58 protein-coding genes and 2 tRNA genes (1 of these 60 cut by a window edge) are annotated in these 54,733 nt (G+C 72.9%); 22 read left to right on the forward strand and 38 right to left on the reverse strand.

The window, feature by feature from the left end:
- Nucleotides 1–114: 114 nt before the first annotated feature.
- From AKI01S_RS14570 to AKI01S_RS14585, 4 genes are read right to left on the reverse strand one after another with little or no spacing between them, the layout of a single operon-like run.
- Nucleotides 115–693 (reverse strand): anthranilate synthase component II, encoded by a 579-nt coding sequence (locus AKI01S_RS14570; RefSeq protein WP_067816621.1) that lies wholly within the window; start codon nt 691–693, stop codon nt 115–117.
- A gap of 34 nt (nt 694–727) precedes the next feature.
- On the reverse strand, nt 728–907 hold the full coding sequence (locus AKI01S_RS14575; RefSeq protein ID WP_067816624.1) for a hypothetical protein: 180 nt from the start codon (nt 905–907) through the stop codon (nt 728–730).
- An 8-nt stretch (nt 908–915) separates the two neighbouring features.
- Complete coding sequence (locus tag AKI01S_RS14580; protein WP_067816809.1) at nt 916–1,557, reverse strand: class E sortase; 642 nt, start codon at nt 1,555–1,557, stop codon at nt 916–918.
- A 40-nt stretch (nt 1,558–1,597) separates the two neighbouring features.
- The gene (locus AKI01S_RS14585; RefSeq protein WP_067816627.1) at nt 1,598–2,359 is read right to left on the reverse strand and encodes a DUF881 domain-containing protein; all 762 of its coding nucleotides are present in this window, start codon (nt 2,357–2,359) and stop codon (nt 1,598–1,600) included.
- 81 nt (nt 2,360–2,440) lie between these two features.
- Here AKI01S_RS14585 and AKI01S_RS14590 point away from each other — a divergent pair, with 81 nt between their 5' ends.
- Nucleotides 2,441–2,698, forward strand: coding sequence for a cell division protein CrgA (locus tag AKI01S_RS14590; protein WP_067816630.1), 258 nt, complete (start codon nt 2,441–2,443; stop codon nt 2,696–2,698).
- 178 nt (nt 2,699–2,876) lie between these two features.
- Here the strand turns inward: AKI01S_RS14590 and AKI01S_RS14595 are convergent, their stop codons facing one another.
- Both AKI01S_RS14595 and AKI01S_RS14600 read right to left on the reverse strand, forming a co-directional pair.
- Entirely contained in the window at nt 2,877–3,770 is an 894-nt protein-coding gene (locus AKI01S_RS14595) for a rhomboid family intramembrane serine protease (RefSeq protein ID WP_067816633.1), read from the reverse strand.
- Between the two features lie 50 nt (nt 3,771–3,820).
- A complete protein-coding gene (locus AKI01S_RS14600; RefSeq protein ID WP_067816636.1) occupies nt 3,821–4,345 on the reverse strand; it encodes a peptidylprolyl isomerase in 525 nt (174 codons plus the stop codon).
- Between the two features lie 182 nt (nt 4,346–4,527).
- Here AKI01S_RS14600 and AKI01S_RS14605 point away from each other — a divergent pair, with 182 nt between their 5' ends.
- Both AKI01S_RS14605 and AKI01S_RS14610 read left to right on the forward strand, forming a co-directional pair.
- Complete coding sequence (locus AKI01S_RS14605; protein ID WP_067816639.1) at nt 4,528–5,004, forward strand: hypothetical protein; 477 nt, start codon at nt 4,528–4,530, stop codon at nt 5,002–5,004.
- A gap of 138 nt (nt 5,005–5,142) precedes the next feature.
- Nucleotides 5,143–5,961: an acyltransferase gene (locus AKI01S_RS14610; RefSeq protein WP_067816642.1), complete on the forward strand. Its 819-nt coding sequence runs from the start codon at nt 5,143–5,145 to the stop codon at nt 5,959–5,961.
- 13 nt (nt 5,962–5,974) lie between these two features.
- Here the strand turns inward: AKI01S_RS14610 and AKI01S_RS14615 are convergent, their stop codons facing one another.
- On the reverse strand, nt 5,975–6,751 hold the full coding sequence (locus tag AKI01S_RS14615; RefSeq protein WP_067816646.1) for a helix-turn-helix domain-containing protein: 777 nt from the start codon (nt 6,749–6,751) through the stop codon (nt 5,975–5,977).
- Nucleotides 6,752–6,839: 88 nt separating this feature from the next.
- Between AKI01S_RS14615 and AKI01S_RS14620 the strand changes: the two genes are divergently transcribed.
- Nucleotides 6,840–7,220: a nuclear transport factor 2 family protein gene (locus AKI01S_RS14620; RefSeq protein ID WP_157419843.1), complete on the forward strand. Its 381-nt coding sequence runs from the start codon at nt 6,840–6,842 to the stop codon at nt 7,218–7,220.
- Between the two features lie 79 nt (nt 7,221–7,299).
- Here the strand turns inward: AKI01S_RS14620 and AKI01S_RS14625 are convergent, their stop codons facing one another.
- Together AKI01S_RS14625 and AKI01S_RS14630 are read right to left on the reverse strand one after the other, a co-directional pair.
- Nucleotides 7,300–8,961, reverse strand: coding sequence for a DEAD/DEAH box helicase (locus AKI01S_RS14625; protein ID WP_067816652.1), 1,662 nt, complete (start codon nt 8,959–8,961; stop codon nt 7,300–7,302).
- A gap of 275 nt (nt 8,962–9,236) precedes the next feature.
- Nucleotides 9,237–9,695: a rhodanese-like domain-containing protein gene (locus AKI01S_RS14630; protein WP_067816655.1), complete on the reverse strand. Its 459-nt coding sequence runs from the start codon at nt 9,693–9,695 to the stop codon at nt 9,237–9,239.
- 96 nt (nt 9,696–9,791) lie between these two features.
- On the opposite strand from AKI01S_RS14630, the gene AKI01S_RS14635 reads away from it, so the two are divergent.
- Nucleotides 9,792–10,772, forward strand: a complete 981-nt coding sequence (locus AKI01S_RS14635; protein WP_067816658.1) for a helix-turn-helix domain-containing protein — start codon at nt 9,792–9,794, stop codon at nt 10,770–10,772.
- 10 nt (nt 10,773–10,782) lie between these two features.
- Here AKI01S_RS14635 and AKI01S_RS14640 read toward each other — a convergent pair whose 3' ends face one another.
- Complete coding sequence (locus AKI01S_RS14640; RefSeq protein WP_067816662.1) at nt 10,783–11,385, reverse strand: hypothetical protein; 603 nt, start codon at nt 11,383–11,385, stop codon at nt 10,783–10,785.
- A 116-nt stretch (nt 11,386–11,501) separates the two neighbouring features.
- Here AKI01S_RS14640 and AKI01S_RS14645 point away from each other — a divergent pair, with 116 nt between their 5' ends.
- Nucleotides 11,502–12,404 carry a PrsW family intramembrane metalloprotease gene (locus AKI01S_RS14645; protein ID WP_067816665.1) on the forward strand — a complete coding sequence of 301 codons (903 nt, stop codon included), beginning with the start codon at nt 11,502–11,504 and terminating at the stop codon, nt 12,402–12,404.
- Nucleotides 12,405–12,410: 6 nt separating this feature from the next.
- Here the strand turns inward: AKI01S_RS14645 and AKI01S_RS14650 are convergent, their stop codons facing one another.
- The 4 genes from AKI01S_RS14650 to AKI01S_RS14665 form a co-directional block, all read right to left on the reverse strand.
- Nucleotides 12,411–13,214: a glutamate ABC transporter substrate-binding protein gene (locus AKI01S_RS14650; protein WP_067816668.1), complete on the reverse strand. Its 804-nt coding sequence runs from the start codon at nt 13,212–13,214 to the stop codon at nt 12,411–12,413.
- A gap of 82 nt (nt 13,215–13,296) precedes the next feature.
- Nucleotides 13,297–13,704 (reverse strand): ester cyclase, encoded by a 408-nt coding sequence (locus tag AKI01S_RS14655; RefSeq protein WP_067816670.1) that lies wholly within the window; start codon nt 13,702–13,704, stop codon nt 13,297–13,299.
- Nucleotides 13,705–13,735: 31 nt separating this feature from the next.
- Nucleotides 13,736–14,380 carry a TetR/AcrR family transcriptional regulator gene (locus AKI01S_RS14660; protein WP_245681627.1) on the reverse strand — a complete coding sequence of 215 codons (645 nt, stop codon included), beginning with the start codon at nt 14,378–14,380 and terminating at the stop codon, nt 13,736–13,738.
- Nucleotides 14,381–14,427: 47 nt separating this feature from the next.
- A complete protein-coding gene (locus AKI01S_RS14665) occupies nt 14,428–15,027 on the reverse strand; it encodes a TetR/AcrR family transcriptional regulator (protein ID WP_067816676.1) in 600 nt (199 codons plus the stop codon).
- Nucleotides 15,028–15,113: 86 nt separating this feature from the next.
- On the opposite strand from AKI01S_RS14665, the gene AKI01S_RS14670 reads away from it, so the two are divergent.
- The 3 genes from AKI01S_RS14670 (at nt 15,114) to AKI01S_RS14680 (ending at nt 17,105) form a co-directional block, all read left to right on the forward strand.
- Nucleotides 15,114–15,362 carry a hypothetical protein gene (locus AKI01S_RS14670; RefSeq protein ID WP_067816679.1) on the forward strand — a complete coding sequence of 83 codons (249 nt, stop codon included), beginning with the start codon at nt 15,114–15,116 and terminating at the stop codon, nt 15,360–15,362.
- A complete protein-coding gene (locus AKI01S_RS14675; protein WP_083999572.1) occupies nt 15,355–16,299 on the forward strand; it encodes an alpha/beta fold hydrolase in 945 nt (314 codons plus the stop codon). Before AKI01S_RS14670 ends, AKI01S_RS14675 begins: the two co-directional genes overlap by 8 nt.
- A 116-nt stretch (nt 16,300–16,415) precedes the next feature.
- A complete protein-coding gene (locus tag AKI01S_RS14680; protein WP_067816683.1) occupies nt 16,416–17,105 on the forward strand; it encodes an alpha/beta hydrolase in 690 nt (229 codons plus the stop codon).
- A 6-nt stretch (nt 17,106–17,111) separates the two neighbouring features.
- On the opposite strand, the gene AKI01S_RS14685 is transcribed toward AKI01S_RS14680, so the two are convergent.
- The 3 genes from AKI01S_RS14685 to AKI01S_RS52800 form a co-directional block, all read right to left on the reverse strand.
- Nucleotides 17,112–17,783 carry a YdcF family protein gene (locus AKI01S_RS14685; protein WP_067816685.1) on the reverse strand — a complete coding sequence of 224 codons (672 nt, stop codon included), beginning with the start codon at nt 17,781–17,783 and terminating at the stop codon, nt 17,112–17,114.
- A gap of 75 nt (nt 17,784–17,858) precedes the next feature.
- Nucleotides 17,859–17,931: transfer RNA gene (locus tag AKI01S_RS14690), tRNA-Ala, on the reverse strand.
- Nucleotides 17,932–18,082: 151 nt separating this feature from the next.
- A complete protein-coding gene (locus AKI01S_RS52800; protein WP_211342807.1) occupies nt 18,083–18,202 on the reverse strand; it encodes a DLW-39 family protein in 120 nt (39 codons plus the stop codon).
- A gap of 218 nt (nt 18,203–18,420) precedes the next feature.
- Between AKI01S_RS52800 and AKI01S_RS14695 the strand changes: the two genes are divergently transcribed.
- From AKI01S_RS14695 to AKI01S_RS14705, 3 genes are all read left to right on the forward strand, one after another.
- Nucleotides 18,421–18,624, forward strand: a complete 204-nt coding sequence (locus tag AKI01S_RS14695; protein WP_067816688.1) for a hypothetical protein — start codon at nt 18,421–18,423, stop codon at nt 18,622–18,624.
- A gap of 15 nt (nt 18,625–18,639) precedes the next feature.
- Entirely contained in the window at nt 18,640–19,431 is a 792-nt protein-coding gene (locus tag AKI01S_RS14700) for an SDR family NAD(P)-dependent oxidoreductase (protein ID WP_067816691.1), read from the forward strand.
- A gap of 161 nt (nt 19,432–19,592) precedes the next feature.
- A complete protein-coding gene (locus AKI01S_RS14705; RefSeq protein WP_083999574.1) occupies nt 19,593–21,371 on the forward strand; it encodes a M64 family metallopeptidase in 1,779 nt (592 codons plus the stop codon).
- A 41-nt stretch (nt 21,372–21,412) separates the two neighbouring features.
- Here AKI01S_RS14705 and AKI01S_RS14710 read toward each other — a convergent pair whose 3' ends face one another.
- The 3 genes from AKI01S_RS14710 to AKI01S_RS14720 all read right to left on the reverse strand — a co-directional run bounded on the left by AKI01S_RS14710 (nt 21,413) and on the right by AKI01S_RS14720 (nt 23,459).
- Nucleotides 21,413–22,324 carry a DMT family transporter gene (locus tag AKI01S_RS14710; RefSeq protein WP_067816694.1) on the reverse strand — a complete coding sequence of 304 codons (912 nt, stop codon included), beginning with the start codon at nt 22,322–22,324 and terminating at the stop codon, nt 21,413–21,415.
- Nucleotides 22,325–22,369: 45 nt separating this feature from the next.
- Complete coding sequence (locus AKI01S_RS14715; RefSeq protein WP_083999589.1) at nt 22,370–23,143, reverse strand: helix-turn-helix transcriptional regulator; 774 nt, start codon at nt 23,141–23,143, stop codon at nt 22,370–22,372.
- Between the two features lie 82 nt (nt 23,144–23,225).
- Nucleotides 23,226–23,459, reverse strand: a complete 234-nt coding sequence (locus AKI01S_RS14720; protein WP_067816700.1) for a hypothetical protein — start codon at nt 23,457–23,459, stop codon at nt 23,226–23,228.
- Nucleotides 23,460–23,621: 162 nt separating this feature from the next.
- Between AKI01S_RS14720 and AKI01S_RS14725 the strand changes: the two genes are divergently transcribed.
- Nucleotides 23,622–24,368 carry a methyltransferase domain-containing protein gene (locus AKI01S_RS14725; RefSeq protein ID WP_067816703.1) on the forward strand — a complete coding sequence of 249 codons (747 nt, stop codon included), beginning with the start codon at nt 23,622–23,624 and terminating at the stop codon, nt 24,366–24,368.
- A gap of 597 nt (nt 24,369–24,965) precedes the next feature.
- On the opposite strand, the gene AKI01S_RS14730 is transcribed toward AKI01S_RS14725, so the two are convergent.
- The 3 genes from AKI01S_RS14730 to AKI01S_RS14740 form a co-directional block, all read right to left on the reverse strand.
- Entirely contained in the window at nt 24,966–25,676 is a 711-nt protein-coding gene (locus AKI01S_RS14730) for a bleomycin resistance protein (RefSeq protein WP_067816706.1), read from the reverse strand.
- A 50-nt stretch (nt 25,677–25,726) separates the two neighbouring features.
- On the reverse strand, nt 25,727–27,007 hold the full coding sequence (locus AKI01S_RS14735; protein WP_067816709.1) for an SGNH/GDSL hydrolase family protein: 1,281 nt from the start codon (nt 27,005–27,007) through the stop codon (nt 25,727–25,729).
- Between the two features lie 116 nt (nt 27,008–27,123).
- Nucleotides 27,124–28,515 carry an MFS transporter gene (locus AKI01S_RS14740; RefSeq protein ID WP_083999575.1) on the reverse strand — a complete coding sequence of 464 codons (1,392 nt, stop codon included), beginning with the start codon at nt 28,513–28,515 and terminating at the stop codon, nt 27,124–27,126.
- A 100-nt stretch (nt 28,516–28,615) separates the two neighbouring features.
- Between AKI01S_RS14740 and AKI01S_RS14745 the strand changes: the two genes are divergently transcribed.
- Together AKI01S_RS14745 and AKI01S_RS14750 are read left to right on the forward strand one after the other, a co-directional pair.
- Complete coding sequence (locus AKI01S_RS14745; RefSeq protein ID WP_067816711.1) at nt 28,616–29,197, forward strand: TetR/AcrR family transcriptional regulator; 582 nt, start codon at nt 28,616–28,618, stop codon at nt 29,195–29,197.
- A gap of 92 nt (nt 29,198–29,289) precedes the next feature.
- Nucleotides 29,290–29,835 carry a dihydrofolate reductase family protein gene (locus AKI01S_RS14750; protein ID WP_067816714.1) on the forward strand — a complete coding sequence of 182 codons (546 nt, stop codon included), beginning with the start codon at nt 29,290–29,292 and terminating at the stop codon, nt 29,833–29,835.
- A 12-nt stretch (nt 29,836–29,847) separates the two neighbouring features.
- On the opposite strand, the gene AKI01S_RS14755 is transcribed toward AKI01S_RS14750, so the two are convergent.
- Complete coding sequence (locus AKI01S_RS14755) at nt 29,848–32,049, reverse strand: hypothetical protein (protein ID WP_067816717.1); 2,202 nt, start codon at nt 32,047–32,049, stop codon at nt 29,848–29,850.
- Between the two features lie 174 nt (nt 32,050–32,223).
- On the opposite strand from AKI01S_RS14755, the gene AKI01S_RS52640 reads away from it, so the two are divergent.
- Entirely contained in the window at nt 32,224–33,705 is a 1,482-nt protein-coding gene (locus AKI01S_RS52640) for a hypothetical protein (protein WP_067816719.1), read from the forward strand.
- A 145-nt stretch (nt 33,706–33,850) separates the two neighbouring features.
- Here the strand turns inward: AKI01S_RS52640 and AKI01S_RS14770 are convergent, their stop codons facing one another.
- The 4 genes from AKI01S_RS14770 to AKI01S_RS14785 all read right to left on the reverse strand — a co-directional run bounded on the left by AKI01S_RS14770 (nt 33,851) and on the right by AKI01S_RS14785 (nt 37,439).
- Entirely contained in the window at nt 33,851–34,585 is a 735-nt protein-coding gene (locus tag AKI01S_RS14770) for an ABC transporter ATP-binding protein (protein WP_067816722.1), read from the reverse strand.
- Nucleotides 34,582–35,595 carry a permuted SH3 domain-containing protein gene (locus AKI01S_RS14775; RefSeq protein ID WP_067816725.1) on the reverse strand — a complete coding sequence of 338 codons (1,014 nt, stop codon included), beginning with the start codon at nt 35,593–35,595 and terminating at the stop codon, nt 34,582–34,584. The genes AKI01S_RS14770 and AKI01S_RS14775 overlap by 4 nt, the downstream gene beginning before the upstream one ends.
- An 11-nt stretch (nt 35,596–35,606) precedes the next feature.
- Entirely contained in the window at nt 35,607–36,830 is a 1,224-nt protein-coding gene (locus tag AKI01S_RS14780) for an ABC transporter permease (protein WP_083999577.1), read from the reverse strand.
- Between the two features lie 321 nt (nt 36,831–37,151).
- Nucleotides 37,152–37,439, reverse strand: a complete 288-nt coding sequence (locus tag AKI01S_RS14785; RefSeq protein WP_067816821.1) for a YciI family protein — start codon at nt 37,437–37,439, stop codon at nt 37,152–37,154.
- Nucleotides 37,440–37,520: 81 nt separating this feature from the next.
- Between AKI01S_RS14785 and AKI01S_RS14790 the strand changes: the two genes are divergently transcribed.
- The gene (locus AKI01S_RS14790; protein WP_067816731.1) at nt 37,521–38,537 is read left to right on the forward strand and encodes an HNH endonuclease; all 1,017 of its coding nucleotides are present in this window, start codon (nt 37,521–37,523) and stop codon (nt 38,535–38,537) included.
- On the opposite strand, the gene AKI01S_RS54260 is transcribed toward AKI01S_RS14790, so the two are convergent.
- Both AKI01S_RS54260 and AKI01S_RS14800 read right to left on the reverse strand, forming a co-directional pair.
- A complete protein-coding gene (locus AKI01S_RS54260) occupies nt 38,527–39,681 on the reverse strand; it encodes a sensor histidine kinase (RefSeq protein WP_281186076.1) in 1,155 nt (384 codons plus the stop codon). The two genes, AKI01S_RS14790 and AKI01S_RS54260, sit on opposite strands and share 11 nt — an antisense overlap.
- A complete protein-coding gene (locus AKI01S_RS14800) occupies nt 39,678–40,337 on the reverse strand; it encodes a response regulator transcription factor (protein ID WP_067816734.1) in 660 nt (219 codons plus the stop codon). Before AKI01S_RS14800 ends, AKI01S_RS54260 begins: the two co-directional genes overlap by 4 nt.
- 132 nt (nt 40,338–40,469) lie before the next feature.
- On the opposite strand from AKI01S_RS14800, the gene AKI01S_RS14805 reads away from it, so the two are divergent.
- Genes AKI01S_RS14805 through AKI01S_RS14820 form a run of 4 tightly spaced genes read left to right on the forward strand, consistent with a single transcriptional unit; the run spans nt 40,470 to nt 43,904 of the window.
- On the forward strand, nt 40,470–40,964 hold the full coding sequence (locus AKI01S_RS14805; RefSeq protein WP_067816737.1) for a hypothetical protein: 495 nt from the start codon (nt 40,470–40,472) through the stop codon (nt 40,962–40,964).
- The gene (locus AKI01S_RS14810; protein WP_067816740.1) at nt 40,964–42,004 is read left to right on the forward strand and encodes a peptidoglycan-binding protein; all 1,041 of its coding nucleotides are present in this window, start codon (nt 40,964–40,966) and stop codon (nt 42,002–42,004) included. The genes AKI01S_RS14805 and AKI01S_RS14810 overlap by 1 nt, the downstream gene beginning before the upstream one ends.
- Nucleotides 42,001–42,678, forward strand: coding sequence for an ABC transporter ATP-binding protein (locus AKI01S_RS14815; protein ID WP_067816744.1), 678 nt, complete (start codon nt 42,001–42,003; stop codon nt 42,676–42,678). The genes AKI01S_RS14810 and AKI01S_RS14815 overlap by 4 nt, the downstream gene beginning before the upstream one ends.
- Before the next feature lie 11 nt (nt 42,679–42,689).
- Entirely contained in the window at nt 42,690–43,904 is a 1,215-nt protein-coding gene (locus tag AKI01S_RS14820) for an ABC transporter permease (protein ID WP_245681628.1), read from the forward strand.
- Nucleotides 43,905–44,021: 117 nt separating this feature from the next.
- Here AKI01S_RS14820 and AKI01S_RS14825 read toward each other — a convergent pair whose 3' ends face one another.
- On the reverse strand, nt 44,022–45,440 hold the full coding sequence (locus AKI01S_RS14825) for a serine hydrolase domain-containing protein (protein WP_067816751.1): 1,419 nt from the start codon (nt 45,438–45,440) through the stop codon (nt 44,022–44,024).
- A gap of 76 nt (nt 45,441–45,516) precedes the next feature.
- Between AKI01S_RS14825 and AKI01S_RS14830 the strand changes: the two genes are divergently transcribed.
- Nucleotides 45,517–46,143: a TetR/AcrR family transcriptional regulator gene (locus AKI01S_RS14830; protein WP_067816754.1), complete on the forward strand. Its 627-nt coding sequence runs from the start codon at nt 45,517–45,519 to the stop codon at nt 46,141–46,143.
- Between the two features lie 76 nt (nt 46,144–46,219).
- Here AKI01S_RS14830 and AKI01S_RS14835 read toward each other — a convergent pair whose 3' ends face one another.
- From AKI01S_RS14835 to recF, 7 genes are all read right to left on the reverse strand, one after another.
- Nucleotides 46,220–47,413, reverse strand: a complete 1,194-nt coding sequence (locus AKI01S_RS14835) for an RNA-guided endonuclease InsQ/TnpB family protein (RefSeq protein ID WP_067816826.1) — start codon at nt 47,411–47,413, stop codon at nt 46,220–46,222.
- Between the two features lie 108 nt (nt 47,414–47,521).
- A tRNA-Ile gene (locus tag AKI01S_RS14840) sits at nt 47,522–47,595 on the reverse strand.
- 94 nt (nt 47,596–47,689) lie between these two features.
- Nucleotides 47,690–48,589 carry a DUF3566 domain-containing protein gene (locus AKI01S_RS53455; RefSeq protein ID WP_245681629.1) on the reverse strand — a complete coding sequence of 300 codons (900 nt, stop codon included), beginning with the start codon at nt 48,587–48,589 and terminating at the stop codon, nt 47,690–47,692.
- The gene (gyrA, locus tag AKI01S_RS14850) at nt 48,586–51,120 is read right to left on the reverse strand and encodes a DNA gyrase subunit A (RefSeq protein WP_067816756.1); all 2,535 of its coding nucleotides are present in this window, start codon (nt 51,118–51,120) and stop codon (nt 48,586–48,588) included. The genes AKI01S_RS53455 and gyrA overlap by 4 nt, the downstream gene beginning before the upstream one ends.
- 53 nt (nt 51,121–51,173) lie before the next feature.
- On the reverse strand, nt 51,174–53,123 hold the full coding sequence (gene gyrB / locus AKI01S_RS14855) for a DNA topoisomerase (ATP-hydrolyzing) subunit B (RefSeq protein ID WP_083999581.1): 1,950 nt from the start codon (nt 53,121–53,123) through the stop codon (nt 51,174–51,176).
- Nucleotides 53,124–53,548: 425 nt separating this feature from the next.
- Nucleotides 53,549–54,103, reverse strand: coding sequence for a DciA family protein (locus tag AKI01S_RS14860; protein WP_067816763.1), 555 nt, complete (start codon nt 54,101–54,103; stop codon nt 53,549–53,551).
- A gap of 16 nt (nt 54,104–54,119) precedes the next feature.
- Nucleotides 54,120–54,733: the 3' portion of a DNA replication/repair protein RecF gene (gene recF, locus AKI01S_RS14865; RefSeq protein ID WP_067816766.1), read on the reverse strand. It continues 526 nt past the right edge of the window; only the last 614 of its 1,140 coding nucleotides appear in the window; its start codon lies beyond the right edge, outside the window — the gene reads right to left on this strand; its stop codon occupies nt 54,120–54,122.

Consider the following 54,733-nt stretch of genomic DNA (forward strand, 5'->3'; position numbering starts at 1 on the left):
ACGTGAAGGAGGGCTTCCGCCACTCGGGGGCAATGGCGGAAGCCCTCGTCTGGTCTTCGGAACGCGGGGATCGGGCGTTACGGACTTCTCCCGAATTTTTCCGCGAAACCGGGGTCAGACGGTGGAACCGCAGGTGGTGAGCCAGTTCCGGAGCAGGTCGTGGCCGCCGACGGACAGCACGGACTCGGGATGGAACTGGACGCCCTCGATGCGCCGTTCCCGGTGCCGCAGCCCCATGATCACGCCGTCCTCGGTGCGGGCGGTGACCGCCAGGACGTCCGGAACGGTCGCGGGATCGACGGCCAGGGAGTGGTAGCGGGTCGCCGGGAACCCGTCGGGCAGGCCCGTGAACACGCCGCGCCCGTCGTGGTGGATCAGGCTCGTGTAGCCGTGCACGACGTCGGGGGCGTGGCCGACGGTCGCGCCGAACACGTGGGCGATGGCCTGGTGGCCCAGGCAGACGCCGAGCAGCGGCAGGTCCCGTTCGGCCGCGTGCCGGACCAGGTCCAGGGAGATCCCGGCGTCGGCGGGGTGCCCCGGCCCGGGGCTGACCAGGACGCCGTCCACGTCCCCCGCGTCGGCGAGCGTCACGTCCGAGCGGTCGGCGACCGCGCAGTCCGCGCCCAGCTCCCGCAGGTACTGGACGATGTTGAAGACGAAGCTGTCGTGGTTGTCCACCACCAGAACACGCACGTTCCCATTGTCGCCGAGGGAACGGGACCGGCGGTCAGCCCTTCGGGGCCGGGGTCGTGCCGTCCACCACGCCGTGGTCGAACTGGACCTTCGGCTCCAGCCAGGGGAAGACCAGGTACCACAGCACGATCCCGGCGGCGAGGACCAGGACGAGCGCGAGCGCGGCCCTGACGGGGCGGCTGCCGGGCAGGTTGCGCCAGATCCAGGCGTACACGGGGCCTCCTACTTTCCCGCCGCGGCGGGGGCGACGCGGGGCTTCTCGTCGACCAGCTCGCCGAAGACGATGAGGCGCTGGGCGGCGGAGTACTTGGGGTGGCAGGTGGTGAGCGTGATCAGCCGCCGGGTGGGCTTGCGGCCGGGGTGCATGGGGACGGGGGAGGTGACCTCCACCGCCGTCGGCTGGACGATCTTCCGGCCGGTGACCTCGTACACGTACTGCGTGTCGCGGGTGTCGATGAGGATCTGGTCACCCTCGCCGAGCTCGCCGACGCGGTTGAACGGAGCCGAGTAGGTGGTGCGGTGGCCGGAGACCACGAAGTTGCCGACCTCGCCGGGCAGCGCGCTGCCGGGGTAGTGGCCGGGGCCCTTGCGCAGGTCCGACAGTTCCACGCCCTCGATGACCACGAACCGGTACTTCGGCCCGAACTTCGGGATGCGGATCATCGCGAGCCCGCTGCCGATCCGCACCTTCTCGGTGGTGACGTTCCGCGGGCGGGGGGCCTGCCAGGACCGCATCAGCTCCTGGTCGAGCCTCTGCTGCTGCTCCTGGGTGTAGCGGCCGGTCCCCCAGAGCTCGTAGGTCACGAACAGCAGCAGGACCAGGCCCGCGGTGATGCACAGCTCGCCCAGCCCGCGGATGAGCATCCGCACCGCGCGTACCCCCTCACGTGTCGCGGCGCCGCGTTCAGTTCCCGCCGTCCCCGGGGGTGTCGTCCGGCACCGTCGCGTGGTTCACGGTCACGTTTCCGGTGTAGGCGGGCAGCGTCACCCCGTCCAGGGTGCGCTCCGCGTAACCGAGCCCGTATTCACGTACGTACTTCTTGTAGAGCGCGATCTGCGGAGAGGCGTCCAGCGCGGCCCGCAGCCGCCGCGGGTCTCCCACGGCGGTGATCCGGAACGGCGGCGAGTAGACGACCCCCTGCAGGATCAGCGTATTGCCCACGCACCGGACGGCGCTGGTGGAGATCACGCGTTGGTCCATTATTTGCATTCCGGTGGCGCCGCCCGCCCACAGGGCGTTCACGACCGCCTGCACGTCGGCCTGGTGGACGACCAGGTCGTCGGGGACCGGGCCGCCGCGCGCGGAGCCGCCCGGACGCTGCGGGGCGTCGTCCAGGGTGACGCGGACACCGGGGCCGCGCAGCGGTGTGAACCCGGCGCGGGCGGCCAGCCGGTCGGCGCCGGCCTGGGCCTGCCGGACGCGGAGGTCGTGCTCTCCGGCCTGCCGGGAGATACGGTCGACCTCGTGGCGGAGCCGCTGGTACTCGTCGCGGTCGCGGGCGGCGCGCCGCTGCTCGGCGGCGATCAGCTCGGTGAGGCGGGTGCGCCCGTCCTCGCGCAGGTCGGTACCGCGGGCCGTGCTCGCGCTCGCCGCGAACAGGGTTCCCGAGACAAGCGTGAGGGCTGGAATGATGCTTCCCCACGCGCGACGCCGTACGCTGCTCACCAGCGACTACGCTAACCGACAAAACGACCATGCGCGGACCGGCGCTCCGGCCGCCAGCCGCCCGAGGAGATCGATCCCACCGTGGCCAAGTCCAAAGTGCGCAAGAAGGCCGTCTACACGCCGCCGCAGAAGTCCAAGGCCCCCGAGGTCAGCCCGCGTTGGCTGGCCCCCACGATGATCGCCCTCTGGCTGATCGGACTGGCCTGGATCGCGACGTTCTACGTGACCGCCAGCACCGGCACGAAGGTGCCGGTCATGTCCGACCTGCAGAACTGGAACCTGGGCATCGGGTTCACCGCGATCATCCTCGGGGTGATCCTGTCGACCCGCTGGCGGTAGCGGAAACGCCTTTCTTACCCCGCCTCCGGGGCGGCGAATCCACGAAAGTTATCCACACTCTGGGGATTCACCGCCTCGCCTTTCCCCAGGTTTTCCACAGGTTTGCGTTTCGGGTGAAGAAGACGGCGCCGCCGCGTTCCGGACTTTTCCGGAACGCGGCGGCGCCGCGCGTTCCCGGTCAGCCGAGCAGCGGCTGGAGCTGGGCCGTCTTCACCAGGACCGCGGCGACCAGCGCCATCAGCACCACCGCCGTGGCGGTGACGTGCAGGGCCTGCTGGCGCGGCCCGCGCGGGACGTAGGCGTACGCCGCCGCCAGCACCCCGCCGGTGAGCAGGCCGCCGACATGGCCCTCCCAGGAGATTCCCGGCACCGCGAACGTGATCACCAGGTTGAGGCCCAGCAGGAACACGATCGGCCCCATCGGCGCGCCCGTCTTCCGGCTGAACACGAAGAACGCCGCGAACAACCCGAAGATCGCCCCGGACGCCCCGACCGCCGAGGAGGTCGGGGCCAGCGCGTACAGCAGCACCGACCCGCCGAGCCCCGCCAGCAGGTACAGCGCCAGGAACCGCCACCGGCCCAGCGCCTGCTCCAGGGCCGGGCCGATCGCCCACAGCGCCCACATGTTGAACAGGATGTGGGTCAGCCCGAACGATCCGCCGGCCGGCCGCTGGTGCAGGAACATCGAGGTGAACAGCCGGTACCACTCGCCTCCGGCCACCCCGGCGAGCTCCCCGCCGGGCAGGTATCCGGCGCCGACCATCATGTAGTCGAGCACCACCCGCGGCGAGGCCAGCTCGGCGAGGTAGACCAGCACGCACGCGGCGATCAGTACGTAGGTGACCGCGGGGCGCGCCGCCGCGACCGCCCGCGCGCCGCCGGCCGTTCGCGGTTGGCGAACGCCGCGGTTGCCCTCGGCGACGCACTCCACGCACTGGAACCCGACCGACGCGTCCCGCATGCAGTCGGGGCAGATGTACCGGTCGCAGCGGGTACAGCGGACATGGGTCTCGCGCCCCGGGTGCCGGTAACACGTCGGCGGGGCGGTCTCGGGCGCGTCGTCCGTGCTCATCAGTCGGCTCCGTGGGCGCGGGGGCTGCGGGGTCTCACCCTGGGTAACGACTAACGCCGCTCGATCGTCACCGACTCGATGACGACGTCCTGGCGCGGACGGTCGTTCGCGCCGGTCGGGACGCCGGCGATGGCGTCCACCACGTCGGTGCCCTCGATGACCTTGCCGAAGATGGTGTGCCGGCCGGTCAGGTGGCGGGTGTTGGCCACGTTGGTGGTGATGAAGAACTGCGAGCCGTTGGTGCCGGGCCCGGCGTTGGCCATCGCCAGCAGGTACGGCCGGTCGAACTTCAGCTCGGGGTGGAACTCGTCCTGGAACTGGTAGCCCGGGCCGCCGTAACCCTGCCCGAGCGGGTCCCCGCCCTGGATCATGAAGTCCGGGATGATGCGGTGGAAGATGGTGCCGTTGTAGAGCGGCTTCTTCGACACCTCGCCGGTCTCGGGGTGCTTCCACTCACGGGTGCCCTCGGCCAGCTCCACGAAGTTGGCCACGGTGATCGGGGCCTTGTCGGCGTAGAGCTGAGCGACGATCTTGCCCTTGTTGGTGTTCAGCGTCGCAAAGATTTCGTTGGCCACGGCTGGCCGCCTCCTCGTCGGAAGTCATGTACATGCTGCGTACGGACCATGCTGGCCCGCCGCACCCCCACCCCGCCTACCCAGCGTCACCATGTGATCACCAGCACAGGGTTTGTCCCCCGCTCGTTGGGAAGGCTGACGGACAGGACCTCGCAAACAGGGAGGTTAGCGTGTCCCTAACGATGAACATCCGTCGCAACCGTCAGGCCGCGATGGCCCGGTCCCGTCTGGAGCGCGCCCAGGAGGCGTACCTGCAGGCGATGACCGCGTGCCGGGGCGGGGTCGGTGCCGCGTCGGAGCGCATCGCCCCCGCCGCCGAACGCACCCGCGACATGGCGGCCGAACGTCTGCTGCTCGCGCGTGGCTGGAGCGCGCCTCGGTTGGAGACCGCCGCGCACTACGTGGAGGCCGACCTCGCGCCGCGTGTGAGCTCGTTCCTGGCCGACATGGCGCACCGGGTCGAGCCCGAGCAGCCCCAGCGGAGCCGCAAGGCGATCGTGGGCATGGCGGTCGCCGTGGCGGCGATCGGCGTGGCGGGCGTGATGGCGACCCGGCGCAACAACGCGTTGAGCTGGACCGAGATGGAGTCCGAAGTCGAGCGGAAGGCCCGCGAGGCGGCGGACACCACCGGGTCCGACGACAAGGTGCGCTCGACGTGACCGCAGGCATGGTGAACCGAGGGCCCGGTCCCGATGACCGGGCCCTCGGCCTGTGCCGGGGCCCCGGCCGGCGGCGGTGTCCCGGCCGGTAAGGGGGACCGGACGGACCGCGGGCTACCAACCGGTACGGTGGGCGCCATGTCGCCGAACGTCCGTTCCCTCCGGCACCTGATCAAGGACCGGTTCCACCGGGGCATGCACCTGGCCGTCCACCGGGGCTGGGAGTGGGTCCAGCGCCACGGCGAGATCACTCCGCACACCCCCGGCCGCCGCCGGTTCGCCTATCTGGGCGAGGGCGCGTGCATCGGCTTCCCGGTCGGCTCCCTGTACGGCGAGCCGTGGATCTCGATCGGCGACCACACCCTGGTGGGCACGCACGTCACGATCTCCGCGGGCTTCGTGCCCGGCCTGGACCTGGGCCCGGACGTCATCGTGCGGATCGGCCGGGGCTGCTCGCTGGGCCGCGGCACGCACATCGTCGGCCACCAGTCCATCGAGATCGGCGACGACGTCTTCACCGGCCCCAACGTCTACATCACCGACCAGAACCACACCTACGGCGACCCGGACACGCCCATCGGCCGCCAGTGGCCGGAGAACAACCCGGTGGTCATCGGCGACGGCTGCTGGATCGGCACCGGCGCGATCATCCTTCCCGGCACGCGGCTGGGCCGGAACGTGGCGGTCGCGGGCGGCGCGGTGGTCCGGGGCGAGTTCCCCGACCACTCGGTGATCGGCGGCGTCCCCGCCAAGGTCCTGCGCAGCTACGACGAGGACGCCGGGTGGGACCCGCCGCTGCGCAACCAGTCGGTCATCTCCCTGGAGGAGCTGGCGGCCCTGTCGATGGACGGCATGGAGGGGCTCCAGATCCTCCAGGACCGGCTGCGCGAGGAGGACCGGCGCCGGGTGAGGGACCGCGCCCGCGAGGAGGAGACCCTGCGGGAGGAGGCGGGCTGAGCCCCGCACCCCCTCAGGCCCCCTCCCGGAAGAAGCGGGCGGTGGCGTCGTCGGCGGGGAAGTACGCCTCGACGGCGATCTCCTCCAGCGTGACGTCGAAGGCGGCGCCGAACGTCGTGACGGTGTTGATGAAGCACAGCTCCGCCCCGCGATGGCGGATGCGGAGGGGCAGCGCGATGTCGGCCGGGTCGGGCGGCGGCGGATCGTCCTCGGGGCCGTAGGACAGCAGTTCCTCGTACAGCGCGCTCAGTTCCGGGTCGCCGCTCCGGGCCACCTGGCGGGCGAGCCGGGGCAGCAGGTGGGCGCGGACCTGGTCGAGGTTGCGCAGGCGCGGCGCGAACCCGTCCGGGTGCAGGCCCAGCCGCATCATGTTGACCGGCGGCTCCAGCAACGACGGCTCGACGTCCTCCAGGAAGACGTCGATGGCCGCGTTGGCGGACAGCAGGTTCCAGCGGCGGTCCACGGCCAGCGCCGGATACGGTTCGTGCCCGCGCAGGATCTGCTCCAGGGCGCCGCGCGCCGAGGCCAGGTCCGGGTCCTCCAGCGGCCGTTCCCGAACGACGGGCGCGTGCCCGGCCGCCACCAGCAGCCGGTTGCGCTCCCGTAGCGGGACGCCCAGATGCTCGGCCAGCCGCAGCACCATCGCGCTGCTGGGGATGGTCCGCCCCGTCTCCACGAAGCTGACGTGCCGGGCGGACACGTCCGCCTGGATGGCCAGGTCAAGCTGGCTGAGCCCGCTGCGGTGCCGCCACTCGCGCAGCAGGTCCCCGATCGGCCGATCCCCCGTCATGCGGTGATTATCGCCGCTCCGCACCGGCCGCCGCGATGACAAGGCATGTAATCGACAGGAGCGGGTGGCGGCGGGGACGGTGGGCGGCATGAGCGAAGACAGCAAGGCCACACACAACAAGCGGCTCGTCATCGACGGCTTCCGGAGGTTCGCGGCGGGGGACGTCGAGGTGCTCCGCACGCTCCTGCGGGAGGACTTCGTCGAGCACAGCCCGGACAACCCCTCCGGGCGGGAGGCGTTCATGGCGTTCATCGCGCGGGCTCCCGTGGCCCGCGCCCGGCTCGACCTCAAGCGGGTCGTCGCCGACGACGACCACGTGGTGACGCACTACCACATGACCACCGACGACGACCCGCGCGGCGTCGCCGTGGTCGACATCTGGCGGATGGTCGACGGCCGGATCGCCGAGCACTGGGACGTGCTCCAGCCGGTGCCCGACGCCGCGCGGACCCCCCACGGCATGTTCTGAGCGGGCGCCGCCGCCGGACCGTCTTCCGAACGTGAACGAGCCCCGCCCGGGGCCGGGCGGGGCTCGCACATGTCACACGCTAGTTCTGGCGGGCGGGACGACGGTCGTTCTCACGGCGGGGGGCGCCGCCGCTGTAGCCGCCGCGGCGGTTCTCACGACGCGGGCCGCGGTCGCCGTTGAAGCCACCACGGTCGCCGTTGAAGCCACCACGGTCGTTGCTGAACCCACCACGGTCGTTGCCGAACCCGCGACGGTCGCTGTGACCACCCTCACGGTGATCGCGGTGACCGCCCTCGCGGTTGTCCCGGAAACCGCCCTCACGGCGCCCCTGGGAGCCGCCCTCGCGGTCCCCGCGGTAGCCGCCTTCACGGCGCTCACCGCCGTTGAAGTCGCCCTCGCGACGGCCCCGGTAGCCGCCGCCGCCCTCACGGCGCGGGCCGCGGCCGTTGAAGCCGCCACGGCCGCGACCGCGGCCCCGGCCGGGCTCGCGGCGCGGACGCTCGGGGATGATCGGCTCGATGATCGGCTCACCGGACGGCCGGCGCGCGCCGGTCAGCCGGATCAGGGCCTCGTCGCCCTGGGACACGCGGGTGCGCGGGGCCTCGATGCCCGCGCGGCGGGTCATCGCCGAGGTCGAGCGGACCTGGTGCGGCAGCACCAGGGTCACCACGGTGCCCTTCTCGCCGGCGCGGGCGGTACGGCCCGCGCGGTGCATGTAGTCCTTGTGGTCGGCCGGCGGGTCGACGTGCATGACCAGGCTGATGTTGTCCACGTGGATGCCGCGCGCGGCGACGTCGGTGGCGACCAGCACGTTGAACGAGCCCTCGTGGAACTCGGCGAGGGTGCGGGTGCGCAGGCCCTGGCTCTTGCCGCCGTGCAGCCCGGCGGCGCGGACGCCCGCGTCGGTGAGCTGCTTGGCGAGACGGTCCACGCCGTGCTTGGTGCGGGCGAACAGGATCGTCCGGCCCTCACGGTTGGCGATCTCGGCGGTGATCGCGGCCTTCTCCTTGGGCGCCACCAGCAGGAGGTGGTGGTCCATGGTGTCGACCGACTCGTCGACCGGGCCGATGGCGTGCGTGACCGGGTCGTTCAGGTACCGCTTGACGAGCACGTCCACGTCGCGGTCCAGGGTCGCCGAGAACAGCAGCCGCTGGCCGCCGGGGCGGGCCTCGTCGAGGATGTCGGTGACGTCGGGCAGGAAGCCCATGTCGGCCATGTGGTCGGCCTCGTCGAGGATGACCATCTCCAGGTCGGACAGGTCGGCGGCGCCCTGGCGCATCAGGTCCTTGAGACGGCCGGGCGTGGCGACGAGGATCTCGACGCCGCGGCGCAGCGCGTCGATCTGCTTGAACATCGAGGTCTGGCCGATGACCGTCTTGAAGTGCAGGCCGACGCTGCGGCCGAGCGGCTCCAGGTTCGTCTGGACCTGCTGGGCCAGCTCGCGGGTCGGGACCAGGATCAGGCCGAGCGGGCGGCGCGGCTGGGCGCGGCGGCCGGCGAGGCGCGCCAGCAGCGGCAGGCCGAAGGCCAGGGTCTTGCCGGAGCCGGTCTTGCCGCGGCCGAGGACGTCGCGGCCCGCCATCACGTCGGGGATGGCGGCGGCCTGGATCGGGAACGGGCTCTCGATGCCCTGGCGGGCCAGGACGGCCACGAGCTCCGCGGGGAGGCCGAGTTCGGCGAAGGTGGGGACCGCCTCGTCGGTGGACGGGGTCAGGTCATGGGCAGCAGGAACGTTGGTCACGCAATACCTTCCGAGAGGGGGGCACGTCTCAAGGAGGCATCGCGGGATCGGCGATGTGCGGCCTGCAAGGACGAGCCTGACGCGTTCGGCGTCGTAAGAGTGATTTGTTCAGTCTAACGTCGTCGGGGCCCCTGGTTATGCCCCGTCCCACAGGGTGAAACGGATCTCACCTCCGCGCCGGCCCGCTTCCGCCCCGCCGGACGGGCCCCGGCACCGGGTCCGGACGGGTCCGGACCGGCGCCGGGACGGGCGGCTCGCGCTCCCCTCCGGGGCGGTCAGCAGGCGCAGGTCAGCCCGTTGATCGGGGCCGTGAGCGGGTCGGGGGAGCGGCGGGTGACGCCCGCCGACGTCGCCACCGGATAGCCCTCGCGCGCCCAGTACTCGAAGCCGCCGATCATTTCCTTGACCGGGTACCCGAGGCGGGCGAACTCCAGGGCGGCCTTCTGCGCGCCGTTGCAGCCTGGACCCCAGCAGTAGACGACCACGGTGGCGCCGCGGGGGACCAGCGCCGCGGCGCGCTCGGCGATCTCGGCGGTGGGCAGGTGGATCGCGCCCTCGACGTGACCCTGGTCCCAGCTCGCCCGGTTGCGGGAGTCCACCACGACGACGTCCGGGGCGTTCGCGGCCAGGTCGGCGGCGACGTCGGAGGCGTCGGTCTCGAACGCCAGGCGGGCGGCGAAGTGCGCGGCGGCCTCGGCGGCGGGGGCGGCGGGAACCTGGGTGACCAGCGGCATCGGTACTCCTCCTTCGTTCGGGGACGTCTCGATCCTGGCGGGCGGGGGAGCCGTCCCGACAGTGGCACGAACGCCGTTCACCGCTAAGATCTCGCCATGTTCCTGAACTCCCCCGCGCGGCGGCACACGGTGTCGGTGCTGGCGTTCGACGGCATGGCGCCGTTCGAGCTGGGATCGGTGGTCGAGGTGTTCGGGCTCCCCCGGCCCGAGCTCGACGTCCCCTGGTACGACCTGCGGGTCTGCTCGCGGGAACGGGGGCCGATGCGGGCGGTCGGCGGGTTCACGATGGCGACCGAGCACGGGCTCGACGTCTTCGCGGCGGCGGACACGGTGATGGTGGTGGCCGTCCCGGACGTGCGCGGGGAGGTGCACCCGGAGGTCGTGGCGGCGCTGCGGGCGGCGCACGCGCGGGGCGCGCGGGTCGTGTCGATCTGCTCGGGGGCGTTCGCGCTGGCGGCGGCCGGCCTGCTGGACGGGCGCGAGGCGACCACGCACTGGCGGTACGCGGGGCTGCTCCAGCGGCGCCATCCGAGGATCCGCGTGACGCCGGACGTGCTCTACGTGGACGGCGACGACGTGCTGACCGGCGCGGGCAGCGCCGCCGGGCTGGACCTGTGCCTGCACCTGGTGCGCAGGGACCACGGGGCGCGGGTCGCGAACGCCGTCGCGCGGCGGCTGGTGATCCCGCCGCACCGGGAGGGCGGGCAGGCGCAGTTCGTGGAGGCCGCCGTGACCGCGCCGGAGGTGGACGACGCGGTGGCGCGGGCGATCGGGTGGGCGCTGGAGCACCTGGCCGAGCCGATCACGGTGGCGGACCTGGCGCGGGTGGCGTGCCTGGCGCCGCGCACGTTCATCCGGCACTTCAACCGGCAGACCGGGACCAGCCCGCTGCGCTGGGTCATCACCCAGCGGGTCATGGCGAGCCTGCCGCTGCTGGAGGGCACGGCCGTCCCGGTGGAGGAGGTCGGCGCGGCCGTCGGGTTCGAGAGCCCGGTGACGTTCCGGCACCACTTCACGAAGCTGATGAGGACGTCGCCGTCGGCGTACCGCAGGACGTTCCGCGCCGAACCCGCGTGACCGGGCCGGGTCAGCGCCGCCAGCGCGGCTGGCCGGGCCCCTTGCAGACGTAGCCGCGCCCCCGGTGGGTGCCGGTCGCTCCGGCGGGGGAGCAGAACGCGCCGGGACGGACGTCGGCCGCGGGCGGCCTGGTCGTCGCCGTCCCGGTCGGCCGCGGCTTCTTCGGAAGGCGGGGCGGTTCGACGTCGGGGACGTTCGCCCGGCACCAGGTCCACATCGGGGTGAGGCCGCCCGCGCCCAGCGCCTTCACGGCCGGGAGCCCGGAGGCGCGGGCCGCCGCCTGCGCGCCCGTCCGCATCCGGGCGGCCTCGGCGGCGTTCCCGGCGGCGCGGTACGCGACCGACCGCGCGGCGTACCGGCACATCCTCCGCGCCGCCGCGTCCGGCCGGGGAACGGCCGTCGCGGTCCTGGACGCCGTCGGCCCGCGCGTGACCGGCCCGGCCGAGGGCTTCGGGCCGTCCCCCTCCGAACCCACGCTCAGCAGCACCGAGCAGCTCACCAGGAGCAGGGCCGTCGCCAGCCCCACCGAGACGCAGCCGACGGCCGTGGCGACCCCGTTCCGCGGGCGTCTCGGTGGCGGGTACGGGGGCGGGTAGGGCTGCGGCATCGTCACACGGGCTCCAGAGGGTCGGTCGGCGCTTGGTGAGACGTCCGAGGTCGGGCGCCGGTTGGCCATGGTTCACCGCCAAGATCGCCGGGTAGGTTCCGTCCACCGGACGGGGAGGGGCGATGACGCGCACCTGGCTGAAGGTCCTGTGGGTGGGGCTGACCCTGTGGGCCGCCACCGTGATCGTCACGATCGTCACGGCGAACGCCAACCTGCTGCCGACGATCGTGCTGCTCGGCAGCTTCGTGGTCCCGGTCGCGTTCGTGGTCTGGGCCTACGAGCACGGCACCTCGGGCGAGGTGACGGTGCCGCTGCTGTTCAGCGCGTTCGTGGTGGGCGGCGTGCTCGGCGTGCTGGGCGCCTCGCTGCTGGAGACGTACCTGCTCCATCCGTCGCTGTGGATGTACCTGGGCGTGGGCCTGATCGAGGAGGCGGTCAAGCTCGCGGCGCTGTGGTTCATCGCGCGGAGGCTGCGGGTCTACACGCCGCGTGACGGGCTGGTGCTGGGCGCGACGGTGGGGTTCGGGTTCGCGGCGTTCGAGAGCGCGGGGTACGCGTTCAACGCGCTGTTCACCGTGCAGGGGATCAGCGTCCGGGCGATGGTCGAGACCGAGATCCTGCGGGGGATGCTGACGCCCCTCGGGCACGGGCTGTGGACGGCCATCGCGGGCGGCGTGCTGTTCTCGGCGGCGGCCCGCCATCGCGGGCGGCTGCGGCCGCTGGACGGCGCGGTGCTGCTGACGTACCTGGGGGTGGCGGTCCTGCACGCGCTGTGGGACTCGATGCACGGCATCGCGATCGCGATGACGCTGCTCCTGACGGGCACGATCTGGCAGTTCCAGCTGCTGGAGCACGGGTACCTGCCCCAGGCGACCGCCGCCCAGAACCACCTCATCACGGTCCTGAACTGGATCGGCCTCGGAGCGATCTCGGTGGTGGCGCTGGTCTGGCTGCGCGTGCTGGCGACGCGGTCCCGGATCCAGGCCCGCCCCGAGCCTCCGCCGCCGCCCGGCCCGTTCCCCTGAACGGGTTCACAGGCAGCCCTCGAACTGCGGCACCGTCGTGGTGAGGCGCAGCTCGGTCGTGCCGAACCAGCGGTGCAGCAGGCGGCCGGCGGTGCCGTCCTGGTACATGTCGGTGATCGCCCTGTTGACGGCCTCGCAGCCGTCGAGGTCGCCCTTGCGCATGCCGACGCCGTAGGGCTCGTCGGTGAACGGGGCGTTGACGATCCTCACCCGTCCGCGCGCCTCGGACGCGAACCCGGCCAGCACCAGGTCGCCGGTGGAGATCGCGTCGATCCGGCCGGCGAGCAGCCCGTCGAAGCAGTCGCCGTAGGTGGTCGCGGGGACGAGCGTGGCGCGCACGCCGAGACCGGCGGTGACGCGTTCGCTGGAGACCGAGCCCGCCGCCTGGCACATGCGCCGTCCCGCCAGGTCCCGCACGTCGCGGATCCGCCGGTCGCCGGAGCGGACCATGATGTCCTGGTGGGCGATGTAGTACGGCCCGGCGAAGGAGACGCGGGTGGCGCGTTCGGCGGTGATGGAGTAGGAGGCCAGCACCAGGTCGACGGTGCCGTCGCCGAGCAGGCGCTCGCGGTTGTCGGAGGTGACGGCCCGGAACACGACCTTCTCGGCCCCGAGCCGGCGCGCCACATACCGCCCCACGTCGACCTCGAACCCGCGGAACTCCCCGTTCCGCGCGACGCCGAGCCCCGGCTGGTCGTCCTTGACCCCGATCGTCAGGGTCTCCTTCCCGACCACCGAGCCCGACCCGGCCTGGGCGGCGCAGCCCGCGACCAGCATCCCGGCGCAGGCCGCACGCAAGACAGCAGACATCACCCTCTCAGGCGTAGACCCCGAACACGTCCGCCACGTGAACTGCGGCCTAAGGGCCGGTGGCGGGCGGACGGGGCCGAGGTCACGCCCGGAGGGCCCCCAGGGCCCGCATCATGCCCAGGGCGTCCGAGACGACCCAGTACTCGGCGAACCTGTCGCCTTCGACGCGGAAGATGTCCTGCCCGCTGAACGCGACACGGGTGCCGGGCGCGGCCGTGGCTCCGGGGATGCCGTCCCGGTACGTCCCGTGGAAGGTCCACCGCGCGGCGACCAGGTCGCCGTCGACGATCGGGCCGACGTCCAGGGTGTTCTCGATGTCGGCGAAGAACCCGTGCGAGCGGCGGATCTGCTCGACCACCCCCCGGGGGCCGCGCACCTCCAGGGACGGCCAGTGCCCGGCGAACCCGGGCGTGAAGATCTCCTCCGCGACCGGGTAGTCGCCGGGCCACAGCTCGAACAACCAGCGCCGGTAGAGCGTCGCACTGTCCATGCCCCATGGTGCGTACGCGTACGCAAAAAGGTCAAGCCCCGGCCGTCAGGGCGTCCACCAGCGCGGCGAGGTCGTCGGCGAAGTGTTCCCGGCGGTCCGGGGCCCGCCAGTACGCGCCGAGCGCGGCGAGATGGGGGTAGGCGGCGGGGTCCGCCCCGGCCGGGACGCTCACCTGGTAGGGCTCGCGGTCGCGGGGGCGCCGCCGCCCGCGCTGGGCCAGGTCGCCGAGGGTGAACGCCCACGCGATCCGGTTGGCGGCGACGGCCCGTTCCAGCGGCAGCCCGCAGGCCCGCCAGGCCGCGTAGATCTCCTCCAGCAGCCACAGGACCGAGGGGGCCATCACATCGCCCCTGGCCAGCACGTCGACCACCCAGGGCCGTTCGGCCAGCCGGTCGTGCTGCCAGGTCAGCAACGCGATCAGCCGCTCCCGGGGCTCGCCGGGCAGCACGGGCCGCGCCAGCCCGCCCACGACCCGGTCCAGCAACAGCACGAGCAGCTCGTCCTTGTCGCGCACGTGCCGGTAGAGGCTCATGGGGGCGCTGCCCAGCGCGTCGGCGATCCGCCGCATGGACAGCGCGTCCCCGCCCTCCCTGCCGACGATCTCCAGCGCCGCCTCGACGATCAGCTCCCGCGACAGCCGCGCGGGCCGTCCCCGCCGCGCATCGTTCCCACCCACGGCCACCAGTGTCCCTCGCCCCGGCCGGGTTCCCGTTCCCGCCGCGCTCAGCCCGCCCGCAGGGCGTCGATCCGGCGGGCCAGTTCGGCGCGGGCGGAGTCCGCGGTGTGCCGCCCGACCAGGATCTGGACGTTCAGCCCGTCGGTGAAGATGATCAGCGCGTCCGCCTCCCGTTCGGGATCCAGGTCGGGCCGGGCGTGGCCGGAGTCCTGGGCGGTGCGGATGAGCAGGGCGAAGAGCTCGGCCAGGCCCGCGTACTGCTCGCGCTGGACGGCGGCCAGCCGGGGACTGACGGCCGCCTGGGCGGTGAACGCCAGCCAGACCCTGGTCTCGGCCACGCTCGGCCCGTCGAGCGGCACGATCCCGACCAGCGTCTGTTCCAACATCGTCATGGCCGACCCGGGCTCGGCGGAGCCGGAGATCCGGGCCTGGACGCGCTCGGTGATCCGCCGGTTCATGTGCTCCATCACGAAGGCCACCATCTCCTCCTTGGTGGAGAAGCACCGCTGGACGGCCCCCATGGAGACGCCGGCCCGCGCCGCGGCGTCGCGCAGGGTGGCGCCCTCCATGCCCCGCTCGCTGATGAGCTCGAAGACCGCCTGGGCGATCTGGCGACGCCGGCTGTCGTGGTCCACCTGTCTCGGCACCCCACGAGTCTAAGTGATGCAGATGCATCGGAACGATGCTATGTTCCGATGCAAGCGCATCGGAACGTCTGTGAAAGGGAGGCCGCATGGCCAGACAGCAGAACAACGACACCGGCCGGCAGAGCGCCCGCTGGATCCTCGGCGCCCTCCTGTTCGTCCAGGGATTCGGCTCGGCCGCCACGGAGGCGCTGGCGGACACCAGTTTCGGCGTGGCGGGCCTGCTCCGCGCGGCGGGGCTTCCGCCCTGGACGGACCTGGTGGTCGGCGCCGCCGGCACGGTCCTGCTCGGCTGGGCCCTGGCCCGGCGCGGCACGCGGAGGAGGACGCATGCCTGAGCCGTCGAGCCGCCGCCACCTGCTGCGGACCGCCGCGATCCTGGGCGGCGTGAGCGCGGTCACCAGCGCGGCGGGCGCCCAGGCCGCGCCCCGCCCGCACGACCCCACGTTCGTGCTCGTGCACGGCGCCAACGGCAACGCCGCCTCGTTCGCCCCGCTGGTCGCCGCCCTGGCGCGGGAGGGGCACCGCGCGATGGCGGTGGACCTGCCCGGTCACGGCCCGGACGGCAACTTCCCGGCGTCCTACCAGGCCCCGCAGGACCTGGCCGCCCTCGCCGCCGCCCCCTCGCCGACGCTGGCCCGGACGACCCTCGCCCACAACGTCCGCCATGTCGTGGACACCGTGCGCCGCGTCGCCCGCCACGGACCGGTCGTCCTGGTCGGCCACAGCATGGGGGGAGCCACGATCACCCGGGTGGGCAACGAGGTCCCCGACCTGATCGGGCGTCTGGTGTACCTGTCGGCGTTCTGCTGCGTCCGGCTCCGCAGCGTCGTCGACTGCTTCCGGACCCCGCAGGCCGCCTCGACGCTGCTCCCCATGATCCCCGCCGTGAGGACGCCGGAACGGCTCGGCGTCAGCCGCACCAACTGGCGTTCCGCCGACCCCGCCCTCCTCACCGCGGCCAAGGCCGCCCTGGCGGCGGACTACGACGACGCCTCCTTCCGCGCGGCCCTGAACACCTTCGAGCCGGACGAGTCGGCCGCGGTGCCCACCGACGACGCCCGCGGCGCCCCGGCGACCTGGGGCCGGATCCCCCGCACCTACGTCCGCTACACCCGCGACCGGGCGATCCCCCTCGCCCTCCAGGACCGGATGATCGAGGAGGCGGACCGGGCCACCCCCGGCAACCGGTTCGACGTCCGGTCGCTGGAAGCACCCCACCTGGGCCCCAAGGACCCGCGCCCCCTGGCGGCCGTCCTCACCGACCTCCTCTGAGAACGCCCCGCACATTGGCGAATCTCGCTTCACTACCTGAAAATGAACCTTCTACTTCAAAAGTAGGAAGCAAGCGGCTAGGCTCGGGAATCCCACGACAACCGGGAGGACCGCCGATGACCACGTTCGTTCTCGTCCACGGGGCCTGGCACGGGCCCTGGGCCTGGGACCGGATCGTTCCGCCGCTGCGCGCCGCCGGAGCGCGCACGCTCACCCCCGACCTCGGCGCCGTCCAGGACGTGGGGCTCCACGACCACGCCCGGACCGTCGTCGCCGCCCTCGACACCGTCCCGGACGGCGAGGACGTCGTGCTGGTCGGGCACAGTTACGCGGGCCTGGTCGTACGGGAGGCCGCCGACGCGCGGCCGGGCGCCGTCGGCCGTGTCGTCCTGGTGGACGGCTGGGCGGGGCCGGACGGCTCCAGCCTGTTCGACCTGGCCCCCGACGCCTTCGCCGCGGCGGTGCGCGCGGCGGCCGAGGCGCACGGGGACGGCCGGCGGGTTCCGGCCCCGCCTCCGGAGAGGTTCGGCGTCGTCGGCGCCGAGGACGCGGCCTGGCTCGCCGAACGCCTGCTCCCCCACCCGTTGCGCACGTTCACCGAGCCCACCCGCCTGAGCGGGGCCGTGGACCGGATTCCCGGAACGGCCATCTGCTGCCGGCCGCAGACCTACCCGTTCGACCGGTTCGGCCAAGCCGTCGGCTACCGCACCCTTTACCTCGACGGCCCGCACGACGTGATGCTCACCGACCCCGAGGCGCTCGCCCGCCTGCTTCTCCAGGAGCGGGAGGCACGGACCTCCGCCTGACGCCGGTCACGCGGTGGGGGCCTGGAGGAGCCTGCTGGTGAAGCCCGCTTCGACGAGCCTCTGGTAGGCGGCTCTGACCTCACCGGGCATCTCCTGCGGGATCGCGAAGCCGCGCTCCGGGTAGAGCATGATCCGCTGGGTGTCGCCGACGAGCATGTCGATCACGCGCTTCGCATCCCCGATGCCCGCGACGTACTCGTCGAGCGGCAGCGGGCGTGACGCGCAGACGACCTCAAGCTCCGGCCAGAGCTTCCGGACGGTGGCGTACACGCGGCGCTGCTGGTAGGGGCGGGAGACCAGAACGGCCGACGCCACCTCGATGCCGTTGCCGGCCAGCAGCTCGCGGGTCAGCTCGATGTTCTCGCCGGTGTTGGTCGCCCGTGGCTCCACCATGACGGCCTCGGCGGGAACCCCCGCTGCGATGGCGTGCTCCCGATAGTGGACGGCCTCCCCCCGGGGGAAACGGCCGACCGTGGTCGGGGCGTTGGCTCCGGTGAACACGACGCGGGGGAACGTCCCGCGCCGGTACAGCTCCGCGGTGAAAGTGGCCACGCCCAGGTCGTGGCTGCCCAGCCCGATACCGATGTCACAGGGGCGGATCGTGTGACGCATGTCGTGGTACGCCCACAGGACCTCCACGTCGGAACGGTGGACGTCAGGCAGGGTCGCGTCGGCCACGGGTGTTCCTCGGTCGGGGCCTTCGAAGCAGGAAGCCCAGGCGGGGAGAGTCCCTGGCCCGGGCTTTCGCGTGGGTGGAGCCACGGGGATTCGAACCCCGGACACCCGGCTTGCAAAGCCGGTGCTCTGCCAACTGAGCTATGGCCCCTGGTCAACGCAGGCGTGGACAGCTTACCGGTGCTCCGTGGACGGTGGGGCACGGCGGACGGGCGCGTCCGGTGGGTTCCGGCGGTGGCCCGGCGGGATCGGGCGGTCGGGCCGCGCCGGTCTCGCCGGGTCCTGCCTGAGCCAACCGGTCGTCAGTTGTCGGAGGACGTCGCCTCGGTCCACAGGTCCAGCTCGGCGCGGTCCTGCTGGAGCCGGCGCCAGACCGCGAAACCGCCGAGGGCGACGACAGCCAGAATCAGAAGCTTCTTCACGGTGGGGACCCCTTCACCTCGACAATGAAGCCATATGCCCGAGGGGAACGATCGACTCGCGTATGAGAGTTCCCCCAGGTTCGGTCGCAGCCTAGCAACCCGGCCACGGCGCTCCGCACCCCCTCGCCGTTGTGGGACCCAACGTCCGAATCCGGGCAGGGGGGTGTGGCGGTTCCGTCATCTCGTCGGCGGGGCCGGGCCGCCGCATAATCCGAGGGGTGAGCGCGGAGGACGACTTCCGCCTCTGGGAACGGGAGTTCCGCGAGCCGGAGGCCGATCGGGACGGCTGGGGCGTGCTGCCGGTGGCCGTGGGGGTCGCGGCCGGGTGCTTCGTGCTGGTGGCGTTCGGCGAGGTCATGCTCGGGCTGATCGCCCTGGGGCTGGCCGGTGTGATCCTTCTGCTGTGGCGTTCCGGGATGTAGTGGGATGATCCGGGGATGGATCTGCGTGGCGCGAGGGTGTTGCTGACCGGAGCGACCGGGGGGATCGGGCAGGCGCTGGCGGTGGCGCTGGCCGGGCGGGGCGCGGACGTCGTCCTGACGGGCCGGCGCGTCGAGGTGCTGGAGCCGCTGGCCGAACGCGTCGGCGGGACGGCGGTGGCCGCCGACCTGGCCGACCGGGACGGGGTCCGGGAGCTGGTCGACGAGGTCGGGGACGTGGACGTGCTCGTCGCCAACGCGGCGCTGCCCTCGTCGGGGCCGCTCGGCGGGTTCTCGCCGGAGGAGATCGACCGGGCGCTGGACGTGAACCTGCGCGCGCCGATCATGCTGGCCCGGCTGCTGGCGGACCGGATGGTCGAGCGGCGGCGGGGGCACCTGGTGTTCGTCTCGTCGCTGGCGGGCAAGACCGCTTCCGGTCACGCCTCGATCTACAACGCGACCAAGTTCGGCCTGCGCGGGTTTGCGCTGGCGATGCGCGAGGAGCTGCGGCCCCACGGGGTCGGCGTGTCCACGGTGTTCCCCGGGTTCATCCGGGACGCGGGCATGTTCGCCGAGGCCGGGGTCGCGTTGCCGAGGGGCGTGGGGACCCGGTCGCCGCGGGACGTGGCCGTGGCGACCGTCCGGGCCGTCGAGCGGAACCTCGGCGAGGTGGACGTCGCGCCGCTCGGGCTGCGGCTGGGCGCGCTGGTCGGCGGCGCGGTCCCGGGGCTGGCGGCGGCGGTGCAGCGCGCGGCCGGCGGCGACCGGATCACGCGGGAGCTGGGGGAGCGGCAGCGCGGCAAGCGCTGAGGGAGCGGTGGGGCCGCCGGTTCTGTGCGGAACTGCTGAGGACAAAGACGGATCTTCGCGACATAATCCGGGTCGGTCCGTGTGATCAACGCGGGCCGGGCCGGTGCGTGTCCCCCTGGAATGACCCCGTCCACCACGCGCGGGCCCGAGGAGGTCCGTGCATGAGGACAGGCAGGAAGGCGGCGCTCGTCACGGCCGCGTTCGTTCCGCTGACCGCGCTGGCCGCGCCCCCCGCGCACGCCGCCGCTCCCGCGACCGTGGTCCCGGTGCAGGTCACCGGCGACCCGGCCAAGCGCTTCAACCTGGTGATCCTGGGCGACGGGTACACGTCGGCCGACCGGGCGAAGTTCCGCGCCCACGTCGACAAGCACCTGTCCGACCTGTGGACGATCGAGCCGTTCAAGTCCTACCGCAGCTACGTCAACGTCTACGCCGTCGAGATCGCCTCGGACGAGTCCGGCGTGAGCTGCGATCCCGCCCTGTCCTCTCCGCGCCGCACCACCCCGCTCGGCATGGCGTTCTGGGGCGGCTGCAAGGAGGCGGGCCCGCAGCGCCTGCTGACGATGAACGCCACCGCCGCCAAGTCCTACGCCGACCTGGTCGCCGGGACCAACGCGGGCAACCGGCAGATCCTCGCGCTCGCCAACAGCGACACCTACGGCGGCGCGGGCGGCGCCTACGCGACCGCGTCCGGCGGCAACGCCCTGTCCGCGCTGATCACCCCGCACGAGCTGGGGCACTCGCTGGGCGGCCTGGACGACGAGTACGACTACTACCAGCGCGGCGTTCCCGGCGGCACCTACACCGGGCCCGAGCCGGAGTCGATCCACCACACGCTGCTGACCGAGCGGCAGATGCGCGAGCAGAAGAAGAAGTGGTGGCGCTGGCTGGGCGAGAAGAGCGAGTCCGGCGGCGTGATCGGCCGCCACGAGGGCGGGCTGTACTCCACCAAGGGCGTGTGGCGGCCGAGCCGGCACTCGATGATGAAGACGCTGGGCTACTACTTCGACCAGGTCGGCCGCGAACGCATGACGCAGCGGATCTCCGGCAAGGTCAGCCTCATCCAGGACCACACCCCGACCGACGCGCCCGTGGGCGCCGACCGGGTGCTGTGGCTGGAGACGACCCATCCGGTCGGCCACGACCTGGCCGTGACCTGGACCGTCGACGGCAGGAGGCTGAAGGGCGGCACCCGGAACCTCGACCTCGGCGACCTGCGGCTCAAGCCCGGCACGCACACCGTGACCGCGACCGTCACCGACCCGACGCCGTTCGTCCGCGATCCCGGGATCCGGAACTCCCCGGCGCTCACCCAGTCCCGCACCTGGACGGTCGACACGAAGGTCACGACGCCGCCGCGCAACGACCCCGCGGGATTCGGCCCGACCACCCCGACCGACCGGCCGGTGGGCGCGGGCGACGTGATCTACGCCGAGACCACGCACCCGACGCACCGGGTGCCGACGGTCCGCTGGTCGCTGGACGGCAGGAGGGTCCGGGGCGGGGAACGCTCCCTGGACCTGAAGCGGTTCCGGCTGAGGTCGGGCACCCACACCGTCACCGCGCGCGTCGGGTCGGGGACGCGCACCTGGACGGTGGACGCGAACCGGCCCACCGCGACGTTCGAGCTGTCCAAGGCCGCGCGGGCCAAGGGCGGCGAGTACGTGTTCGACGGGCCGTTCACCATGAGGCTCACCGGGGCCGACGACCGTCCGGGCACGGTGGTCAACGAGTTCCGGGTGGACGGCGACGGCTGGTTCAACTACTTCGGCTGGCCGACCGACTCGACCAAGCCGTTCCTGTTCACCGAGAACGGCACCGTCATCGACCACCTGACCTACGGCAGGCTCGGCAAGGGACGCCACACGATCGAGTACCGGGCGATCGACGCGGCCGGGAACATCGGCAGGGCCGGGAAGTTCGTGGTGACGCTGCGCTGAACGCGCGTGCGGCCCGGGGCGCGTTCCCCGGGCCGCACGGCTCAGCCCTTGACGGTGTCCACCTCCACCGCCTCGGGGACGGCGACCGGCCTCCCCTTCGGCGGGCGGAGCGTCGCCAGCACCGACCCGCACAGGATCAGCCCGAACGCCGCCGCGATCTCCCAGGTCAGCGACTCGCCGAGGAACAGCACCCCGGCCGCGACCGCGACCGCCGGGTTCACGTAGGTGAACACCGGGGCGCGCGTCGGCCCGACCTCCCGGATCAGCTCGAAGAACAGGACGAACGCCACCGCCGTGGACGCCACCCCGAGCACGGCCAGCGCCGCCAGCACCCGGCCGGGCGGCAGCGTGGCCGGGGCGGTCAGCGCCGCCGGGACCGCGTAGATCAGCGCGGCGATCCCCAGGCACGCCGTCGTCATCGTCAGGCTCGGCACGTCGCCCAGCTTCCGCGCCAGGATCAGCGGCGCGGTCGCGTACCCGACCACCACCAGCGCGACCTCGGCGACGGCCCACGCGCTGCCGCCGTCAAGCTGCGGGGCGGCCAGCACCGCGACCCCGCCGAGGCCGAGCAGCAGGCCCGCCCAGCGCAGCGGGCCGAGGCGCTCGCTGTCGCCGGTGGCGCGCGCCGCCAGCACCCCCACGATCGGCACCGCCGCGATCAGCAGGCCCGCCATGCCGCTGGACAGGGTGCGCTCGGCGTCCGACAGCAGCGCCCACGGCCCCAGGACCTCCAGCGCGGCGAATGCCAGCACCGGCTTCCAGTGCTTCCTGACCTTGTCGAACCCGCCGGTCCGCACCGCCAGCGGCAGCAGCACGAGCGCCCCCAGGGCCGTGCGCGCGAACACCACGCCCGGCACCGAGATGTCGTTCTCCACCGCCACCTTGATCAGCAGATAGGGGATGCCCCACAACACGCTCATCAGCGCGAACAGCACCCAGCCCCGCCTACTCACCGCGTCCTCCTGACACGGGCCGCGCCGCCCTGGCGCGGCCCGTGCTCAGTGTCGGCGCAGCAGCACCGCGCCGTCTTGAACGCCGTTGCGGTACACCCCCGGCGTGACGCCCATCACCCGCCGGAACCAGCGGGTCAGGTGCGCCTGGTCGGCGAAGCCCACCAGCGCCGCCGCCTCCGCCGGGCGGCGCCCCGCGTCCAGCAGCGAACGCGCCCGCGCCACCCGGTGCTGCGCCAGCCACGCGTACGGCGTCATGCCGGTGGCCTCCCGGAACGCGCGCAGCACCTGGTAGCGGGACATGCCCAGGTCGGCGGCCAGGTCGTGCAGCGTCGGCGGGTCGGTCACCGCGTCGGCGAGCCGCGCGGTGACGGCCCGCGCGACGTGCGCGCCCCGGCCGGGCGGGCCGACGGGACGGGCGGCGGCCTCGGCGTGCCGGCCGACCAGCGCGGCGAGCGCCCACAGCAGCCGCGACTCCCCCTCCAGCGGATCGCCGGGCGTGCTGAGCGCCAGGTGCGCCGCCCGCAGCGCGCCCGACACCTGGGGGTCGGTGAGCACCGCGTCCCGGAAGTGGGGGACCGTCCGGGAGCCCTCGGCGAGCAGCTCGACGCTCGGGTAGAACACCCGGTAGGTGAACCCGTCGTCGCCCGCCGGGCCGCCGGTGTGGGTCTCGCCCGGCTCCACGATCACCAGGTCGCCGGGGCCGGAGCGGATGCGCTCGCCCCGGTACACCATGGTCTCGACCCCGGCGACGGTCACCCCGATCGCGTACTCCTCGTGCGCGTGCGGGGCGTAGTGTCGCCGCCCGATCCGGGCGGTCATCAGGTGGAGCGGAGCCCGCCCGATACCCTCGACCCGCCGCCAGACCACCTGGTCGGCCGGGGCGGGGGACCCGGGCGGGTGGTCAGGCGGAGAAGACGTGGCGGAGGCGCCAGCGGTCGGCGTCACGGCCCAGCTCCGCGACGGCGGGGCCGTTCTCGCCGGTGATCCGGACCCGGTAGATCCGGGTCTCGGGCGCCGCGCCGTAGGTCTTCAGGACCTCGTCCACCGCGTAGCGCGCCCCCCGCCACTCGTACGCGGTGAGCCGTCCCGACGGGTCGTGCTCGGCGCTGATCGGCTCGTTGAGAAGGTGCCCCATGGGATCGCGAGCGTAGCACCGGATCGAACGCGTGTTCCCCGCCTTGCCGGGCTCTTGGCGCACCTGTGACGTGGTTATCCACGGCGCGGGAAGGTCGTGGCGGCCGCGCCGGTGTTCCTGACGCTTGACTTCATGTCGGCATTAAGCCCCAGCATGGGGAACATGTCCACATCGCGGTTCTCCCCCTCCGAGCTGACGGCCATCCTCGACGCCTTCGACACGCTGCCCGGAGTCCCGGAGGTGCGCGCCCGGACCTACGACCTGCTGCCGCCGGACGGGCTCGTGGCCGACGTCGGCTGCGGGGCGGGCCGCGCGGTCGTCGAACTGGCCGCCAGGGGCGTGCGGGCGGTCGGCGTCGACCTCGACGAGCGGATGGTCGGGCTGGCGCGGGAGCGGTTCCCCGGCGGGGACTTCCGGGTCGGGGACGCGTGCGCGCTGCCGTTCGGGGACGGGGAGCTGCGCGGGTACCGGGCCGACAAGGTGCTGCACGACCTGGCCGAGCCGGGGCGGGCGCTGGCGGAGGCGCGGCGGGTGCTCGCGCCCGGCGGGCGGGCCGTGCTGACCGGGCAGGACTGGGACGTGCTGGTGATCGACTCCGACGACGGGGAGCTCACGCGGCGGATCGTGCGCGCGCGGGCCGATCTGGTGCCGAGTCCGCGCGCGGCGCGGGCGTTCCGGGCGCTGCTGCTGGACGCGGGGTTCGGGGAGGTGGCGGTGGAGGTCCGCACCGTCGTGCTCGCGGAGCCGGGGGTCGAGGCGTTCCTGGCGAGGGTGGCGGAGGCGGCGCGGGCCGCCGGGGCCGTGACCGACGCGGAGGCCGAGGGGTGGACGGCCGAGCAGCGGGAGCGGGCGCGCCGGGGCCGGGCGTTCGCGGCGATCCCGTTGTTCGTGGCGTCGGCCACCCGCTGAGCGGAGTTGTCCACAGGCTGGGGGGAATTTCATACACAGGCTCCGACCTGCGGTGGAGGGGACGGACGGGGTCCGGTTCCACAGCGGAATCCCCAGTTGATCAGGGGTTTCGCACATCCCGCGCCGGGTGTTTCCACAGTCTTGGGGTGTCGGTGATCGACCGTCCCGTCATCCACAGAATCCACAGCCTGTGGATAACTTCCGTGCACAACCTGTGGTTCACGGGCCGACGCGGTCGTCCACCGTTCCTCCCCAGTTCACCCCCAGGCGTCCCGGGCCGTCATCCACTCCGTGGATAACGCTCTGAACAGGGGAAAGCGGCCCTCTCGGCCACGGTCGCCCACAGGGCGTTCACAGCCTGTGGGCATCTCGTCTCCACAACGCGGCCCGTCCGGTGGACAACGTCGTGCACCGGGAGTCCCCAGCGCTGTCCCCAGGCTTTACCTCCTTGTGCACGACACGATCGCGGCCTGTGCACATCGCGCTCCAGCCGACACACCGGAGAAGAACGCAGAGACCAGACAATGCGCGACGCCCCCGGCCCGGGGCGGGCGCGGGGGCGTCGTACGGGCGAGCGGGCCCGGGGGCGGAGGCGGGTCAGGAGGCGGCGGCCTCGGCCAGGTCCTCCATGCGGCGGAACAGGTCGCGGGCCTCGGCGCGGTCCCCGTCGGTCAGCGGGAGGGCGCGGGCCTCGTCCAGCAGGGCGCGGGCCCGCGCGGCGTCGTCGTCGCGGAACGCCACGTCGGCGCGCATGACCAGGGCCTTCAGGCGTTCCGGGGCGGTCATCGGGTGGTCGGAGTCCAGCAGGCGGTCCAGGATCGTGGTCGCCGAACGCAGGTCCTCCTTGGAGTCCAGCATCTGCATGGCCAGGTGGAGGGCGCGGGCGACGGGCTCCTCCGGGACGGGCGCGTGCGCGAAGTCGTCGGAGATCGGCATGCCGATGCGCAGCTGGTTGCCGTCGGTGTCGGTCAGCAGGAACTGCCGGACGCCGTAGGTCATGTCCTTGAGCGCGCCGATCCGGGGCAGGCCGCGGGTCGGCACGCGGCCGAGCGACGCCTTCAGGCCGGAGCGGAACGCCTCGTACAGCGTGTCCACATCGTCGGTGACGACGTAGCACATGTGCATCGAGGCGGCCGGGTCGTACTTCTTCAGCCCGAAGAACTGGAGGACCAGATCGCCGCGGGAGACCTCGACGAACGGGTTCGGACTCTTCTGTTTGAAGGTCGTCTCGAAGCCGAGGGCCGCGTAGAACCCCTCGATCGCGTCGACCGACCGGCACGGGAATATCGGGATCGTCTTCTCGCCCATGCCCCGACCGTAGGCCGCCTCGCTTCACTAGTCAAACTTGAATAGTGCGGTCACAGGTTGCCCGGATCGATGGCGGCGGCGAGGGCGAGGTGCCCGGCGTCGTTGGGGTGCAGGCCGTCCTTGAAGACGTAGCCGGGGCGCGGCATCCGGGGGTCGTCCGGGGCGGCGAGCGCCTTGGCGCCGTCCACGACGGCGTCGTACTCGCCGCTCTGCCGGATCCAGCGGTTCAGCTCCTGGCGGAGGCGCTCGGCCTCGGCGTTCCAGAACGGGAACAGGGCGCCCTTCATCGGCGGGAGCGTCATGCCGACCGTCTTGACGCCGCGCGCCCGCGCCGCCCTGATCAGTTCGCGGTGCCCCTGGACGAGCTGCTCGCTGGTGACCCTGGGACTGGGCTGGACGCAGGGGTCGGAGACCTGGGGCGCGCCGATGTCGTTGGCCCCCAGATGGATGATCACGGCCTTGACGCCGGGGCGGTCCAGCACGTCGCGCCGGAACCGGGTGAGGGCGCTCTCGCCGCCGCAGGGCGAGGAGCGCAGGAGCTTGTTGGAGCCGATGCCGACGTTGACGACGCCGTGCTCGTGGCGGCCCGCGGCGAGGCGTTCGGCGAGGCGGTCGGGGAAGCGCGCGTCGGCCCCGGGGGTGGTGCCGACGCCGTCGACGAGCGAGTCGCCGAACACCGCCACCGAACGGCCCGGCCCGCCCTCGGTCTCCACGCCGCTGAGGAAGTACCAGGAGGAGGTGGACTCCTTGTAGGCGTCGCCGGTGTCGGTCAGGCGGTCGCCCGCGGCGCGGTGGCTCCGGGTGAGCGCGAAGCGGTGGAACGTCGCCGGGCCGGTCGCCTCGGTGAAGCGGAGGCTGACCGCCAGCTTCTCCATGGGCGAGGTGGTCAGCTCCACCGGGTCGCTGACGATCTCCGCGCCGGGCGCGATCTCGGTGGCGGCCGCGCGGCCGAACGTGATCGGCCTGGACGATCCCGGCCACACCAGCGCGTCGCCCGCCGACCGGCCGACCGCCGCTCCGGCGATCTTCAACGGCCGATCCCCGTACCGGTTCGACAGCCGGACGCGGACGCGCCTGCCGCCCGCCCCGACCCGGACGACCTGCCGCACCGACTCGTTCCGGAAGCCGCGCGGGGACCAGTTGGGGCCGGAGTCCTCGTCGCCCGCGACCGGCGGCTGCATCGCCGCGCCCCAGGTCGTGGCCCACGACTCGGCGGCGGTGAGCCGCGCGACCGCGTGCCGGGCGGGCGAGGCCTGCACCATGCCCGCGATCAGGACGGCCCCCGCCACCGCGCCCACCGTTATCTTCACCGTCGCCGGAACGTTCGCCATGGTTCGATCACACCGTTCCGGGGCCCGCGGCACATCGGGGGCAGCACCCCATTCGGGGTGGGGGAACCCCCACCCGGGGAGTCGGGGGCGTCCCCGACCACAGGGTGGAGCCCGGGTCAGCGGACGGCGCGACGGTCCGGCGCGACCGGCGTTCCGGCGGGGGCCGGGCGGGGCAGCGCCGCCGTCATGACGGCGGCCAGGGCGGGGAGCGCCAGGGCCGCCCAGAACGCCGCGCGGTAGCCGTCGGCCGCGGCGGCGGGGCCCGTCGCCGCGGCCGCGACCGCGCCCGTCGCGGCCAGGCCGAGCGGCGCGCCGAGCTGGAACGCGGTGTTCAGCAGCCCCGAGGCCAGTCCCTGGTCGTCGTCGGCCACGCCGGTGGTCGCCACCGCCATCGACGGCGCGAACGAAAGGCCCGAGCCCGCGCCACTGAGCAGCAGGCCCGGCAGCGCCACCGCCCAGCCGCCGCCGAACGCGGGCGCGAGCGCCAGCAGCGCCAGTCCCAGCGCGGTCACCGCCGCGCCGCCCAGCAGCAGGGCGCGGGCGCCGAACCGCGCCATCAGCCCGGCGGCCCGCCCGGAGATCAGCACGATCACCAGGGTGACCGGCGCGAACACCAGCCCGGTGCCCAGCGGGGACAGCCCGGCGGCGTTCTGCAGGTACAGGGTGCCGAAGTACTGCGTCACCAGCGCCGCCGAGGCGGTGAACACGCAGATCAGGTTGCCGTGGCGCACGTGGGCGTTGGCGAGCAGGGCGGGTTTGACCAGCGGGTCCGCGCCCCGGCGGTCGCGGCGCAGCTGCACGGCCCAGAACGCCGCCAGCAGCACCGGCGCGGCCAGCAGCGGGAGCGCGCCGGCGCCGGACAGGCCCATCGCCAGCAGCACCGCGCCGGAGGTGAGCACGACGGCCCCGGCGAGGTCGGGGCGCGCGGCGCGGGCGGGCCGGGCGGCGGGCGCCAGGGCCAGCACCGCGCCGACCGCCAGCAGGCCGACCGGCAGGTTCACCAGGAAGATCGCGCGCCAGTGGAGCAGGTCGGTGAGCAGGCCGCCGACCAGCCCGGCCGCCGCCGCGCCGCCGGAGGCGACCGCGCCCCAGATCCCGAGCGCCCGGTTGCGCGCCGGGCCCTCGGCGAAGGTGGTGGTGAGCAGGGCCAGCGCGGCGGGCGACACGAGCGCCGCGCCGAGGCCCTGCGCGGCACGGGCGGCGACGAGCGTCGGCGCGTTCGGCGCGGCCCCGGCCAGCAGGGAGGCGGCGGTGAACGCGACCAGCCCGGCGACCAGCACGCGGCGGTGTCCGTACAGGTCACCGGCCCGGCCCGCGACGATCATGAAGCCGCCGTAGGCGAGGCCGTAGGCGGTGACGATCCACTGCTGGCCGGCCTCGGCCATGCCGAGCCCGGCGCGCATCGCCGGGAGCGCGACGGTGACGACGACCGCGTCCAGCACCAGCATGGTCTGGGCCAGGCAGAGGGCGACCAGCAGCGGGCCGGGGCGGGACGGGGAAGGGGACACGGGGCCTCCGGCACCAGTTAGTAAATGTACGTTCGTTTATGAACGTAGCCGGTGCGGTAGCGTTTGTGAAGAGCCGTTTACGAACCGGGAGGGACGACGGATGGCCAGACCCCGCACGACCAGCGACGAGGAGATCCTGGAGGCGGCCACCCGGGCCGTCTGGCGGCACGGGGTCGGCGGGCTGACGCTGGCGGCGGTCGCCCGGGAGGCGGGCCTCGCGCCCGCCACGCTGGTCCAGCGCTTCGGCTCCAAGCGCGGCCTGCTGCTGGCGCTGGCCCGGCGGTCCTCCGACCCGTTCGGGAAGGCGCGGGAGGGGCACGGCTCGCCGCTGGCGGCGCTGCACGCGGCGCTGGAGGCGATGGTCGCCGACGTGCGCACCCCCGCCGAGCTGGCCAACAGCATGAGCTTCCTGCAACTGGACCTGACCGACGAGGAGTTCCACGGGCACGCGGCGGAGGGCGCGCGGCGCATGCGCCGGCGGATCGCCGACCTCGTCGCCGAGGCGGTGGCGGCCGGGGAGCTGGCGGAGGGGACGGACGCCGGGCGGCTGGCCCGCACGGTCCAGGTCACCTACAACGGCACGCTCATCGTGTGGGCGCTCACGCAGGAGGGCGAGCCGCTCGCGCCGGTCCTGCGCGCCGCCGTCGACGAGGTGCTGCGCCCCTACCGAGTGGAACCCTGAACCAGTTAGTAAACGAATATTTGCTTACTAACTGGGCGGTCGCGGCTACAGTGATTATCAAACAGCCGTTCACAAACCTGGGAGGTCCCGCCATGAGCGCCCCACGCCCCTTCACCGCCCGCGTGTTCATCGGCGTCAGCGTGGACGGGTTCATCGCCCGCCCCGACGGCGACCTCGACTGGCTGAACGAGCGCGGCGAGGCCGCCGGGCGCGACCTCGGCTACCAGGCGTTCATCGACGGCGTGGACACCGTCGTCATGGGCCGCGCCACCTACGAGAAGATGCTGACGTTCGGCCCCGACGCCTGGAGCTACGACGGCAAGCACGTCGCGGTGCTCAGCACCCGGCTGCCCGCCGACGCCGACCCGCGCGTCACCGTGTACCGGTCGATGGACGATCTGGTCGCGGGGCTGACCTGGCGGGGCGCCAAGAGCGTGTACGCCGACGGCGGGCAGGTGGTGCGGGCGTTCCTGCGCGCCGGGCTGGTCGACGACCTCACGATCACCACGGTGCCGGTGCTGATCGGCCGGGGGCTGCCGCTGTTCGGCGACCTGGACGCCGACGTCCCGCTGACCCTGCGCTCGGTCGAGGACATGGGCGCGGGCGTCGTGCAGGCCGTCTACGCGGTGGACCGGTGACCGGGGCGGTCCTCAGGTCCGGCGCCGGGTGCGGTCCAGCATCCAGTGGCCGCCCGCGGCCCAGCCGGTGAAGCGGCGCGCGCCGGGGACGCGTTCGCCGGTCGCGGCCTCGCGCAGGCCGCCGAGGACCGGGCCGAGCCGTTCCCGGACGTGCGCGGGATGGCGGCCGGCCTCCTCGCGCAGCCACGCGAAATCGCTCGTCCCCGCCATCGTCAGGAAGAACACCGTCTGCCGCCACGCGTAGGCCGCGTCCTTGACCGTGCCCAGCGGGCGCGGGTTGCCGTGGACGCGCTCCAGCAGACGGCACACCGTGCCGAACGCCCGCCGCGCCAGGTCCTCCCAGCCCGGCGCGGGCCGCACGCCGACCGGGCCCGCCAGCGCCGCCAGGTTGTGCGTGGTGAGGATCTGCGCCTGCTCGATGACCATGCCGTTGGCCGCGACGGAGTACCCGCGCGCGCCCTCCCCGGCGCGGCGGGTGCACAGCTCGGCGAACCCCTGGGAGTCCGACGCCCGGAAGCGCCGCTTCCTCGACACGTCCTCGATGGCCTGGACCGCCTGGTAGTCGATGTCGTAGTACCGCGCGTACAGCGACCCGTCCAGGAGCTTCCCGGCGAGCTTGGCGGCGCGCAGGAACTTGCCCGAGAACGCCCCCATGAAGATGTCGGCGGCGAGCTCCTCCACGAACACCACGTCCAGGCCGGCGCCCCGGGCCAGGGTGTCCATCTCGCGGAGCAGCGGGTTGGGCAGGATCGTGCCCGGGAACCCCTGCAACGCCAGCTCGCCGATCTCCCGCAGCGCCGTCCGCGCCGTGCCGTCGACGACGCGCCGGTGCCCGTCCACGGCCCGCACCCAGGGCAGCTCCTCGACGCGGACCTGGTGGTCGAGGTCGAGGAGCAGGAGCGAACGCCGGTTGCGGAACGCCCGGTAGTGCGCGGCCATCAGCAGCCGCAGCGCCTCGTCGGCATAGCTCTCGGCCGCCGTGGACGCCACGATCTGCGGGACGAGCTCGGCCAGGACCTCCGCCGAGGGCACCACGCCGCGTTCGATGAGCGCGCCGATCGGGGCGCGCAGGGCGCGTTCGACGGCGTGCCGCAGCGCCTCCGGCAGCTCGCTGCCCGCCGGGATCCCGGTCAGCGCCTCCTCGTCGCCGGTGACCGGCCGCACGAGCGGCCCGACGTCGTCCACGCCGACCGTCTGCGGCAGCGCCGAGAGCCGGCTCAGCACGATCTGCGCCAGCGCGTGGTGCGTGGGCCGTTCCGCGACCGCGGCCTGTGCCCTGCGGAGCTCGGTGTGGCTCCGCGAGCCGGGCTCTCCGCGCTTGGCGACCATCGAGCGGGCGGCGTACCGCACGCGGCCCCGGTCCGGCTCGCGTCCCTCGACGAGGTCCTCCAGCGCGGCCCGCAGGATCCCGACGTTCTCCTTGGGCCTGCGGTGTTTCGTGCACAGGGTGTGGACGGCGGCGAGCCCGCGGTACCGGGCCAGCAGCGCCCGGCCGCGTTCCCGCCACTCCGGCGAGCCGTCGTCGGCGAGCCAGAACTCCAGCAGCTCGTCGGCGAACGGGTTCCACACCGACAGGGCCTCGTTCATGGCCTCGATCCGGGGGTTGGGCCCGCGCGCCGCCATCGCGGCCCGGACGTCGCCCACGGTCTCCCGCGACACCACCGACGGGTCGGGCACCGGCGCGTCCCCCGGCCGGGGCGCGAACCGCAGCCGGTCGGCGTGGGGCTCGATCTCCTCGACCAGCCGCAGCGCCGCCGCGACGTCCCCGGCCCGCAGCAGCCACGCCACGACCGGCAGCGCCGCCTCCTCGGGGACCTCGACCTCGTACCGGCCGCTGTCCAGCAGCTCCGCCAGCCCGGCGATCCCCGCGTCGCTGAGGTGGTGCTCGAAGACGGCCCGCCGCTCGGCCGGGATCCCGGCGCGCTCGGCGACGGTCCTCTCGTGGGGGGTGAGCGGTCCGCCGGCGGCGGCGTTCCCGGTGGCGAACCCGCCCCGGACGACCTCGGGCGTCGCCCACACGGGCAGTCCGGCGACCGGCGCGCGCTCCCCCACGGAGATCGTTCCGTCGGTGATGCCGTCCATGACCTGCCGCCACCGCCGCATCCGGCGCTCGGCGAGCCGCCTGACGTCGGCGTCCTGGTGGGTCACCGCGGTCACGAACGCCTTCGCCAGCTGCCCGGCGGCGTACCCGGAACGCTCCTGCTTCTCGTCCATAGCCAGCGTGGCGGGTTCCGCCCCCGCGCCCTCCGGGTCTGAAGCCCGGTGCTCTGCTGCTGAGCTACACGCTGAACGCCCCTCAGGCTACGAACCCCCCGCACACCCCCGCAACGCATTTCCCACCGGGAAAAACCGTGGTCGTCCATGCGGCGATCACCCCAGAATGAGGGGATGACCAGCACGGACACGACACTCGACGCCCTCGTCCACGACCTGGACCACGGGCGTTCCGTCGACATGTGGGTGCTCGTCCACCGGCTGGTGGATGCCGCCGGGGACCCGGAGGCCGGGGAGGCGGCGTTGCGCGCCCTCTCCTCCGCCCGGCCGGGCACCTGGACGCGGATCGACGACGAGGTGCGGAGCCACAGCGCATACAGGGGGACCGGGAAACGGTGGCGGGCGCTCGTGGCGGCGGCGCGGCGCGACGAGGACCCGCTGGCGGTGCTGCTGGCCGCCTGCTCCCACGACGGGCGCGAACGCGAGGCGGCCCTGTCCGCGCCCGCGATGCGGCTTCCGTCGCTGCTGCCGATCCTGATGATCCGCGCGACCGACTGGGCGGCACCCGTCCGGCGGAAGGCCCGAACCGTGCTGGAGCAGGTCGCCCCGGACCCTGGGCGGGCCGCCGCCATGGCCCTGCACCTGCGGGAACGGCGGCGCGGCCAAGACGTCATGGACGCGCTGCTGGGGGAGCTGCACGACGCCCCGGAGGCGACGCTCCACCGGCTGCGCGCCGACGGCGACCGGCGGGTGCGGCGGCTGGCCTACCGGATCTGGCTGGACGGGCGGGCCGGGCTGGACGAGGTCGTGGCGGCGGCGATGACCGAGCCGGACACCGTCTGCCGTCGGCTCGCCGTCGCGGACGCCGTCGAACGCGCCGTCCGCGACCCGCGCGCCGACGTCCTGGAACACCTGCTGACCTCGCGGAGCGCGCCCACGCGCGCCGACGCGTTGACCGGCCTGGTGAGGCTGGGGCGGCCGGAGCGGGGGCGGGCGTTCCTCGGGGACCGGTCGGCGGTGGTGCGGGCCGTCGCGCAGTGGGCGGTGCGGCGCGCGGGAGGCGACCCGGCCGAGGAGTACCGCGCGGCGCTGGACGCGGGCGAGCCCCGGACGGCCGCCCTGGTCGCCGGGCTGGCCGAGTGCGGCGGCCGGGACGACGTGCCGCGGGTACTGCCGTTCCTCGGGCACGAGCGGGTCCGGGTGCGGGCCGAGGCGGTGCGGGCCGTCCGGCTGCTCGGCGGTCCGGTGGAGCAGGCCGCCGAACTCATCGCCGACCCGTCGCCCCGGGTGGTGCGCGAGGTGGAACGCGCGCTCGGCCCGTCCTCCTCCGTCCCGTCGCCCGAAGTCCTGTGGTCGCTGCTCGACGACGGGGAGCGGCCGTACCATGTGCGGCTGGCCGCCGCCGGGCGGCTGACGCGGCGGGACACCGCGACGCGCGTCGAGGCGATGCTGTGGCTGCTGATGTCGGATGACGCCGTTCTGCGGAAGCGCGGCGTCGACGAGTGGGGCCGGCTGGCGCGGGACAGCACCGCCTTCTACGGGCCGTTCGCCCCGCCGGCGCTGGAACGCCTGGCCGCGCTCATCACCACCGCCGAACCCGTGCTCGGCCCGCGGAACGTCCACTGGCTGCGCCTGTGTCTGGGGCTTCCCCGCTGACCGAGCGTCCACAGCCTGTGGATAACTCTTCGCTTATCGCTCTACCAGCAAGAAAAGCCCATCAACCAGGACCGTTCACCACCCGTCATCCCCAGCCGACCACGATCGGTGACGCCCCGCCCCGGCTCCAGCCGACACACCGGCCTCAGGCCGGGGACAGCCGTCCCTTGTCCAGGACGTAGACATCGTCGGCCCGGCGCGCCAGCACGTGATCGTGGGTCACCAGGACCAGCGCCCGGTCCTCGGCCCGCGCCCGGTCGAACAGCAGGTCCATCACCTGCGCCGCCGTCTGCGGGTCCAGCGCGCCGGTCGGCTCGTCGGCCAGGATCAGCCGCGGGTCGCGGATCAGCGCCCGCGCGATCGCCACCCGCTGCTGCTCGCCGCCCGACAGGCTCGCCTGGGTGGCGTGCAGGCGCTCGCCGAGGCCGACGCGGCGCAGCGCCTCGTCGGCCAGCTCGTAGCGGCGGCGCAGCGTCCTGCCGCCCGCGTACAGCAGCGGGGCCGCGACCTGCTGCCGGGCCGTCCGCCGCTGCAACAGGTTGAGCTGCTGGAACACGAATCCGATCGTCTCGCCGCGCAGCCCCGCCCGGTCGCGTTCGCGCATGGTGGTCGTCTCGCGGCCGTAGATGCGGACGGTCCCGGTGTCGGGGCGTTCCAGCAGGCCGAGCACGTTGAGCAGGGTGGACTTGCCCGCGCCGGACAGCCCCACGATCGCGGCGGTCGCGCCCGGGCGCACCGTCAGCGTCACGTCCTCCAGCACCGTGAGCGGCTCCGCGCGTCCCTTCAGCTTGAAGCGCTTGGTGACGCCCTCGACGGCGAGCACGGGCTCGGGCGGCGGTCCGGCGACGCGCAGGTCGCCGGGTTCGGGGATGACGCTCACGACGTCGGCCCCTCCTCGGGGCCGCCCTGCGGGGCCGGCGGCACGTCGAACGCCGCGTCGTCGGGCGCCCGGTCGAGGATCTTGTCGCCCTCCTTCAGGCCGCTCACGATCTCGACCTGCTTGCCGTCGTTGACGCCCAGCTCGACCTTGCGCGTCTGGCGCGAGCCGTCCTCGCCGACGACGGTGACGCGTCCCTTGGACGCCTGCCCGAGCACCGCCGACAGCGGCACCACCACCGCGTCGTCCACCCGGTCCGTGGTGATCGCCATCTTGGCGCGGATGCCCGCGAACACCCGCTGGTGGGCCGGGATCCGGCAGGTGACCTCGACGTTCTCACCGCCGCCACCACCGCCGTCACCGTCGCCGGATCCGGGAGCCGGGGGCTGCTGCGGGCCGCCCTGCCCCTGCGGCGCGGTCGGCTTGCCGGACGCCCCGGCCCCGTAGGCGAGCAGGCGGCACCGGAACGGCTCGGGCCCGTGGTCGATCGCCAGCTTGATCTCCTTGGGCCGGTTGTAGAGGCGGTACACCTCCTTGGCGTCGATCGTGGCGACGGCCTGGAACCGGCGCTGGTCGAGCTGCGCGACCGGCTCGGCGGGCGTGATCTCCTGCCCCACGGTCGCGGCCAGCCCGGAGACCCGCCCGGCGACCGGCGCGAGCACCGCGACGGTCTTGTCCTTGCCCTTCCCCGGCACCTTGATCGACAGCAGGCTCTCGCCCCGGCCGACGAGCTGCCCGTCCCGGCGGTGCACGGCGGTGACGGTGCCCGGCCTGGTCGCCTTGACCGGGACCGGCGGGTCGGCGCGCACCACGGCGTCCACGTTGAGCCGGCTGACGATCGTCCCGGTCCCCACAGTGATCGTCTTCGGGGACAGGTCGGCGGCGGGCAGCGGGTCCATCGGCACCGGTGGCGTGGCCCCGCCGGTGCCCGCCAGATAGCCGGTGCCGCCGACGACACCCAGCACCGCCACGAGAATCCCGGCCTTGGCCAGGCGGTTCCCCCATCGGGGCATGGTCGCTCTCCCTAACTGCGGATCGCCTGGATCACCGAGCGCTGCATCGCCCGCAGCGCCGGGATCAGGCCGGTCAACAGGCCCACGCACACGGCCACCCCCATGCCGAGCAGCGCCGCCCGCCACGGGAACACCATCGCCAGGTCGGCCTCGGCGAACGGCCCCTGATCTCGCAGGAACCCGAACAGCGGCCCGCTGATCGCGTACACCCCCGCGATCCCCAGGGCCCCGCCGACGCACGACACGATCAGCGCCTCCAGCAGCACCGTCAGGAACAGGTCCGGCCCGGTGGCGCCGAAGCACCGCTGCACGCCCAGCTCGCTGCGCCGCTGCCGCACCGCCATCAGCCCGAGCACCAGTCCCGGGAGCGAGCCCAGCACCAGCAGGAACGCCGCCACGGCCAGCAGCACCTTGCCGAACGTCCCGCTGATGACGCCGGTGTCGCCCTCCTGCCGATAGATCTCCACCCGGCCGAGGCCCCACGAACGGGCGGCGTCGGCCTTGAGCTGCTCCTTCACGCGTGCGGCGTCGGCCTTGGGCACGCGCACCACGTACGAGGTCGACTCCTCGCCGAGCTGCCACCGCGCCATCGCCCGGTACGGCATGTAGATCTCCGAGGCGGCCCAGGGCGCGCCGCCGCCGAGCACCCCGACGACCCGGCACCGCACCCACTGGCGGGGCGCCCCGACCTCGACGACGGCCCCGACGGGGTTCGGGCCCAGCTTCTTGGCGAACTTGGCGTTCACCACCAGCTGCGGCTCCAGCCGGTGGTCGTCCACGGGCTTGAGCCACCGCCCGGACACCACCGAGATCCGCCGGATCCGGTCCAGGCTCGACGCGGCCCCGACGACGCTGAGCTCGCCGCCGTCGTCGTCGCCGGTCTTGATGGGGCGGACGCCGTCCGGCAGGACCTGCCGGAACGCGGGCGCCTGCGCGGTCCGCAGCGGGCTGCCCACGACCCGGTACCGGCGCAGATCGGCCTCGATCCGCGTGATGGCCTCGTCGGACAGCTTGGGCGGCCCTTCCTGCGAGGCGGCGTCCACGGTCAGCGTGACCGGCCGCCCGACCTGCTGCTCGAACGTCTGCACCACGGCCTGCTGCGCCAGCCCGCCGAGCGCGATGGCGAGGGTCACCACGGCGACCAGCGCCGACACGCACATCAGCGACAGGGTGACGCGAACCTTACTGGTGCGGATCTCCGCGAACGCGGACAGCACCATCCCCCATACGGGCATAGCCCCCGCCCCCAGCCATGATCACCCGATCCAGGTGATCACGCACCCTACAGCACTACATACCGCGTACGTAAGACCTTCCCGCAACCCCGGACGAACCCCCTGTTCAGGGGACCAACCGAGGGTCGTTCGCGATCCGCGTCCCACCTCCCGCGCCCAGGCGGCCGGGGTGGCGTTGTCGTGACGGCCCTGGAGCAGCAGGGGGGTTCCGGGCGGTACCGACGGCCCGCGCCCGCGGGTTGCGGAGTCCGAGTCCAGAGGGCGTCCCGACCGCGACAGGAGGCGGCCAGGCGTCGGTTCCGGTCCCGCAGCCGTCGCAGCTCACACCCGCTTGACCAGGGGTTCCAGCGCGGGATGGCAGCGGCCCGGCTCGATGGTGACGATCTCGTACTCCGCGACCCCGGCGACGACGAACGGGTCGGCGGCGGCGATCCGCTCGGCCTCCTCCCGGCTCACCCCCACGGCGACGATCGCCCCGCCGAGCTCCTCGGGCACGGTCTGGCCCGACACGAGGAACGTCCCGGCGGCGTGATGCCGTTCGAGGTACTCCACATGCCCCGCGACATGCGGCTCCACGTCCTCCGCGTCCCCGGTGTACCGAACGATCATCAGATGCGGCACGCGATCACCCCCGCCAGCGATGTCCGACAGGCACCATAAGTTGGGAATGTAGCGAACCAGGGAGCCGCCGTGAGCGAGGACTTCTACCGCGCCGACCCGACCCCGTACGCGTCGTGGCGGCTGGCCGTCCTCATGGGGCGGAACGTCCGCACCTACAAGTTCGCCCTCGGCCACGCCCTGCTGGAGGCGGCGGCCCAGGACCGCACCGAGATCCCGCTCACCGAACTGGCCACCACCTACGCGACGGGCCTCCTGCGACGCCTGGAACACGCCCCCCAGGCGTCTCCGAACGCCCCGGCCACCAGGACCGACCCGCTCGTCGTCGCCGCCGAGGAGGCCGCGGAGAGCCGCCGGATCGGCCGTCCCACCGAACGGCTGGTGGAGGCCGCGACCGCCAACATGCCCGGCATGGTCATGCGGAAGTTCCACAACCTGCACGGCTCGGAGGTGCCGCACCGCTTCTACGAGGTGACCGGCCGGGGCCGCGACCGCCTCGTCCGCCTCACCCCCGCGCTCCGCCGGGTGGCGCTGTCGGAGCGGATCGACGTCCTGCGCGGCGAGCTGCGGTCCCGCTGGGAGATCGTGGAGAGCTCGTTCAGCACCGGCATCGGCCCGGCCCTGCTGGCCGAGGGCCTGGTGCCCGACCTCGCCGACGGGCTCCTCTACGACCGGCGCCGCCGCCGTCCCGTCACGGGCGTCAGGGACGCGGTCATCGGCTTCCAGCACGGCAGGTGCCTGAGCTGTCACCAGCCGATCAACGCCGACGACGAGTGCGCCGTCGACCACGTGTTCCCGTACGCGCTCATGGACCGCCTCGGCGCGCACGGCGGCTGGAAGGGCCCGGACCTGGACGCCGTCTGGAACCTGGCCCCCGCCCACGCCGCCTGCAACTCCGCCAAGAGCGACCATCTCCCCGGCTCGGACGAGCTGCGCCGCCTCGCCGAGCGCAACGAGGCCGTCATGCGCTCCCCGGTCCCTCTCCGGAGGACGCTGGAGCTGGCCCTCCGCAACCACCGCTACAACGCCGCGAAGCCCGGCGAGTGGCGGCGCTTCGTCCGCGACGTCAACCACCTGATCAACAGCTGACCCGTTCCGCGGCCCGGGTGAACGTGACGCGGACGGTCAGGCCGCCGTCGGGGTTCGGGGTGGCGGTGGCCTGGGCTTTGTGGGCCTTCGCTATGGAGGTCACGATGGACAGGCCGAGGCCCGTGCCCTCGCCCCGGGTGTGGCGGCGGGGATTCAGGCGGCGGAACGGCTCGAACAGGTGGGGGACCGTTTCGGGTGGGATTCTCGGGCCCGTGTTGGTGACCGTCAGGCCGCTCTCGTCCAGGTGGACCGCTATGCGGCCGTCCGGGACGTTGTAGCGGGTCGCGTTCTCCAGGAGGTTGCGGACCAGGTGGCTCAGCAGCGCCGGGTCGCCCTGGAGGACGAACGGCTCCAGGCGGGTGTCCAGGCGGAGGGAGCGGGACTCGCGTTCGGGGGCCTGTTCCGCCGCCGCCTGGACGATCACCTGGGCCAGGTCCACGGGCTCGGTGCGGTCCAGGCCCTGGTCGCTGGCCGACAGCAGCAGCAGGCCCTCGATCAGGCGTTCGCTGCGGTCGGCGACGGTCAGCAGGCGGGTGCGGACCTCCGCCACGCGTTCGGGGGTCGGGTCGGACAGGCCGATCTCCAGGGCGGCGCGCTGGACGGCCAGGGGAGTGCGCAGCTCGTGGGCCGCGTTCGCCACGAACCGCTGCTGGGACGCCACCAGCGCCGAGATGCGGTCCAGCATCGCGTCGAACGTGTCCGCCAGGTCCTTCAGCTCGCCCGGCGGCGCCGCCAGGGCGATGCGTTCGTGCAGGGTCTCGCCGGACAGGCGGCGGGCCGTCGCGGTGATCGTGTGCACGGGGCGCAGGACGCGGCCCGCCATCCACCAGGCCAGGGCGATCGACAGCAGCGCGAAGACCGCCAGGGCGACCAGGGAGACGGTCAGGAGCTGGTCCAGGGTCGTCCGCTCGGCGGCGTCCGCCAGGCGGACCGCCTCGTCCTGCTGGTGCGGGAGGTACTCGGCGGGGCGGGCGGGCACGGCCCTCGCGGTCTCCCGCGACACCGTCACCGTGATCGCCTGGCTGAGGCTCGGGGCCAGGGCGCGGCGCATCAGGACGTGGACCAGCGCGATCAGCCCGCCGCCCGCCAGCAGGATCAGCCCGCCGTACAGCGCCGTCAGCCGGGCGCGGGCGGTGATCCTCACGGGGCCATCCGGTAGCCCGCGCCGGAGACCGTCTCGATGGGGTTCGGGTCGCCGAGCTTGGCGCGGAGCTTGCTGACGGTCACACGGACGGTGTTGGAGTAGTAGCTGACGTGCTCCTCCCAGACCTGTTCGATCAGGTCCTCGGGGCTGACGACGGCGCCCTCGGCCCGCAGGAGGGTCTCCAGCACCGCGAACTCCTTGCGCGACAGCTCCAGGCGGCGGCCGCCCCGGTACGCCTGGCGGCGGGAGGTGTCCAGGGTGATGTCGGCGTTCTCCAGGACGGGCGGCAGCGCGGGGCGGGCGCGGCGGCCCAGCGCCACCACGCGGGCGACCAGCTCCTCGTAGGAGAACGGCTTGGGCAGGTAGTCGTCGGCCCCCAGCCCCAGGCCCTCGACGCGGTCGCGGACGGTGCCCGAGGCGGTGAGCATCAGGATCCGGGTGTGCCGCCCGCTGCGCACCACCTGCCGGCAGACCTGGTCGCCGTGCACGCCGGGCAGGTCCCGGTCCAGCACCAGGACGTCGTAGTCCATGTCCGCGAACCGGCGCAGCGCCTCGGCCCCGTCCATCGCGACGTCGGCGGCCATCGCCGCGGCCCGCAGACCCTCGGCGATCAGCTCCGCCAGGTAGGCCTCGTCCTCCACCACCAGAACACGCATACCCCCGTCCTACCTGACCTGGGATTTCGAAAAGATAAAGCGTCCGGTTAGGGAAACGAAAGCCGCGTTCCGGTCACCGTTCGTGGGGTGCCGGACCGCCGGGGTCCGGCCGTGACCGGAAGGACCCCTGCGATGTTCGACAGGTACCGGATGCTCGCGGCGGCCTCGGGGCTCGCCGCGCTGGCGTTCCTCGGCGCGGCCTGCGGCGGCGCGGACGGCGCAGGCGCCGGCGGCGCGACCGGCGGCCGGACGGGGGCCGACTCCCGGTTCGGCACCCACGACCAGCAGCTCAGGCTCGCCAGGTGCATGCGCGACAACGGCATCGAGATGGCCGATCCCAAGCCCGGGCAGGAAGGCGTGTCGATCTCCGTGGGCGGCAAGGACACCGACCCCGGCAGGATCCAGGAGGCCATGCGGAAGTGCCGCACGCGGGTGGGGCTGCCCGAGGCCCCCAGCGGCCCCACCCAGGAGGAGAAGGACAAGGCCCTCAAGTTCGCCCGCTGCATGCGCGAACACGGCATCGACATGCCCGATCCGAAGTTCGACAAGAGCGCGCAACCGGCGATCAGGCCCGGCGGGGACACCGCCAGGTTCGAGCGGGCCATGAAGGAGTGCAACGCCCGGTGATGCGACGCAGGACGCTCCTCGGCGTCGCGGCGGCCGTGGCCGTCGCCGCCGGAACGGGCATCGCCGTCACCACGACCGGCGACGGCCCGCCGAAGGCCACCGCCGTTCCCCTGCCCACCGTCCCGGTGGAACGCGGCGACCTCAGCGAGGGCACCACGGTCGACGGGACGCTCGGCTACGGGGGAGAGCGCAAGATCAAGGCAGGTGCCGCCGGAACGCTCACCTGGCTGCCGGGCGCCGGGACGGTGCTGCGGCGCGGCGACCGGCTGTACGAGCTGGACGGCCGTCCCGTCCGGCTGATGTACGGCGAACGCCCCATGTACCGCGTCCTCAGAACCGGCTCCAAAGGGCCCGACGTGCGCCGGCTGGAGGAGAACCTGAACGCCCTCGGCTACGGCGGCGCGCTGACGGTGGACGGCTCCTTCACCCGCGCCACCGCGGACGCGGTCGACCGCTGGCGGCGCGCCAACGGCCACCGGCGCGGCCGGACCGCCGGCCCCGAACAGATCGTCTTCGCCCCGGGGCCCGTCCGGGTCGGGAGCCGCGACGCCGCCGCGGGGGACCGGGCCGCCCCCGGCACGGCGGTGCTGACGGCCTCCGGCTCCCGGCGGACGGTCGCGTTCCGCATGAAGGTCGCCGAGGCGGGCCTGGTCCGTCGCGGCACGAGGATCACCGTGGACCTGCCCGGCGGCGGCACCGCCAGGGGCACGGTCCGCTTGGTCGGGGCGCGCGCCACCAGGGACGAGGACGGCACCAGCCGCATCGAGGTCCTGGCCGGACTCGACGACCCGGACCGGGCGGGCGGCCTGGACCAGGCCCCGGTGACCGTGACGCTGGCGACCCGCACCCGCCGCGACGTGCTGTCGGTCCCGGTGCAGGCGCTGCTGGCGCTGCCCGGCGGCGGCTACGGCGTGCGGATCGTCGCGGGCGGCGCGCGCCGGACGGCCGAGGTCGAGGTCGGGGTCTTCGGCGGCGGACGCGTCGAGGTCCGGGGCGACGGCGTCGCCGAGGGAACACGGGTGGAGGTGCCCGAGTCGTGAACGTCGTCGAACTGTCCGGCGTCCGCAAGGAGTACCCCGGCGGTGTCGTCGCGCTCGCGGGCGTGGACCTGACCGTCCGGCGCGGCGAGCTGGTGGGGATCGTCGGTCCCTCGGGATCGGGCAAGTCCACGCTGCTGCACATCGTCGGCAGCCTCGACCGGCCCACCCGCGGCACCGTCCGGATCGCCGGACACGACGTGGCCGGGCTGACCGACCGGGAGCTGGCGGCGCTGCGGGCGCGGCACATCGGGTTCGTCTTCCAGTCGTTCCACCTGGCCCCCGGGCTGACGGCGCTGGACAACGTCGCCGACGGCCTCCTGTACCGCGGCACGCCGCTCCGGGAACGCCGCCGCCGCGCCGCCGCGGCCCTGGAACGCGTCGGTCTCGCCGAACGCCTCACCCACCGCCCCCACGAACTGTCCGGCGGGCAGCGGCAACGCGTCGCCATCGCCCGCGCCGTCGCCGGCGACCCCGACCTGCTGCTGGCCGACGAACCGACCGGCGCGCTCGACACCGCCTCGGGCGGGGCGGTCCTGGAACTGCTGCGCGACCTGAACGCCGAGGGCACCACCATCGCCGTGATCACCCATGACCACGAGATCGCCGCCGCGCTGCCCCGCCGGGTGCGCGTCCGCGACGGCCGCGTCGTCGCCGACGAGGCGGCGGTCCGATGACCGGGACACGCATGACCGGGACACGAATGACCAGGACACGGCTGACGCCCGCCCGGCTCCGCCCCGCCGACGTGCTGCGCGCCGGCTCGGCGGGCCTGCGCGCCCGCCCCGCCCGGATCGTCCTGTCCGCGCTCGGCATCGCGATCGGCATCGCCACCATGATCTCCGTGGTGGGCGTCTCGGCGTCCGGCAAGGCCGGGGTGATCCGGCAGCTGGAGAGGCTCGGCACCAACATGCTCGTGGCCTCCCCCGGAGAATCCATGTTCACCGGTAAGCAGACCTCGCTGCCCGAAGGGGCCGAACGCATGGTGCTCCGCATCCCCGGTGTCCGGCACGCCGCCGCCACCGGCGGCACCCCCGCCACCGTCCGCCGTACCGACCGCGTCCCCAAGGGCGAGACCGGCGGGCTCACCGTCCAGGCCGCCACCCGGGACCTGCTCACCACCCTGCGCGGCCGCGTCCGCACCGGAACCTGGCTGAACGCCGCCACCGGCCGCCACCCCGCCGTCGTGCTCGGCTCGGTCGCCGCCCGGCGGCTCGGCGTCACCGCGCCCGGCGAACAGGTCTTCATCGGCGACCGCTACTTCACCGTGATCGGCATCCTCGACGACCTGCCGCTGGCCCCCGAGATCGAACGCTCCGCCCTGGTCGGCTGGGACGCCGCCCGGCGGCTGCTGGGCTTCGACGGCCACCCCACCGCGGTCTACCAGCGCTCCACCGACGCCGCCGTCGCGTCGGTCCGCGCCCTGCTGCCCCGCACGATCAACCCGCGCGATCCGCAGGACGTCAAGGTCACCGACCCCTCGACGGCGCTGCGCGCCAAGGCCGCGGCGGCGGGCGCGTTCACCGACCTGCTGCTCGGGCTGGGCGCGGTCGCGCTGCTGGTCGGCGGCGTCGGCGTCGCCAACACCATGGTGATCTCGGTGCTGGAACGCCGCCACGAGATCGGGCTGCGCCGGTCGCTGGGCGCCACACGCGGACAGATCCGCCTCCAGTTCGTGACCGAGTCGCTGCTGCTGTCGGGGCTCGGCGGGATCGCGGGCGCGGTGCTGGGCGCGGCGGCGACGTTCGGCTACGCGACCTTCATGGGGCTGCCGCCGACCGTGCCGCTCTGGTCCCTCACCGGCGGTCTCGCCGCCACGCTGGCCATCGGGATGCTCGCCGGGCTCTACCCGGCGGTCCGCGCCGCCCGGCTGTCCCCCACGGTCGCGTTGCAGGCCACCTGAACCGCTACCCGATCATCTCCCTGCCGGACGAGCCCGGCCGGTGGGTGGTCGGCCCCGAGGGTGCGTTCCCGGACAGCCGGGAACGCACCCTGGCCCCCGTGCCCGACGACGAGCGGGTCACCGTCGTCGACTGCCACACCTGACCAGGGCGAACGCCCCGCACACGACGGTGACGGCACCGGCGGCCACCGCGACGCACAACGCGGCGAACGCGTCAGGCAGCCACGTCGCCAACGGCCGCACCCCCAGCTGACCGGACGCCCACACCGCCAGGACCAGCGGCACCACGCCCACCAGCACCCAGGCGACGGAACTCCGGCGCGAGACCTCCGGGCGGCGCAGCCGGACCACCGAACGTCCCGCCGCCAGCACCAGCCCCAACGCGAGCACGGTCACACCCCAGACCGTCGCGTGGTAACCGGTCGCGGAAGAGGAACCGCCCAGGCCACCGCCCGCCAGCAGCCGGGCGGCGTCGAAACCCACCTGCATCACCGCGCCGTCATGCAGCAGACCGTGCAGGTTCTGGTGCAGCACGAGCGCGAGACCGCGCTCCGGGATCAGGAACACCATCGCCGAATAACCAGGGGTCGCCCCCGTGTGCCAGACGGCCCGGTCGAGCGGCGGCTTCAGGCCGCCGACACGCCATCCCATCCCGTAACCCGAACCGGGCTTGCCCTCCCGGCGCATGAGCCGCACGTCCTCAGGCGCGAGCGTCCCGTCGCCCGAACGCAGCTGGAACGCCGCGAACGCCGCGAGATCGTTCAGGTCACCGCCCAGATAGCCGTAGGCCGCGCCGTGGTCGTCGAACCCGTCGGCGACCGCGGACGGCACCCCCCACATCAGCTGATGCCCCGGCGGCAGCCCCCTCCTCGAAGCCGTCGCGGCATCGGCGATGGCCCCGTCCATACCGGCCGGGTCCAGGACCGCCCGGCGCAGGTGCTCCGCGAAGGGACGCCGGGTGACCGCCTCGACCACGGCCGCCAGCACCAGGTAGTTGGCACTGGCATAGGCGTACCTGCTCCCCGGCGGGCCCAGCGGGTCCACCCCGTCCAACCCGCCGAGACGCTCAGCGGGACGCGGGCAGCCGAAACAGTCGGCGAGCTTGAGCGTGGGCCGTTCGGGGATCCCCGCCGTCTGGTTGAGCAGATGGCGGACCGTGACACGGGAGGCGTGCGCCGCGCCACCGAACCGGAAACGCGGCAAGTGCTCCACGACCCGGTCGTCCAGGCCGAGGCGCCCCGACCGCACCAGAGCCATGACCGCCGTCGCCGTCGCCGGTTTGGCCACCGAACCCCACAGGAACGGGGTGTCGGCCGTCACCGGACGGCCGCGCCCGTCCTTTCCCCAGGCCCGTTGGTGCACAGGACCACCGGGGCCGACCACGGCATAGGCGAGCCCCGGCACCCGCGCGTCCCTCATCCGGGCGCGGATGTGCGCGTCGAGCGCGGCATACGCGTCGGGCCGGGCCACGGCGGGAGCGGCAGGGAGAAGAACGGACAGGAGCAGCAGCAGGATCGCCGCGTTCCACCAACGCACAGGGCCTCGCCTTCCGAGGGACGCACGGATAACCATATCGCCATACGGTTTTACCGTATGGCGATATGGTCAACAAGTGCCCAGGACCGCCGATCACCACGAACGCCGGCGCCAGATCGCCACCGCCGTCTGCGAACTCATCTCCGACCACGGCCTCGACGCCGTCACCGTCGCCCGCACCGCCGCCACCGCCGGCATCTCCGTCGGGCTCGTCCAGCACTACTTCCGCACCAAGGACGACATGCTCCTGCACGCCTTCCAGCAGGTCACCACGCAGATCCGCGACCGCGTGAACGCCCACGTCCAGGCCGGGACCCGCCACCACCGCCCCATCGCCGGCATCCTCGCCGAGGCGCTGACCGAACTGCTCCCCCTCGACGCCGTCCGCCGCACCGAGTTCCGCGTCACCCGGGCCTTCGCCGGACGCACCCTCGACGTCCCCGCCCTCGCCGAGGTGGACGTGCGGACCGCCCGAGCGCTCCGCGACGACCTGGCGCAGGCGATCCACAACGGCAAGGAATGCGGCGAGGTCGCCGAGGACCTGGACCCCCGCCCCGCCGCCGTCCGCCTCGCCGCCGTGACCGAGGGCCTGGCCATGCAGGTCTACCGCACCCCGGAAACCGCGGACGAGCCGCTCGCGACCTCGATCATCAGATCCGAGCTCGCCACCGTCTTCACCGGCGAATGCCACCAGTACACGTGACACGGCGACGCCCGGCCCCTGGAACGGGACCGGGCGCTGGCCCTAAAGCGTGTAGGCGTACCAGGACGTCAACCGCTCACGATGGAATGTTGTGAGCTTGCAGCTCGGCGAACCTCACCTCTGGTCCGCCGTCCGCAATAGGCGCGTTGACAAGAGCCCATGCCACTCTGGCGCGCTGGCGCACATTCACAGCGGCGACATGGTCCGACGGGCCAGCGAGCCCGCAGACCTGACATCGGAAGTCGTCCCGACGAGGACGGTTCCGGCGGGAGACATGCCCGCACCGCGGACACGTCTGGGACGTGTAGGCCGGATCCACCACGAGGAACGGAACACCCGCCCGCCTGGCCTTGTACGCCAGGTAATCCACGATCTGGTGGTACGGCCAACGAGAGAGCATGGCCCGCTGGTGCCGCCTGAGCCGTACCCGTTCGCGGATGCCGCGCAGATCCTCCACGGCGATCCCGCGCCCGGTGCGTTGGGCATCGGCCACGATCTCCTTGGCGATCCTGTGATTGACACAGGACGCATGCCGGGCTTCCTTGCGCGCCCGGCGACGCAGCTTGCGCCTGGCGGACCTGGTGCCCTTCGACTGCACCTCGGCCCGGACACGGGCCATCCGCCGCCGGTACCGGGTCAACCCGGCACCCTGATGGTTCCGTCCGTCACTGGTGGTCGCAAGGTTGACGATCCCGCGATCGACACCGATCCAGTCCATGGGCTCGGCGTTCAACGCCGCCTCCGGCACCTCGCAGGTGGCGACCAGGAACCACTTGCCCGCACGACACACCAGATCGGACTCGCCCTTCCGGTACCGGACCAGCATGTCCAGTTGCTCGGACGTGGCGGCGAACGGGACGCCCCGCACCCGACCACGGACCGTCCAGATCGACACCTGGCGGTCCTCCCACCACCACGACAGGCAGCGATCGTCGAACGGCTGCGCGGCGTCCGGACGGAACTCGACGGGCTTCCCTTCGGCGCGCTGCCGCCCCCGGCCGCGCACCAACCGCTTACTCACCTGGGAACGCCCCACCGTGTAGGCGTCGGCGACCTTGCGGATCACGTGCAGGGACGCCTGCGCGGCCAGTCCCGCGGCCTTGAGATCGGCGTACACCAGCTTCTGCAACGGCACGCGGGCATGGACGCCGGTCTCGAAGACCCGCACGGAGACCCGGTTGGCCGCCTCGTTGCAGGCGTGCAGGGTGGCCGCCAGCGCCTCTTCCTGCTGAGGCGATGGAAGCAGTTTCACCTGCACCATCAGCTTCATGGAAAACATGATGAAGAGCCGGGGACGCCGTCGCCATCGATTCGGCGATAGACACACAAAGACCCCACTCGCAAAGAGTGGGGTCTCATATCCGACATTTCGGGTATGTGGGCGTAGGAGGACTTGAACCTCCGGCCTCATCCTTATCAGGGATGCGCTCTAACCGACTGAGCTATACGCCCTCGCTGCGTCGCCGGTCCTCGTTGCTGTTTCCCGGCGACGCATGAGAGATTACCGCATCTCGTGGGCGGACCGGTAATCGTTATGCCAGGTCGGCTACTCGGCCTCCTTGAGGGTGACCTCGACGCCTCCGACCAGGTCGGCGGCCAGGTTGTAGATCACCGATCCGACCGTGGACAGGGCCGTGATCAGCAGGACGTTCAGCGCGCCGACGAGGACGGTGTAGCCGAAGACGCGGGCGAAGGAGAACCAGCTTCCGGCGTCCAGGCCGCCGCCGGTCTGGCCCTGCTGGCGGGTCAGCTCGTTGACGGTGTCGCTGATCGCCGAGAAGACGCCCAGGCCCGACAGGATGAGCCACAGGACGATCACCGCGACGAGCAGGACGACGAAGCAGACCAGCGACATCACGAAGCTGAACTTCATGACCGACCAGGGCTCCAGGCGCGCGAGCTGGAGCTGGGCCCTGCGGGCCGGCTTGCCGGTGGCGGGCTTCTTCGCCGCGTCGTCCTTGGTGTCCTTCTTGTCGGTCGCCGGGCGGTCCTTCAGGACGGTGCCCGCGAAGCCACCGGAGGAACGGGTGGCGCTCGCGGCGGGCGCGGCCCCGGAGCCGAGCGGCTTGTCCACGCGGCTGCCGGAGACCGAGGACGCCGGTTCGGCGGGCTTGGTCCAGTCGGGCTTCCTGGTGTCGGTCTTGGCCGGCTTGGCCGTGGCGTCGGTCTTGATGTCGGTCTTGGTGTCCTTCGCCGCGGTGGGCTTCGTGGAAGCCTCGGTCTTCGGCTTGGGCGTTTCGCCGCTGCTCTTGACCGGGTCCTTCACCGGCGCGATCGCCTTGTCCTCGGTGTCGGCCGGGGAGTCGTCCTTGATCGCCGTCAGGTCCGGGGTGGTCTCGTCCACGGGCTTGAGGTCGACCTTGGTCTCGTCCCTGGCGGGCTTGGCGGACGCGGCGGCCACGGTCTTCTTGGGCTTGCCCTTGCCGTCACCGGGCTGAGTGGTCACGAGTCCTCCTGGGCGGGGGAAACGTCACTGGCCGTGCCCCCTTCGTCCGTCTCGGCGTCCGAGTCCTCCATGGACTCTACGTTCCTCGCGATCGCGACGACGCTGTCCCCGTCCGCGAGGTTCATCAGACGCACGCCCATGGTCTGGCGTCCGGACTGCTTGACCTCTGCCGCACGCGTGCGGATGACGCCGCCGTTGGACGTCATGGCGAACACCTCGTCGTCCGGGCCCACCATGAGTGCCCCTACCAACCTGCCGCGAGATTCCACGATCTTAGCGGTGAGAACGCCCTTGCCGCCGCGTCCCTGGGTCGGGTACTGGCCGGCGGGGGTCCGCTTGGCGTAGCCGCCCTCCGTGGCGACCAGCACGTCCTGCTCCTCGTCCTGCACCACGAGCATGTTGAGGACGTGCTGGTCCTCCTCGAAGCGCATGCCGATGACCCCGGAGGTGGCGCGGCCCATGGGGCGCAGGGAGTCGTCGTCGGCGTGGAACCGGATGGCCTGGGCGTTGGTGGAGACCATCAGCAGGTCGTCGTCGGGCGAGACCAGGCGGGCGGCGATGACCTCGTCGTCGTCCAGCAGGTTGATGGCGATGATGCCGCCGGAGCGGGGCGAGTCGTAGTCGCGCAGGGCGGTCTTCTTGACCTTGCCCCTCTTGGTGGCGATGACCAGGTAGGGCGCGACGTCGTAGTCGCGGAGGTCCATGACCTGGGCGATGCGTTCGTCGGGCTGGAACGCCAGGAGGTTGGCGACGTGCTGGCCGCGGGAGTCGCGGCCGGCGTCGGGCAGCTCGTAGGCCTTGGCGCGGTAGACGCGGCCCTTGTTGGTGAAGAACAGGATCCAGTGGTGCGTCGTGGTGACGAAGAACTGGTCGACGATGTCGTCCTGCTTGAGCTGGGCGCCGCGGACGCCCTTGCCGCCGCGCCGCTGGGCGCGGTAGGCGTCGGTGCGGGTGCGCTTGGCGTAGCCGCCGCGGGTGATGGTGACGACGATGTCCTCTTCGGCGATGAGGTCCTCGTAGGAGACGTCGCCGTCGAAGGGGATGATCTGGGTGCGACGCTCGTCGCCGTACTTCTCGACGATGGGGGCGAGCTCGTCACCGATGATCCGTCGCTGCCGCTCGGGGGAGGCGAGGATGTCGTTGTAGTCGGTGATCTCGGCCATCAGCTTGTCGTACTCGTCGGTGATGGACCGGCGTTCCAGGGCGGCGAGCTTGCGGAGCTGCATGTCGAGGATGGCCTGGGCCTGGACCTCGTCGATCTCCAGCAGGCTCATCAGGCCCTGCTGGGCCTCCTGCGCGGACGGGGAGCGCCGGATGAGGGCGATGACCTCGTCGATGCGGTCCAGGGCCTTCAGGAGGGCGCGCAGGATGTGGGCGCGCTCCTCGGCCTTGCGGAGCAGGAAGCGGGTGCGGCGGACGATGACGTCGATCTGGTGGTCGACCCAGTGCCGGATGAACTGGTCCAGCCGGAGGGTGCGGGGGACGCCGTCGACCAGCGCGAGCATGTTCGCGCCGAAGGTCTCCTGGAGCTGGGTGTGCTTGTAGAGGTTGTTGAGGACGACCTTGGCGACGGCGTCGCGCTTGAGGACGATGACGAGGCGCTGGCCGGTGCGGCCGGAGGTCTCGTCGCGGACGTCGGCGATGCCGTCGAGCTTGCCGTCCTTGACCAGCTCGGCGATCTTGAGGGCGAGGTTGTCGGGGTTGACCTGGTAGGGCAGTTCGGTGACGACCAGGCAGGTGCGGTTCTGGATCTCCTCGACCTCGACGACGGCGCGCATGGTGATGGAGCCGCGGCCGGTGCGGTAGGCCTCCTCGATCCCCTTGCGGCCGACGATGAGGCCGGCGGTCGGGAAGTCGGGGCCCTTGACGCGCTCGATGAGGGCCTCGAGGAGCTCCTCGTCGGTGGCGCCGTAGTTGTCGAGGAACCAGCGGACGCCGTCGGCGACCTCGCGCAGGTTGTGCGGCGGGATGTTGGTGGCCATGCCGACCGCGATGCCCGCCGAGCCGTTGACCAGGAGGTTGGGGTAGCGGGACGGCATGACGTCCGGCTCCTGGGAGCGGCCGTCGTAGTTCGGCGAGAAGTCGACGGTCTCCTTGTCGATGTCGCGCAGCAGCTCCATGGCCAGCGGCGCCATGCGGCACTCGGTGTAGCGCATGGCGGCGGCGGGGTCGTTGCCGCGGGAGCCGAAGTTGCCGTTGCCGTCGACCAGCGGGTAGCGCATCGACCAGGGCTGGGCGAGCCGGACCAGCGCGTCGTAGATCGCCGAGTCGCCGTGGGGGTGGTAGTTACCCATGACGTCGCCGACGACGCGCGCGCACTTGAAGTAGCCGCGGTCGGGGCGGTACCCGCCGTCGTACATGGCGTACAGCACGCGGCGGTGCACGGGCTTCAGGCCGTCGCGCACCTCGGGCAGGGCGCGGGCGACGATGACCGACATCGCGTAGTCGAGATAGCTCTTCTGCATCTCGACCTGGATGTCGACCGGTTCGATCCGCTCGCCGGGTCCGTCCGCTGTGGTCACGTCCGTCACTGTGTAAGACCTCTTCTTCGTTGTGGAAGCAAGCTCGGGCCGCGGTCAGCGCGTCAGATGTCCAGGAAGCGGACGTCCTTGGCGTTGCGCTGGATGAACTCGCGGCGAGGCTCGACCTCCTCGCCCATCAGGACGCTGAACAGCTCGTCGGCCTGGGCGGCGTCGTCGAGCTGGACCTGCAGGAGGACGCGCTTGGCGGGGTCCATGGTGGTGTCCCACAGCTCGTTGGCGTTCATCTCGCCCAGACCCTTGAAGCGCTGCACCTGGTCGCGGGGGCGGGGGTCGCGCTTGCCCGCGGCGATCCCGGCCTCGATGACCTGGTCCCGCTCGCGGTCGGAGTAGGCGTAGTCGACGTCGGTGCCGCGCCCGTCCCACTTGATCTTGTAGAGCGGCGGCTGCGAGAGGTAGACGTGCCCGGCCTCGATGAGCGGCTTCATGAAGCGGAACAGCAGGGTGAGCAGCAGCGTGTTGATGTGGTGGCCGTCGACGTCGGCGTCCGACATCAAAATGATCTTGTGGTAGCGCAGCTTCTCGATGTCGAACTCGTCGTGCACGCCGGTGCCCAGGGCGGTCATGATCGCCTGGACCTCGTTGTTCTTGAGGATCTTGTCGATGCGCGCCTTCTCGACGTTCAGGATCTTGCCGCGGATGGGCAGGATGGCCTGGAAGTGCGGGTTGCGGCCGCCCTTGGCGGAGCCGCCGGCCGAGTCGCCCTCGACGATGTAGAGCTCGGACCGGCTGGGGTCGGTGGACTGGCAGTCGGCCAGCTTGCCCGGCAGCGAGGTGGACTCCAGCAGGCTCTTGCGGCGGGTCAGGTCGCGGGCCTGGCGGGCGGCGACGCGGGCGCGCGCGGCCTGGGTGGCCTTGGTGATGATCTCCTTGGCCTCGCCGGGGTTCTCCTCGAACCAGTCGCGCAGGTGCTCGTTGCAGGCGCGCTGCACGAACGCCTTGGCCTCGGAGTTGCCGAGCTTGGTCTTGGTCTGGCCCTCGAACTGCGGGTCGGCCAGCTTGATCGAGATGATCGCGGTGAGGCCCTCGCGGACGTCCTCGCCGGTGAGGTTGTCGTCCTTGTCGCGCAGCAGGCCCTTGTCGCGGGCGTACCGGTTGACGATGGTGGTCAGCGCCGCGCGGAAGCCCTCCTCGTGGGTGCCGCCCTCCGCGGTGTTGATGGTGTTGGCGAAGGTGTGGACCGACTCGGTGTAGGAGGAGTTCCACTGCATGGCGATCTCGACCGACATGCCCTCGGTGTCGTCGCCGAAGTAGATGACCGACTCGTGGACGGCGTCCTTCTTGGCGTTGAGGTAGCGGACGAAGTCCTCGATGCCACCCTCGTAGTGGTAGGCGACCACGCGGGCCTCGCCGCCGTCGTCGCCGTTGAGGTGGTCGGGACGCTCGTCGCGCAGCGTGATGGACAGGCCGCGGTTGAGGAACGCCATCTCCTGCATGCGGCGGGAGAGGGTCTCGAAGTTCCAGTCGAGGGTCTCGAAGATCTCGGCGTCGGGCCAGAAGGTGATCTGGGTGCCGGTCTCGTCGGTGGGCTCGCCCTTCTCCAGGGGGCCCTCGGCGCCCTGCCAGGTGTAGGACTGGCGCCAGTAGTGGCCGTCGGTGCGGATCTCGGCTTCCAGCCGGGTGGACAGCGCGTTGACCACGGCGGAGCCGACGCCGTGCAGGCCGCCGGAGACCGCGTAGGACTTGCCGTCGAACTTGCCGCCGGCGTGCAGGGTGGTCAGCACCAGCTCGACGGCCGGTTTCTTCTCCACCGGATGCTCGCCGACGGGGATGCCGCGGCCGTTGTCGACGACCCGCACGCCGCCGTCGGCCAGCAGGGTGACCTCGATGGCGTCGGCATAGCCGGCCAGGGCCTCGTCGACGGAGTTGTCGACGATCTCGTAGACCAGGTGGTGCAGGCCGCGTTCCCCGGTCGACCCGATGTACATGCCGGGCCGCTTGCGAACCGCTTCCAGGCCCTCAAGGACGGTGATCGAACTAGCGTCGTACGCCAAAGGAGATCCTCCTGCCGGGGACGCGTCGCCGCCGCCCCACGCCCTGCTTATGAACTCACGGTGAACGCGGTGTGCCCCGTAACACACGTAAGGGCGCCCTTGCGCTCCGGCCGTGTCGGCCAGAGCCCCGGGGCGACCCATGGCGGCGCAGCATCCTGAACCCGGTTTCATTCTACCCGGTGACGGGTCGGAAAGTGGCACTGACGGACGCTGTGTGGCCGTGTGGCGGTCGAACGGGCGCGGAGGTGCATCCCCCCATTCACCCCCGGGGCTTGTCTGGTCTGTGAAGCGCTCGTAGCGGAAACCGCTGCCGCTCACTCCACACTGATGTTCTCACCCGGCACCGACAAAACGATGCCTCCCGGGGACGGGGCGTGATCAGCGCGTTCGCGGGGCCCGGACGCGGCGAACACGGCGGGCGGGGGTCAGCGGACCCGCCAGGCCCCGGTGCGGCGGGGGCCCGAGGAGGGGCCGACGACCTTGACGCGTTTGACGGTGCCCTGGCCGAGCTCCTCGTTGAGGCGGCGGACCAGGGTGGCGGCGAGCAGGCGCAGCTGGGTGGCCCAGGTGTTGGAGTCGGCGACGACGGTGAGCTCGCCGTTCTCGAACTTCTCGGGCCTGGTGTGCTCGGCGAGCTCGGGGCCGACGATGCCGGGCCAGTTGCCGAAGACGCCGCCGACGGCCGCGCGCTGCTCCCAGCCGCGGGTGGCCAGCAGGTCGCGGATGGCCGCGCCGAACCGCCGGGGGTCGCCGCCGCGGCCGGGTTCGAGGGGGCGGGCGGGCAGGGGGTTCCTGGCGCGTTTGCGGCCCTGGCCGGGGAGGGTCCCGCGTTTGAGGGCGTCGGCCTTGGCCTGGGCGAGGGCCTCGCGCGCGAGCTCGATGCCCGTCTTGGCGGGCGGCGAGCCGGGGGCCGGGCCGGAGTCCGCCGGGGCAGCGGGCTCGTCCGGCGGGTTGTGCACACCCTGTGGATCGTCGGTCATCTTCTCCCCCTTCCGGTCAGCCGAGCATGTCCCGGTCGGGGACCACCTGGCCGCCGGAGACGGCGTAGGTCGCGCCGGTCAGCTCCTTGGGAACGTCCTCCGGGACGGCGGCGGTGACCAGCACCTGCTCGGCGGGCGCGACCATCCCGGCGAGCCGCGCGCGGCGTCCGGCGTCGAGCTCGGCGAACACGTCGTCCAGGATCAGGACGGGGTCGTCTCCGTCGGCGCGCAGCAGCTCGAACGCCGCCAGCCGCAGCGCCAGCGCGAACGACCAGGACTCGCCGTGGCTGGCGTAGCCCCGCGCGGGCAGGTCCCCCAGCCGCAGGACGAGTTCGTCGCGGTGCGGGCCGACGAGGCTGACGCCGCGTTCCAGCTCCTGTTTGCGGGCCTCGGCGACGCCGCCCAGCAGCTGTTCGGCGAGCTGCGCGCGGTCGGTGGACAGCTCGGCGGCGCCGAGGGAGCTCTTGTAGAGCAGGTCGGCGGCGCCGCTGTGGGGGGCGAGCTCGGCGTAGGAGGCGGCGACCAGCGGGCGCAGCCCCTCCACCAGCTCCAGCCGGGCGGCGAGCAGCTCGGACCCGGTGCGGGCCAGGTGGGTGTCCCACACGTCGAGGGTGGCCAGCACCTCGGGGC

The organism is Actinomadura kijaniata NBRC 14229, assembly GCF_001552175.1.
Taxonomy (GTDB): domain Bacteria; phylum Actinomycetota; class Actinomycetes; order Streptosporangiales; family Streptosporangiaceae; genus Spirillospora; species Spirillospora kijaniata.

Coding starts and splice junctions, on each gene's coding strand:
- AKI01S_RS14700 (WP_067816691.1), top strand. CDS start 18,640: ATGGATCTGCGTGGCGCGAGGGTGTTGCTGACCGGAGCGACCGGGGGG.
- AKI01S_RS14755 (WP_067816717.1), bottom strand. CDS start 32,049: ATGGACGAGAAGCAGGAGCGTTCCGGGTACGCCGCCGGGCAGCTGGCG.
- AKI01S_RS14650 (WP_067816668.1), bottom strand. CDS start 13,214: ATGTCTGCTGTCTTGCGTGCGGCCTGCGCCGGGATGCTGGTCGCGGGC.
- AKI01S_RS14675 (WP_083999572.1), top strand. CDS start 15,355: ATGCCTGAGCCGTCGAGCCGCCGCCACCTGCTGCGGACCGCCGCGATC.
- AKI01S_RS14735 (WP_067816709.1), bottom strand. CDS start 27,007: ATGGCGAACGTTCCGGCGACGGTGAAGATAACGGTGGGCGCGGTGGCG.
- AKI01S_RS14730 (WP_067816706.1), bottom strand. CDS start 25,676: ATGGGCGAGAAGACGATCCCGATATTCCCGTGCCGGTCGGTCGACGCG.
- AKI01S_RS14810 (WP_067816740.1), top strand. CDS start 40,964: ATGCGACGCAGGACGCTCCTCGGCGTCGCGGCGGCCGTGGCCGTCGCC.
- AKI01S_RS14860 (WP_067816763.1), bottom strand. CDS start 54,103: ATGACCGACGATCCACAGGGTGTGCACAACCCGCCGGACGAGCCCGCT.
- AKI01S_RS52640 (WP_067816719.1), top strand. CDS start 32,224: ATGACCAGCACGGACACGACACTCGACGCCCTCGTCCACGACCTGGAC.
- AKI01S_RS14670 (WP_067816679.1), top strand. CDS start 15,114: ATGGCCAGACAGCAGAACAACGACACCGGCCGGCAGAGCGCCCGCTGG.
- AKI01S_RS14820 (WP_245681628.1), top strand. CDS start 42,690: ATGACCGGGACACGAATGACCAGGACACGGCTGACGCCCGCCCGGCTC.
- AKI01S_RS14745 (WP_067816711.1), top strand. CDS start 28,616: ATGGCCAGACCCCGCACGACCAGCGACGAGGAGATCCTGGAGGCGGCC.
- AKI01S_RS14780 (WP_083999577.1), bottom strand. CDS start 36,830: ATGCCCGTATGGGGGATGGTGCTGTCCGCGTTCGCGGAGATCCGCACC.
- AKI01S_RS14715 (WP_083999589.1), bottom strand. CDS start 23,143: ATGACCGCCCGGATCGGGCGGCGACACTACGCCCCGCACGCGCACGAG.
- AKI01S_RS14605 (WP_067816639.1), top strand. CDS start 4,528: ATGAACATCCGTCGCAACCGTCAGGCCGCGATGGCCCGGTCCCGTCTG.
- AKI01S_RS14775 (WP_067816725.1), bottom strand. CDS start 35,595: ATGCCCCGATGGGGGAACCGCCTGGCCAAGGCCGGGATTCTCGTGGCG.
- AKI01S_RS14655 (WP_067816670.1), bottom strand. CDS start 13,704: ATGGACAGTGCGACGCTCTACCGGCGCTGGTTGTTCGAGCTGTGGCCC.
- AKI01S_RS14580 (WP_067816809.1), bottom strand. CDS start 1,557: ATGCTCATCCGCGGGCTGGGCGAGCTGTGCATCACCGCGGGCCTGGTC.
- AKI01S_RS14720 (WP_067816700.1), bottom strand. CDS start 23,459: ATGGGGCACCTTCTCAACGAGCCGATCAGCGCCGAGCACGACCCGTCG.
- AKI01S_RS14595 (WP_067816633.1), bottom strand. CDS start 3,770: ATGAGCACGGACGACGCGCCCGAGACCGCCCCGCCGACGTGTTACCGG.
- AKI01S_RS14645 (WP_067816665.1), top strand. CDS start 11,502: ATGACGCGCACCTGGCTGAAGGTCCTGTGGGTGGGGCTGACCCTGTGG.
- AKI01S_RS14615 (WP_067816646.1), bottom strand. CDS start 6,751: ATGACGGGGGATCGGCCGATCGGGGACCTGCTGCGCGAGTGGCGGCAC.
- AKI01S_RS14805 (WP_067816737.1), top strand. CDS start 40,470: ATGTTCGACAGGTACCGGATGCTCGCGGCGGCCTCGGGGCTCGCCGCG.
- AKI01S_RS14800 (WP_067816734.1), bottom strand. CDS start 40,337: ATGCGTGTTCTGGTGGTGGAGGACGAGGCCTACCTGGCGGAGCTGATC.
- AKI01S_RS14620 (WP_157419843.1), top strand. CDS start 6,840: ATGAGCGAAGACAGCAAGGCCACACACAACAAGCGGCTCGTCATCGAC.
- AKI01S_RS14610 (WP_067816642.1), top strand. CDS start 5,143: ATGTCGCCGAACGTCCGTTCCCTCCGGCACCTGATCAAGGACCGGTTC.
- AKI01S_RS14680 (WP_067816683.1), top strand. CDS start 16,416: ATGACCACGTTCGTTCTCGTCCACGGGGCCTGGCACGGGCCCTGGGCC.
- AKI01S_RS14635 (WP_067816658.1), top strand. CDS start 9,792: ATGTTCCTGAACTCCCCCGCGCGGCGGCACACGGTGTCGGTGCTGGCG.
- AKI01S_RS14630 (WP_067816655.1), bottom strand. CDS start 9,695: ATGCCGCTGGTCACCCAGGTTCCCGCCGCCCCCGCCGCCGAGGCCGCC.
- AKI01S_RS14750 (WP_067816714.1), top strand. CDS start 29,290: ATGAGCGCCCCACGCCCCTTCACCGCCCGCGTGTTCATCGGCGTCAGC.
- AKI01S_RS14785 (WP_067816821.1), bottom strand. CDS start 37,439: ATGATCGTTCGGTACACCGGGGACGCGGAGGACGTGGAGCCGCATGTC.
- AKI01S_RS14725 (WP_067816703.1), top strand. CDS start 23,622: ATGTCCACATCGCGGTTCTCCCCCTCCGAGCTGACGGCCATCCTCGAC.
- AKI01S_RS14705 (WP_083999574.1), top strand. CDS start 19,593: ATGAGGACAGGCAGGAAGGCGGCGCTCGTCACGGCCGCGTTCGTTCCG.
- AKI01S_RS14835 (WP_067816826.1), bottom strand. CDS start 47,413: ATGAAGCTGATGGTGCAGGTGAAACTGCTTCCATCGCCTCAGCAGGAA.